This window comes from Bacteroides salyersiae WAL 10018 = DSM 18765 = JCM 12988 (genome assembly GCF_000381365.1).
Lineage (GTDB): Bacteria > Bacteroidota > Bacteroidia > Bacteroidales > Bacteroidaceae > Bacteroides > Bacteroides salyersiae.
Window position 1 is genome coordinate 1,115,278 of sequence record NZ_KB905467.1, and the last position, 57,671, is coordinate 1,172,948.

At 38.4% G+C, this 57,671-nt stretch carries 52 protein-coding genes and 4 tRNA genes (1 of these 56 running past the window's edge); 30 read left to right on the forward strand and 26 right to left on the reverse strand.

Annotated elements, in window-relative coordinates; all coding sequences use genetic code 11:
• Positions 1 to 79: 79 nt before the first annotated feature.
• Both HMPREF1532_RS15945 and HMPREF1532_RS15950 read right to left on the reverse strand, forming a co-directional pair.
• On the reverse strand, positions 80 to 910 hold the full coding sequence (locus HMPREF1532_RS15945) for an ABC transporter permease (protein ID WP_005931739.1): 831 nt from the start codon (positions 908 to 910) through the stop codon (positions 80 to 82).
• Between the two features lie 76 nt (positions 911 to 986).
• Positions 987 to 1,607 (reverse strand): ABC transporter ATP-binding protein, encoded by a 621-nt coding sequence (locus HMPREF1532_RS15950; protein ID WP_005931742.1) that lies wholly within the window; start codon positions 1,605 to 1,607, stop codon positions 987 to 989.
• A gap of 241 nt (positions 1,608 to 1,848) precedes the next feature.
• Here HMPREF1532_RS15950 and HMPREF1532_RS15955 point away from each other — a divergent pair, with 241 nt between their 5' ends.
• The 5 genes from HMPREF1532_RS15955 (at position 1,849) to HMPREF1532_RS15975 (ending at position 7,052) form a co-directional block, all read left to right on the forward strand.
• Entirely contained in the window at positions 1,849 to 2,319 is a 471-nt protein-coding gene (locus HMPREF1532_RS15955) for a T9SS type A sorting domain-containing protein (protein WP_005931745.1), read from the forward strand.
• Positions 2,316 to 4,091, forward strand: coding sequence for a CotH kinase family protein (locus HMPREF1532_RS15960; RefSeq protein ID WP_005931748.1), 1,776 nt, complete (start codon positions 2,316 to 2,318; stop codon positions 4,089 to 4,091). Before HMPREF1532_RS15955 ends, HMPREF1532_RS15960 begins: the two co-directional genes overlap by 4 nt.
• A gap of 322 nt (positions 4,092 to 4,413) precedes the next feature.
• Complete coding sequence (locus tag HMPREF1532_RS15965; RefSeq protein ID WP_005931750.1) at positions 4,414 to 4,944, forward strand: ferredoxin domain-containing protein; 531 nt, start codon at positions 4,414 to 4,416, stop codon at positions 4,942 to 4,944.
• Positions 4,945 to 4,976: 32 nt separating this feature from the next.
• Entirely contained in the window at positions 4,977 to 6,092 is a 1,116-nt protein-coding gene (locus HMPREF1532_RS15970) for an agmatine deiminase family protein (RefSeq protein WP_005931753.1), read from the forward strand.
• 75 nt (positions 6,093 to 6,167) lie between these two features.
• Positions 6,168 to 7,052: a carbon-nitrogen hydrolase gene (locus tag HMPREF1532_RS15975; protein ID WP_005931757.1), complete on the forward strand. Its 885-nt coding sequence runs from the start codon at positions 6,168 to 6,170 to the stop codon at positions 7,050 to 7,052.
• Positions 7,053 to 7,149: 97 nt separating this feature from the next.
• Here HMPREF1532_RS15975 and HMPREF1532_RS15980 read toward each other — a convergent pair whose 3' ends face one another.
• The 3 genes from HMPREF1532_RS15980 to HMPREF1532_RS15990 are packed head-to-tail and all read right to left on the reverse strand — an operon-like array spanning position 7,150 to position 10,380.
• The gene (locus tag HMPREF1532_RS15980; protein ID WP_025819058.1) at positions 7,150 to 7,533 is read right to left on the reverse strand and encodes a GtrA family protein; all 384 of its coding nucleotides are present in this window, start codon (positions 7,531 to 7,533) and stop codon (positions 7,150 to 7,152) included.
• Positions 7,534 to 9,291, reverse strand: a complete 1,758-nt coding sequence (gene aspS, locus HMPREF1532_RS15985) for an aspartate--tRNA ligase (RefSeq protein ID WP_005931759.1) — start codon at positions 9,289 to 9,291, stop codon at positions 7,534 to 7,536.
• 60 nt (positions 9,292 to 9,351) lie between these two features.
• Positions 9,352 to 10,380, reverse strand: coding sequence for a diacylglycerol/lipid kinase family protein (locus HMPREF1532_RS15990; protein ID WP_005931762.1), 1,029 nt, complete (start codon positions 10,378 to 10,380; stop codon positions 9,352 to 9,354).
• Between the two features lie 223 nt (positions 10,381 to 10,603).
• Here HMPREF1532_RS15990 and spt point away from each other — a divergent pair, with 223 nt between their 5' ends.
• Positions 10,604 to 11,788 carry a serine palmitoyltransferase gene (gene spt / locus HMPREF1532_RS15995; RefSeq protein ID WP_005931766.1) on the forward strand — a complete coding sequence of 395 codons (1,185 nt, stop codon included), beginning with the start codon at positions 10,604 to 10,606 and terminating at the stop codon, positions 11,786 to 11,788.
• 555 nt (positions 11,789 to 12,343) lie between these two features.
• Here spt and HMPREF1532_RS16000 read toward each other — a convergent pair.
• Both HMPREF1532_RS16000 and HMPREF1532_RS16005 read right to left on the reverse strand, forming a co-directional pair.
• Positions 12,344 to 12,526, reverse strand: coding sequence for a hypothetical protein (locus tag HMPREF1532_RS16000; protein ID WP_005931768.1), 183 nt, complete (start codon positions 12,524 to 12,526; stop codon positions 12,344 to 12,346).
• A 46-nt stretch (positions 12,527 to 12,572) separates the two neighbouring features.
• Entirely contained in the window at positions 12,573 to 12,929 is a 357-nt protein-coding gene (locus tag HMPREF1532_RS16005) for a DUF1622 domain-containing protein (RefSeq protein ID WP_005931772.1), read from the reverse strand.
• 226 nt (positions 12,930 to 13,155) lie between these two features.
• On the opposite strand from HMPREF1532_RS16005, the gene HMPREF1532_RS16010 reads away from it, so the two are divergent.
• Both HMPREF1532_RS16010 and HMPREF1532_RS16015 read left to right on the forward strand, forming a co-directional pair.
• Positions 13,156 to 13,230 (forward strand) — tRNA-Pro (locus HMPREF1532_RS16010).
• 32 nt (positions 13,231 to 13,262) lie between these two features.
• Positions 13,263 to 13,337, forward strand: a tRNA-Pro gene (locus HMPREF1532_RS16015).
• Positions 13,338 to 13,384: 47 nt separating this feature from the next.
• On the opposite strand, the gene HMPREF1532_RS16020 is transcribed toward HMPREF1532_RS16015, so the two are convergent.
• Entirely contained in the window at positions 13,385 to 14,089 is a 705-nt protein-coding gene (locus tag HMPREF1532_RS16020; protein WP_044097553.1) for a tRNA1(Val) (adenine(37)-N6)-methyltransferase, read from the reverse strand.
• A gap of 186 nt (positions 14,090 to 14,275) precedes the next feature.
• Here HMPREF1532_RS16020 and lon point away from each other — a divergent pair, with 186 nt between their 5' ends.
• The 3 genes from lon to HMPREF1532_RS16035 are packed head-to-tail and all read left to right on the forward strand — an operon-like array spanning position 14,276 to position 18,971.
• Entirely contained in the window at positions 14,276 to 16,741 is a 2,466-nt protein-coding gene (lon, locus tag HMPREF1532_RS16025; RefSeq protein WP_044097555.1) for an endopeptidase La, read from the forward strand.
• Positions 16,738 to 17,868, forward strand: a complete 1,131-nt coding sequence (gene tgt / locus HMPREF1532_RS16030; RefSeq protein ID WP_005931782.1) for a tRNA guanosine(34) transglycosylase Tgt — start codon at positions 16,738 to 16,740, stop codon at positions 17,866 to 17,868. The genes lon and tgt overlap by 4 nt, the downstream gene beginning before the upstream one ends.
• Positions 17,869 to 17,873: 5 nt before the next feature.
• Complete coding sequence (locus HMPREF1532_RS16035; protein ID WP_005931785.1) at positions 17,874 to 18,971, forward strand: LptF/LptG family permease; 1,098 nt, start codon at positions 17,874 to 17,876, stop codon at positions 18,969 to 18,971.
• 163 nt (positions 18,972 to 19,134) lie between these two features.
• Here the strand turns inward: HMPREF1532_RS16035 and HMPREF1532_RS16040 are convergent, their stop codons facing one another.
• Positions 19,135 to 19,641 carry a TlpA family protein disulfide reductase gene (locus HMPREF1532_RS16040; protein ID WP_005931788.1) on the reverse strand — a complete coding sequence of 169 codons (507 nt, stop codon included), beginning with the start codon at positions 19,639 to 19,641 and terminating at the stop codon, positions 19,135 to 19,137.
• Between the two features lie 266 nt (positions 19,642 to 19,907).
• Here HMPREF1532_RS16040 and serB point away from each other — a divergent pair, with 266 nt between their 5' ends.
• The gene (gene serB / locus HMPREF1532_RS16045) at positions 19,908 to 21,131 is read left to right on the forward strand and encodes a phosphoserine phosphatase SerB (protein ID WP_005931792.1); all 1,224 of its coding nucleotides are present in this window, start codon (positions 19,908 to 19,910) and stop codon (positions 21,129 to 21,131) included.
• Positions 21,132 to 21,177: 46 nt separating this feature from the next.
• The gene (locus HMPREF1532_RS16050) at positions 21,178 to 22,428 is read left to right on the forward strand and encodes a DEAD/DEAH box helicase (protein ID WP_005931795.1); all 1,251 of its coding nucleotides are present in this window, start codon (positions 21,178 to 21,180) and stop codon (positions 22,426 to 22,428) included.
• Positions 22,429 to 22,435: 7 nt separating this feature from the next.
• Here HMPREF1532_RS16050 and HMPREF1532_RS16055 read toward each other — a convergent pair whose 3' ends face one another.
• The 8 genes from HMPREF1532_RS16055 to HMPREF1532_RS16090 form a co-directional block, all read right to left on the reverse strand.
• Complete coding sequence (locus HMPREF1532_RS16055; protein WP_005931798.1) at positions 22,436 to 23,233, reverse strand: DUF4738 domain-containing protein; 798 nt, start codon at positions 23,231 to 23,233, stop codon at positions 22,436 to 22,438.
• A gap of 36 nt (positions 23,234 to 23,269) precedes the next feature.
• Positions 23,270 to 24,583, reverse strand: coding sequence for a UDP-glucose dehydrogenase family protein (locus tag HMPREF1532_RS16060; RefSeq protein ID WP_005931801.1), 1,314 nt, complete (start codon positions 24,581 to 24,583; stop codon positions 23,270 to 23,272).
• A 21-nt stretch (positions 24,584 to 24,604) separates the two neighbouring features.
• On the reverse strand, positions 24,605 to 25,153 hold the full coding sequence (gene rfbC / locus HMPREF1532_RS16065) for a dTDP-4-dehydrorhamnose 3,5-epimerase (RefSeq protein WP_005931802.1): 549 nt from the start codon (positions 25,151 to 25,153) through the stop codon (positions 24,605 to 24,607).
• A 2-nt stretch (positions 25,154 to 25,155) separates the two neighbouring features.
• Complete coding sequence (locus HMPREF1532_RS16070; protein WP_005931804.1) at positions 25,156 to 26,505, reverse strand: capsule assembly Wzi family protein; 1,350 nt, start codon at positions 26,503 to 26,505, stop codon at positions 25,156 to 25,158.
• 59 nt (positions 26,506 to 26,564) lie between these two features.
• The gene (locus HMPREF1532_RS16075) at positions 26,565 to 27,260 is read right to left on the reverse strand and encodes a sugar transferase (RefSeq protein ID WP_005931806.1); all 696 of its coding nucleotides are present in this window, start codon (positions 27,258 to 27,260) and stop codon (positions 26,565 to 26,567) included.
• Positions 27,221 to 28,300, reverse strand: a complete 1,080-nt coding sequence (locus HMPREF1532_RS16080; protein ID WP_005931808.1) for a glycosyltransferase family 4 protein — start codon at positions 28,298 to 28,300, stop codon at positions 27,221 to 27,223. The genes HMPREF1532_RS16075 and HMPREF1532_RS16080 overlap by 40 nt, the downstream gene beginning before the upstream one ends.
• Positions 28,297 to 29,304 carry a radical SAM protein gene (locus HMPREF1532_RS16085; protein ID WP_005931810.1) on the reverse strand — a complete coding sequence of 336 codons (1,008 nt, stop codon included), beginning with the start codon at positions 29,302 to 29,304 and terminating at the stop codon, positions 28,297 to 28,299. The genes HMPREF1532_RS16080 and HMPREF1532_RS16085 overlap by 4 nt, the downstream gene beginning before the upstream one ends.
• A 422-nt stretch (positions 29,305 to 29,726) precedes the next feature.
• Positions 29,727 to 30,929 carry a glycosyltransferase gene (locus tag HMPREF1532_RS16090; RefSeq protein WP_005931812.1) on the reverse strand — a complete coding sequence of 401 codons (1,203 nt, stop codon included), beginning with the start codon at positions 30,927 to 30,929 and terminating at the stop codon, positions 29,727 to 29,729.
• A 196-nt stretch (positions 30,930 to 31,125) separates the two neighbouring features.
• On the opposite strand from HMPREF1532_RS16090, the gene HMPREF1532_RS16095 reads away from it, so the two are divergent.
• Complete coding sequence (locus HMPREF1532_RS16095) at positions 31,126 to 32,277, forward strand: glycosyltransferase family 4 protein (protein ID WP_005931814.1); 1,152 nt, start codon at positions 31,126 to 31,128, stop codon at positions 32,275 to 32,277.
• Between the two features lie 7 nt (positions 32,278 to 32,284).
• A complete protein-coding gene (locus tag HMPREF1532_RS16100) occupies positions 32,285 to 33,664 on the forward strand; it encodes a lipid II flippase MurJ (protein WP_005931816.1) in 1,380 nt (459 codons plus the stop codon).
• On the opposite strand, the gene HMPREF1532_RS16105 is transcribed toward HMPREF1532_RS16100, so the two are convergent.
• The 3 genes from HMPREF1532_RS16105 to HMPREF1532_RS16115 are packed head-to-tail and all read right to left on the reverse strand — an operon-like array spanning position 33,643 to position 37,219.
• Positions 33,643 to 34,845 (reverse strand): hypothetical protein, encoded by a 1,203-nt coding sequence (locus HMPREF1532_RS16105; RefSeq protein ID WP_044097523.1) that lies wholly within the window; start codon positions 34,843 to 34,845, stop codon positions 33,643 to 33,645. The two genes, HMPREF1532_RS16100 and HMPREF1532_RS16105, sit on opposite strands and share 22 nt — an antisense overlap.
• 5 nt (positions 34,846 to 34,850) lie before the next feature.
• Complete coding sequence (locus tag HMPREF1532_RS16110) at positions 34,851 to 36,401, reverse strand: GumC family protein (RefSeq protein WP_005931820.1); 1,551 nt, start codon at positions 36,399 to 36,401, stop codon at positions 34,851 to 34,853.
• 14 nt (positions 36,402 to 36,415) lie between these two features.
• A complete protein-coding gene (locus tag HMPREF1532_RS16115; protein WP_005931822.1) occupies positions 36,416 to 37,219 on the reverse strand; it encodes a polysaccharide biosynthesis/export family protein in 804 nt (267 codons plus the stop codon).
• A gap of 161 nt (positions 37,220 to 37,380) precedes the next feature.
• Here HMPREF1532_RS16115 and HMPREF1532_RS16120 point away from each other — a divergent pair, with 161 nt between their 5' ends.
• The 3 genes from HMPREF1532_RS16120 to HMPREF1532_RS21565 all read left to right on the forward strand — a co-directional run bounded on the left by HMPREF1532_RS16120 (position 37,381) and on the right by HMPREF1532_RS21565 (position 39,559).
• Entirely contained in the window at positions 37,381 to 38,424 is a 1,044-nt protein-coding gene (locus tag HMPREF1532_RS16120; protein ID WP_005931825.1) for an HU domain-containing protein, read from the forward strand.
• 31 nt (positions 38,425 to 38,455) lie between these two features.
• Positions 38,456 to 38,983 carry an FHA domain-containing protein gene (locus tag HMPREF1532_RS16125; protein ID WP_005931828.1) on the forward strand — a complete coding sequence of 176 codons (528 nt, stop codon included), beginning with the start codon at positions 38,456 to 38,458 and terminating at the stop codon, positions 38,981 to 38,983.
• A 429-nt stretch (positions 38,984 to 39,412) separates the two neighbouring features.
• The gene (locus HMPREF1532_RS21565; protein WP_005931831.1) at positions 39,413 to 39,559 is read left to right on the forward strand and encodes a hypothetical protein; all 147 of its coding nucleotides are present in this window, start codon (positions 39,413 to 39,415) and stop codon (positions 39,557 to 39,559) included.
• Positions 39,560 to 39,863: 304 nt separating this feature from the next.
• Here the strand turns inward: HMPREF1532_RS21565 and HMPREF1532_RS16130 are convergent, their stop codons facing one another.
• Together HMPREF1532_RS16130 and HMPREF1532_RS16135 are read right to left on the reverse strand one after the other, a co-directional pair.
• A complete protein-coding gene (locus HMPREF1532_RS16130; protein ID WP_005931835.1) occupies positions 39,864 to 41,303 on the reverse strand; it encodes a tagaturonate reductase in 1,440 nt (479 codons plus the stop codon).
• Positions 41,304 to 41,335: 32 nt separating this feature from the next.
• Complete coding sequence (locus tag HMPREF1532_RS16135; protein ID WP_005931837.1) at positions 41,336 to 42,397, reverse strand: LacI family DNA-binding transcriptional regulator; 1,062 nt, start codon at positions 42,395 to 42,397, stop codon at positions 41,336 to 41,338.
• A gap of 197 nt (positions 42,398 to 42,594) precedes the next feature.
• Between HMPREF1532_RS16135 and uxaC the strand changes: the two genes are divergently transcribed.
• Positions 42,595 to 44,001 (forward strand): glucuronate isomerase, encoded by a 1,407-nt coding sequence (gene uxaC / locus HMPREF1532_RS16140; RefSeq protein WP_005931840.1) that lies wholly within the window; start codon positions 42,595 to 42,597, stop codon positions 43,999 to 44,001.
• 92 nt (positions 44,002 to 44,093) lie between these two features.
• On the opposite strand, the gene HMPREF1532_RS16145 is transcribed toward uxaC, so the two are convergent.
• Positions 44,094 to 44,492: a BT0820 family HAD-type phosphatase gene (locus HMPREF1532_RS16145; RefSeq protein ID WP_005931844.1), complete on the reverse strand. Its 399-nt coding sequence runs from the start codon at positions 44,490 to 44,492 to the stop codon at positions 44,094 to 44,096.
• A 101-nt stretch (positions 44,493 to 44,593) separates the two neighbouring features.
• Here HMPREF1532_RS16145 and HMPREF1532_RS16150 point away from each other — a divergent pair, with 101 nt between their 5' ends.
• The 3 genes from HMPREF1532_RS16150 to HMPREF1532_RS16160 all read left to right on the forward strand — a co-directional run bounded on the left by HMPREF1532_RS16150 (position 44,594) and on the right by HMPREF1532_RS16160 (position 47,029).
• The gene (locus HMPREF1532_RS16150; protein WP_005931848.1) at positions 44,594 to 45,976 is read left to right on the forward strand and encodes an MFS transporter; all 1,383 of its coding nucleotides are present in this window, start codon (positions 44,594 to 44,596) and stop codon (positions 45,974 to 45,976) included.
• An 88-nt stretch (positions 45,977 to 46,064) separates the two neighbouring features.
• Positions 46,065 to 46,868: an MBL fold metallo-hydrolase gene (locus tag HMPREF1532_RS16155; RefSeq protein WP_005931850.1), complete on the forward strand. Its 804-nt coding sequence runs from the start codon at positions 46,065 to 46,067 to the stop codon at positions 46,866 to 46,868.
• An 88-nt stretch (positions 46,869 to 46,956) separates the two neighbouring features.
• A tRNA-Lys gene (locus HMPREF1532_RS16160) sits at positions 46,957 to 47,029 on the forward strand.
• A gap of 187 nt (positions 47,030 to 47,216) precedes the next feature.
• Here the strand turns inward: HMPREF1532_RS16160 and HMPREF1532_RS16165 are convergent.
• A complete protein-coding gene (locus HMPREF1532_RS16165; protein WP_005931853.1) occupies positions 47,217 to 47,537 on the reverse strand; it encodes a DMT family transporter in 321 nt (106 codons plus the stop codon).
• 124 nt (positions 47,538 to 47,661) lie between these two features.
• Here HMPREF1532_RS16165 and HMPREF1532_RS16170 point away from each other — a divergent pair, with 124 nt between their 5' ends.
• Entirely contained in the window at positions 47,662 to 48,240 is a 579-nt protein-coding gene (locus HMPREF1532_RS16170; RefSeq protein ID WP_025819055.1) for a Crp/Fnr family transcriptional regulator, read from the forward strand.
• 173 nt (positions 48,241 to 48,413) lie between these two features.
• A complete protein-coding gene (locus HMPREF1532_RS16175; protein WP_005931858.1) occupies positions 48,414 to 49,907 on the forward strand; it encodes a glycoside hydrolase family 88 protein in 1,494 nt (497 codons plus the stop codon).
• A 148-nt stretch (positions 49,908 to 50,055) separates the two neighbouring features.
• Here the strand turns inward: HMPREF1532_RS16175 and HMPREF1532_RS16180 are convergent, their stop codons facing one another.
• Both HMPREF1532_RS16180 and HMPREF1532_RS16185 read right to left on the reverse strand, forming a co-directional pair.
• Positions 50,056 to 50,643, reverse strand: coding sequence for a lipocalin-like domain-containing protein (locus HMPREF1532_RS16180; RefSeq protein ID WP_005931861.1), 588 nt, complete (start codon positions 50,641 to 50,643; stop codon positions 50,056 to 50,058).
• A gap of 230 nt (positions 50,644 to 50,873) precedes the next feature.
• A tRNA-Lys gene (locus HMPREF1532_RS16185) sits at positions 50,874 to 50,946 on the reverse strand.
• A gap of 488 nt (positions 50,947 to 51,434) precedes the next feature.
• On the opposite strand from HMPREF1532_RS16185, the gene HMPREF1532_RS16190 reads away from it, so the two are divergent.
• The 6 genes from HMPREF1532_RS16190 to HMPREF1532_RS16215 form a co-directional block, all read left to right on the forward strand.
• Positions 51,435 to 52,832: an RtcB family protein gene (locus HMPREF1532_RS16190; RefSeq protein ID WP_005931867.1), complete on the forward strand. Its 1,398-nt coding sequence runs from the start codon at positions 51,435 to 51,437 to the stop codon at positions 52,830 to 52,832.
• 70 nt (positions 52,833 to 52,902) lie between these two features.
• Positions 52,903 to 53,607, forward strand: coding sequence for an RNA ligase family protein (locus HMPREF1532_RS16195; protein WP_005931870.1), 705 nt, complete (start codon positions 52,903 to 52,905; stop codon positions 53,605 to 53,607).
• Positions 53,608 to 53,612: 5 nt separating this feature from the next.
• Positions 53,613 to 54,737 (forward strand): AAA family ATPase, encoded by a 1,125-nt coding sequence (locus HMPREF1532_RS16200; RefSeq protein ID WP_005931872.1) that lies wholly within the window; start codon positions 53,613 to 53,615, stop codon positions 54,735 to 54,737.
• Positions 54,738 to 55,170: 433 nt separating this feature from the next.
• Entirely contained in the window at positions 55,171 to 56,475 is a 1,305-nt protein-coding gene (locus HMPREF1532_RS16205; RefSeq protein WP_005931874.1) for an NAD(P)/FAD-dependent oxidoreductase, read from the forward strand.
• 108 nt (positions 56,476 to 56,583) lie between these two features.
• Positions 56,584 to 57,021, forward strand: a complete 438-nt coding sequence (locus tag HMPREF1532_RS16210) for a DoxX family protein (protein WP_005931876.1) — start codon at positions 56,584 to 56,586, stop codon at positions 57,019 to 57,021.
• Positions 57,022 to 57,215: 194 nt separating this feature from the next.
• Positions 57,216 to 57,671 carry the 5' portion of a DUF3332 domain-containing protein gene (locus HMPREF1532_RS16215; protein ID WP_005931878.1) on the forward strand. 99 nt of this gene lie beyond the right edge of the window, so 456 of the gene's 555 nt are visible here — the first part of the coding sequence; the start codon lies at positions 57,216 to 57,218; its stop codon lies beyond the right edge, outside the window.

Genomic DNA, 57,671 nt, shown 5'->3' on the forward strand with positions numbered 1-57,671 from the left:
TACAAAGCTAACTTAGCTCCCTCTCCCACGGAGAGGGTTGGGGAGAGGCTTTTGTTTATTGATTAGTTACAAAGCTAACTTAGCTCCCTCTCCTACGGAGAGGGTTGGGGAGAGGCTTCTCCTTTTTTTCTACCATAACCTGTAACAGCCTGCCATATGCATCGAATGATTTACGCGATGCAAGTGAGATGGTGATCATCAGTGATAGCATGGAAGCGGTGAATGTAATCACCATAATCATCATTTGATATTTGATGGCCACATTCGGGCTACTGCCTCCCAATATCTGTCCGATCATTGTGCCCGGTAATGCCACCAATCCCATTACGGCGATATTGGCTATCAGAGGGCTGAAAGCTTTTATGATCGCCTGCCGGATGAAAGGAGCTTGTGCTTCCTGACGTGTCGCTCCGTTGCCGAGCAGATAGCAATAGAGTTGCTCTTCCCGTTTCAGACCGCTGTAATAGGTGTTCAAGGCGATGACATTGCTCGAAAGCATGTTTCCCATCAGAATGCCGAAAATAGGAATGAAGTATTGGGCGCTGAATACATTGTCCAGTTGAAGTACTATACCGATAAAGTACATTCCTACCAGAACCACACTACATAGAAAGCCCACACTGATGGGAATCAACAGTATTTTCCGTTTTAATCCGGTACGCGAAAGGGCCGTTTGTCCGGCTACGAATATCATAATGATTACCCACAGAAAGTTTATCCACGGGTTATTCCACAGGAATAAGTATTTCAGATACATCCCGATCAGGAAAAGCTGTACGATCATGCGTGCCGTGCCGATAAGGGTGGCTTTTAACAGACCGGTTTTGAATTTCCACAAATAAAACACCGGTATGATCAGCAGAAGCAAGCCGGTAAGCAGGCTAAGGTAAGATATATCTATTGTTCCCATGAAAATATTTACGATTGAACGGTTGACGGTTAGACGATTGAGATTACATCCCTTTAATAATTGTGATTATCTGATTTTATAATGTGATTATCTGATTACAGCCGTGGGCGAAGGCTTTGCTATGGGATACGGCTAAAACAGCAGCTCCTTGTTCGGCTTGTCTGCATAAAAAAGCCAATACTTTATCTGCAGATTCGGAATCGAGCGCCGAGGTGGGTTCGTCTACTATAATCAGCGGCTTTTTTAATAGGGCGGCCACGGCTATCATAATGCGTTGCCGTTGCCCGCCGGATACTTCCCCTACCCGCTTGTTATACAGTTCTTCATCCAATCCCAATTCTGCAAAGCAGTCGAACAGCATTTTCTTCGAGAAAGGATTGTTTTTGTTAGCTTTCAGTTCAAACGGAAGCCGCACCATCTCCTTTACCCATTCAACGGGCAGTGCCAGTTCTTGGGGAATCCAGGCTGTCTGGCGGCGAATGATGTCAATGGTACTCTTATTTAATTCCAAATCGCCTACGGTGATTGTTCCTTCACGTAACGGTACAAATCCCATAATGGCGTTAAGAAGCGATGTTTTTCCCTTACCCGACTCTCCCGCAATGCAAGCCGTCTCGCCTCTGCGTACTTGCATGCAAAAGCCGGAAAAAAGCACGTCTTCTCCGAAAGCAATACATGCGTTATTTATTTGTAGCATTTATGTCTTAATAATCAGTCTTTTCGGCAAAGGTAGGAAAAATATGGCGCTTCTTTATACTTTATTTGTGAATCTTCACGAAGAATTTATCAGAAAGACGGAGAAAAAATGTTAGCCATACGGGGCACATTTGTGCAAATACGGTAAGTAATTATCGATAAACAGTTAAATAAGATTAATCGGTATGGGGTGTTTCTACTATTCATATGTATTACTACCATAACAATTAAATCTTTTTATTATGAAACACATTTGCATACCTCTATTAGGTATTTTAGGTTGCCTGTATGCTTCTTCGGTCTATGCACAACAGCTTGTTGCACCTGCCGGGAGGGAGTCTCCTGCGGCGTCTTGGGTTATAGGGGAAGTTGTCGGAGGTTATTATCAAACAGATGACTGTATGATCGTTCAGGGAATCTTGTCTTATATCGATCTAAGCTCGTCTGTGGGGTTGGAGACTGATGAGTGGCAGGAGAAAACCGTGATATGGCCTTCTCCGGTCGGCGATTATTTGAATATCTCCATCCCTCCGTCTGCTTCTATGGCTTCTATCAGTATCTATTCACTCAATGGAGTATTGGCAAGACAGTTCAATATACTGAAGTCTCCTTCTACGTATAATGTATCTTCTTTAACTTCCGGTATTTACAGTGTAAAATTAACCGATATCAACGGTAAAACAGTAGTAATAAAAAAAATCATAAAACTATGAAACACATTTTCTTATTGATCAGCTTTTTCATCAGCCTGAATATGTTTGCAATCGATCCTCAGAAAGGATTTAATTATCAAGCCGTTTTGCGGGACGCTTCAGGGATGGTTATAAAAGAACAGAGCGTGACGTTACAGGTTACAATTATGTCGGACAATCAGGTGGCATATAAGGAAACCCACCAGCTCACTACATCGGCCACGGGATATATAAATATGGTTATTGGTAACGGAAGCCGTGTTTTCGGTACATTTGAAAAGATCGACTGGAGCGCTCAAAACCAATCGATTAAGATCAAACTCGATAGAGGGAACGGCTACGAAGAGGTCAGTGCCACGGAATTGGGCAGCGTGCCTTATGCAAAATATGCGGAATATGCTTTGAACAGCAATTCCGAGGATTTTCAGAAGTCGATCGGTGCGTTGAAAAAGACGAATGACAGTCTGGTAAACTGCATCATCGATCTTAAGAAACAATTAGAAGCAAACGAAACGTCTCTAAGTGATTTGCAGGATGCTACTGCCTCATTTTCGGAGTATCAGGAACTGAAAGATAAAAAATACACTTCTATTCTTCCTCCGGAAGGTTTGGGACAGGTTAATATCGACGTGAATCTGAATAACGTGACAAAAGATTATCCCGTTACTGCCAAGCTGACTTATAATGGTGGCAACGGTTACGGTTTTAAGTCGGAAATAGAGATAACCTATCAGGGTTCTTCTTCGATGTCATATCCTAAAAAGAATTTCTCTATCGATCTCGACCGAAAAATAAAATTTGGAGACTGGATACCGATGGATTCTTATCATTTAAAGGCCAATTATATAGATGCTACGCAGGCAAGAAACGTTTGTATGGGGCGTGTTGTAGACGATGTTGCCTATACACTGCCGTTTGAGAAGCAACGTCCGTGGCGTTCGGGTTGGGGAGATAATGTAAAAGGTAATATACTGGATAACGGAGCTAAAGGACATATTGACGGGTTTCCCATAGAGCTGTATATTAACGATGAGTATTATGGTCTTTATACCTGGAATTTGAAGGTACATCGTGATAATTACTGTATGACAAAGTCGAATTACAATCATATTTTGCTGAAAGCGGAAGAGCATAACAATTTCTATGCATTTGTATCAAGTAACTGGGAGATGAAGAATCCTAAAATCGACGGAGTCAGTGGAGCCGGTGATATTCCGGCAGATATCGTAAAAAAGATTTCCCGCCCGTTGGATTGGTTCAATTCAGTGAAAAATAATGCGAGTGCTTTCAAAAGCGGATTCAACAATTATTTCAATAAAGATGCAATGATGGATTATTATATTATTCTGGAGGCATTTTATGCCGACGATGATGTCGATAAAAATCTATCGATGTGCACGTGGGATGGAAGTATCTGGTATTTCCAGTGGTATGATATGGATACGATATTGGGATTGTATTGGAACGGGAGTAAGCTGTTGTCCAGTTCGGGAAGCGTACTGAACTCTCCCGAGCCCGGCGAGAGCGGCAAACGCTTTTGGAATATGTTTTATGCGGCTTTCCAACCGGAAATTGTTGCACGTTGGAATTATCTTAAGACGAATGCGTTGAGCTACAATAATGTAATCGGACGTTTCTCGGATTTTATGTCGCAAATATCACAGGAAGCCTACGAGAAAGACTTTAAGAGATGGCCGGCAATACCGTCTAACAGCAGTTGCTACACCTCTTTGGCACAAATCAGTAAATGGTATCAGGAGCGTTTGGTGTGGATGGATAGTTATTTTAAATAACCCCTACCGTCTGCGTATATACTGATAAAAAGCGTAGATTTACACAAATGATCGCAAATGTGATTTTGCTCTTTGTGTAAATCTGCGTTTTTTTATGTTTTCATTTAATTCTGATTCGTCATAAGAATTATGCTGTATAGCTTCTTCTTAATCACACGAGACAAAAGTTATGTCGAACTCAGGTTAATTTATCTTGGATTGGCTATACTCTTTGCATTATAAGCAAACAGTAAAGGGGATTCTCTGTTAGATAAAGAATTAATTCTTTTTTCCGTTACATTTTTATCTTTATCTTTGCTTAGTGAATTTTAAAAAAGAGATTATGATACAGAACGAACGAGATATTCGTCATGAACATGTGCTTGATGTGGCACGTCAGATGATGACAGCAGCCCGTACGGCTCCGAAAGGAAAGGGAGTGGATATAATAGAAGTTGCTTTGGTTACAGGGGATGATGTAAAAGTACTTTCCGATAAGATGGTTGCAATGGTAGAAGAACATGGTATGAAATTTTTTCTTCGGGATGCCGATAACATATTGAGTGCAGAGGGCATTGTGCTGATAGGTACGCATGAACAGGCTCAGGGTTTGAACTGCGGACATTGCGGATATGCCACTTGTGCCGGTCGTGCAGAAGGAGTGCCTTGTGCTATCAACAGTGTCGATGTCGGCATTGCTATCGGTTCTGCCTGTGCCACAGCAGCCGATATGCGTGTAGATACACGTGTGATGTTCTCTGCGGGATTGGCGGCACAACGGCTTGACTGGTTGAAAGGCTGTAAACAGGTGTATGCCATACCTGTCAGTGCTTCTTCCAAGAATCCGTTCTTTGACCGTAAGCCCAAACAATAGATTTCATAAATTAAAAAAAATAAATCAGGCAGATGGGAATTTTAGTAGGACTTCCCCGTACAGGAGGTTCGGAGAAAGATTTACAATTGAATTTTGGCAAGGTAGCTGATCAGCAGATGGAGGTGCGGAAGCCTTTTCTTCCTGCTGAGTGGTATCCTCAAAGCGGAGTACAATTAACTTGGCCTCATGCAGAGACGGATTGGGCATATATGTTGGAGGAAGTGCAGAAGTGTTTTATCGATATAGCCCGGGAGATAGCGGAAAGAGAGTTGTTATTGATTGTCACCCCTGAACCGGAAGAGGTGAAAAAGCAGATTGCCGCTATTGTGAATATGGAGAATGTCCGTTTTCTGGAATGCGGAACGAATGATACATGGGCGCGTGATCACGGAGCCATTACCATGATGGATGCAGACGGGCCTTCCCTACTCGATTTCACTTTTAACGGATGGGGATTGAAGTTTGCTTCCCATCTTGATAATCAGATTACTCGTCATGCTGTTGAAAATGGAATTCTGAAAGGGCGTTATGTCAATCGTCTCGGTTTTGTGCTCGAAGGGGGATCTATCGAGAGTGACGGTATGGGAACTTTGCTTACTACCTCCGAATGCCTGTTGTCTCCCAACCGTAACGGACAAAAAAATAAAGTGGAAATTGAAGAGTATCTGAAAAGTGTTTTTCAAGTTCGGCAAATATTATGGTTGGATGACGGATATCTGGCCGGTGACGATACGGATAGCCATATCGATACATTGGCACGGTTTTGCCCCGCCGATACCATTGTCTATGTGCAATGTGAAGATGAAACGGATGAGCATTATGAAGCTTTGCAGGCTATGGAAGAGCAGCTTCATTCATTTCGTACATTGAACGGTGAACCTTATCGTCTGTTAGCTTTGCCAATGGCCGATAAAATAGTGGAAGAGGGAGAACGGTTACCTGCCACATATGCTAATTTCTTGATACTGAATGGGACTATCCTCTATCCTACTTATAATCAACCGGAGAATGACAGGCGTGCTTGTGAGGTTTTGCAGGAGGTTTTTCCCGGATATCAGATGGTAGGCATCGACTGTCGCCCTTTGATTAAGCAACACGGTTCCTTGCATTGCGTCACCATGCAATACCCCCTCGGCGTCCTAAAATAGTAACTTCAATCGTAAATCGTAAATTGTCCAATCGTAAATAGCTTTGATTGTTCAATCGTAAATATATTGATATAGATGAGAAAGATACAAGTCGGTTTGATTCAGCAAGCCAATACTTCGGACATCAGAACGAATCTGATGAATTTAGCTAAGAGCATAGAAGCGTGTGCTGCACGTGGTGCACAGCTGATTGTGTTGCAAGAGTTGCACAACTCCCTTTATTTTTGCCAAACGGAAAATACCCTTGTTTTTGATTTAGCGGAATCTATTCCCGGCCCTTCTACCGGATTTTATTCGGAGTTGGCTGCCGCTAACGGGGTCGTTTTGGTAACTTCTTTATTTGAAAAACGTGCTCCGGGATTGTATCATAATACGGCGGTCGTTTTCGACAGTGATGGCAGTATAGCCGGAAAATACCGGAAGATGCATATCCCCGATGATCCGGCCTATTATGAGAAGTTTTATTTTACTCCCGGAGATATCGGCTTCGAACCTGTCCAAACCTCTTTGGGTAAACTTGGCGTGCTTGTATGCTGGGACCAGTGGTATCCGGAAGCAGCCCGACTCATGGCCTTGAAAGGAGCGGAATTGCTGATTTATCCTACCGCCATCGGTTGGGAAAGTTCGGACGCCGATGATGAGAAGATCCGCCAGCTCAATGCATGGATTATCTCTCAACGTGCTCATGCCGTAGCAAACGGCATTCCGGTTATTTCTGTTAACCGTGTGGGGCATGAACCTGATCCTTCGATGCGTACGGATGGAATCCTTTTTTGGGGAAACAGCTTTGTTGCCGGTCCTCAAGGAGAATTGCTGGCGCAAGCTTCCAATGACCGTACAGAGAATATAGTTGTAGAAGTTGATATGGAGCGTTCGGAAAATGTGCGCCGTTGGTGGCCGTTCTTGCGCGACAGAAGAATAGACGAATATGGCGGACTGACAAAACGGTTCCTGGACTGATCTTTCGTTTCACAGTATATATACACAGAGGGCACAGATTTTTGGTTGCTGTACAACTAAAATTCTGTGCCCTCTGTATATTCTCTGTAGTGAATGACTATCGAAAAGTAATTTTTTTGTTTGTTATAAAATTGACTGTTCCATAGATAAATAAACCTAAGAATTGGGCTAAGTACTCATTTACATCCCCTGCTTCTACCAATGAAATAAGAAATAGGAACTGCGCACTATATGCTATACCGAAAGCCATACCAAAGAACAGCATCTGTTTCCAAAGGCTGTTCTTTCTGCTTTCGGTAGGAAATATCCAATATTTGCACCAAATAAAATTGTGTATTTGGGCTATAATATACGCAGTGATATTGGCAGGAATGTAATCGTACGACAACTTCTTCATCATCAGCCAAATGATGAATGCTGTAATCAAAGCATTGAGCGTACCTATTACGGCAAAACGAAAGATGCGTACAGACTCTTTCACTTATTCCTTGATATCTACGATCAGATTCAGTTCATCAAGTTGTGACGGATCGAGTGCTGCCGGAGCATCCAACATCACATCACGACCGGAATTGTTTTTCGGGAATGCAATACAATCGCGGATTGAATCCAGACCTGCAAAGAGCGATACCCAACGGTCGAGACCGTAAGCCAAACCGCCGTGAGGAGGAGCGCCGAATTTGAATGCATTCATCAGGAAGCCAAACTGTTCTTGTGCCTTTTCGGGGGTAAAGCCCAAGATTTCGAACATCTTTGCCTGTAGTTGTGCGTCGTGGATACGGATTGACCCGCCTCCTACTTCCACACCATTGACAACCATATCATAAGCATCTGCGCGAACAGCAGCCGGATCGGTATCCAACAGATGGATATCTTCGTCTTTCGGATGCGTAAACGGATGGTGCATCGCCATCAGACGGCCTTCTTCTTCACTCCATTCAAACATCGGGAAATCTATTACCCAAAGACAAGCAAACTTGTTCTTATCACGCAATCCCAACTGCTTACCCATTTCAAGACGCAGTTCACAAAGTTGTTTCCGGGTCTTCATGGTATCATCGCCGGACAGTATCAAAATCAAATCGCCCGGTTTAGCTCCAAAAGCTTCTTTCATCTGCTGAAGCACCTCTTGTGTATAGAATTTGTCAACACTCGATTTTACCGTACCATCGGCTTCTACACGTGCATATACCATTCCTTTGGCACCGATTTGCGGTCTTTTTACGAATTCCGTCAATGCATCCAATTGCTTACGGGTATAACTTGCAGCACCTTCGGCACAAATACCGCCGATATAGGTCGCATTGTCGAATACGGAAAAGCCGTGACCTTTCATGATATCCATCAATTCTACGAATTTCATTCCGAAACGCAGGTCCGGTTTGTCACTGCCGTAATATTTCATGGCATCGCTCCAAGGCATGCGTATAAACGGCTCTGTCAGTTCCACTCCACGAAGTGTTTTGAACAGATGTTTTGCCATGCCTTCGAATGTAGCGATAATGTCTTCTTGTTCAACGAAGCTCATCTCGCAGTCTATTTGGGTAAATTCCGGTTGACGGTCGGCGCGAAGGTCTTCGTCACGGAAACATTTTGCAATCTGGAAATAACGGTCGAAGCCGGCCACCATTAACAGTTGCTTTAAAGTCTGCGGAGATTGGGGCAAAGCATAAAACTGTCCCGGATTCATACGTGAGGGAACTACAAAATCGCGGGCGCCTTCGGGAGTAGAACCTACCAATACCGGAGTTTCTACTTCGATAAATCCTTGTTCATCCAGATATTTACGTACCTCTATCGTCATTTTATGGCGCAATTCCAAATTGGAACGAACGGCATTACGACGCAGATCGAGATAACGGTATTTCATACGGATGTCATCTCCCCCGTCCGTATTATCTTCAATCGTAAAAGGAGGAGTTACGGCTGCATTTAGAATATTCAGTTCCGATACGATGATTTCGATATCTCCCGTAGGAATATTTGAGTTTTTGCTGAAACGTTCGTTTACAACTCCGGTTATCTGGATAACGAATTCGCGTCCCAGTTTGTTAGCTTGTTCACATAGTTCGGCGTTTACTTCTTCGTTGAAAACCAATTGAGTGATGCCGTAGCGATCGCGGAGATCAATAAAAGTCATACCTCCCATTTTACGGCTGCGCTGTACCCATCCGGACAGCGTTACTTGCTTGTTTACATCAGAGATTCTAAGTTCTCCACACGTGTGTGTTCTAAACATATCCTTAATTTACAATTAGACGATTTACTATTTTACAATTTTGCAAAAGTACACAAATTCTTAATCCTTTCGGGTTAATTTCTTAATAATTTTCTGATTTTTGTGGGTAATGTTGTCTACAATAGCTTCGTTGATCATTCTAATGCCGTTTACGTATTCCTGTGCCCTCTGCAATACATTTGCATTGTCTTTTTCCACGGTTGTTTTGGGCACGATAACCCGTAACCCTTTTTGTATAATTTTGATGTTTACATTCTCATCAGCCTGCATCGGATCACCGTCAAAATGAATGACTCCCGGTTTGGAACGATGAATGCGCAAGTTTTTACAACGGAAAGTTTTGATACGGCTATTTTGATCGATGGTTTTATTGAACAGTTGGAAGGCGAGCGACGGTACGTCCAGAACGGTGAACGGTTCAAGAATGGTAACATCCAGAAGACCGTCTGTCAGGGTGGCTTGTGGTGCTATATAGGCGTTGTTGCCATATTGTGACGCATTCCCGCATGCAATGAGAAATGCCTTATATTTATAGGTACCGTCTTCGGTTTCCAGTTCGTAAGTTTCGGGTTGATAAGTCAGACTCTCCTGCAATGTTTTTTCCAGATAGGTCAATAATCCGCGTTTTCCGGCATTGGCAAATTTCAGACTGACGAAAGCGTCGAATCCTACTCCGCAAGTACAAAAAAAATCTGTACCGTTGATCTTACCATAATCTATAATGTCGCATATCCCGTCGTTGATTATCTCCAATGCCTTTTTAGGCTCCATCGGGATATGCAGATGTCTTGCAAGTCCGTTGCCCGATCCGCATGGGATGATGCCGAGTGCTGTTTCCGTATGTACCAGCGAGCGTCCTATCTCGTTGATCGTTCCGTCACCACCGATAGCTACCACTACATCGGTTTTCATTTCCGCAGCTTGGGCAGCAATCTCTATGGCATGACCGGCTCTTTTTGTATACACCACATCCCAAGTATACTTCTCCTTATCTATTTTTTCGTCTAATAGATTAAGAATAAGCTCCTTACTCTGTGTGCCTGAAATCGGATTGACGATGAATATTAATTTCTTCATGTTTTCGTTCATGCTATATTTTTATCGATTGTGATCGACAAAAGTAATATAAATTTCTAAATTTTAAGTCTCCTCATCTCTCCAAAAGCATAAAGAGCATATTTTTTCTACTAAAAAGAACAGCTGAAAACAAATTTTGTTATCTTTGCCCCCTGTTTTAAACAGTTATTAAGGATAAAAAGGATTTGGACTGTTGTCTATCAGTAACCAATAAGCGAATAATAAATAACAATTCATGGGATTATTACAAGAGAAGTTAGCTAAATACGACTTGCCACAACAGTATATGGCAATGGGCGTATACCCCTATTTTCGTGAGATAGAAGGGAAACAAGGTACAGAGGTGAATATGGGCGGACACAAAGTTCTGATGTTCGGCTCAAACGCATATACCGGCCTTACCGGAGACGAAAGAGTTATTGAAGCTGGTATTAAAGCTATGAAAAAATACGGTTCCGGTTGTGCCGGTTCACGCTTCCTGAATGGTACGCTCGACTTGCATGTGAAGTTGGAGAAGGAATTGGCTGCTTTTGTCGGTAAAGAAGATGCCCTTTGTTTTTCTACCGGATTCACAGTGAATTCTGGTGTAATAGCTTGTTTGACTGATCGTAATGATTATATTATTTGTGATGACCGCGACCACGCTTCTATCGTAGACGGACGTCGTTTATCATTCTCTCAGAATTTGAAGTACAAACACAATGATATGGCCGATCTGGAGAAACAGCTTCAAAAGTGTAATCCGGATTCTGTAAAGCTGATTATCGTGGATGGTGTATTCTCTATGGAAGGTGATTTAGCTAATTTGCCCGAAATAGTGCGTTTGAAACATAAATATAATGCTACTATCATGGTGGACGAAGCTCATGGATTGGGTGTATTCGGAAAACAGGGACGCGGCGTTTGCGACCATTTCGGTCTGACAGACGAAATCGACCTGATTATGGGTACTTTCAGTAAATCGTTGGCTTCTATCGGCGGTTTTATTGCGGCTGACGAGTCGATCATTAACTGGTTGCGCCATACTGCACGTACTTATATTTTCAGTGCTTCCAATACTCCGGCTGCTACGGCTTCTGCTTTAGAAGCTCTTCATATTATCCAGAATGAACCGGAAAGACTTGAAGCGTTGTGGGAAGCTACGAATTATGCATTGAAACGTTTCCGTGAAGCCGGTTTTGAGATTGGTGCTACGGAATCTCCTATCATACCGCTTTATGTACGCGATACAGACAAGACTTTCATGGTTACCAAGTTGGCATTTGATGAAGGGGTGTTTATTAATCCGGTTATTCCGCCGGCATGTGCACCTCAAGATACATTGGTGCGTGTTGCGTTGATGGCTACGCATACGAAAGAACAGATAGATTCTGCGGTAGATAAGTTGGTGAAATGCTTCAAGCAACTGGAAATTCTCTAAAAATCCTATCATTTAAGAAATATGAAGAAGAGAGGTGTTCAATATCAGAATGCCTCTCTTTTTTTTAACATTGTTAATTGTCTTTTTCAAGTATTGCTTTCTGTCCGGACAAACTATTAATTTCTTAAGTGTAAGAATACGTATTCTTGCATGTAAAGAATGCATTTTAACACAGTCTTAATATTAATGTTTTCCCGCGAGGAATAGTTATTCGTTTTCTTAGAAAAATATTCATTTATGCATTTGATATATAATGCTTTATCTAATAGGGGTTACCTTCTGTAAAATTATCCTGGTCGGTCGGATTTCAAAAGACACTTTTCTTGTACTTGTCAATATGACAATTAACTTCAATTATATATTTTAAATATACGTACCATATTTTTTGATTTTTTTTATTGGGTACTTTGCTTTCGGATTATCGTATGAACTTTATATTATTGATGTTTTTAGTTTTTTATTATGATGGAGTAATAGTGAATTATGTTAATCCCAATCAAGAAATGTGTTTGTTTTTTTCTTGGTTGGGATCATTTTGTTTTACTTTTCCTGTAATTATCCTCTGCTTCCGAGGCTGTTTAGATCGGGATTTAGTTCCTTAACTACTTCCTGAACCTCTTTTTTGGTGACTTTACTGTATACTGCTATTTGTTGTCCAGGCAATACCTCTTGTTTCTTACTTTCAATCTTCAATTGCACTTTTCCTTTTTTAGAGGAAACTTTTTTCTTTGTATCCATATCTTTTGGGTTTAAGTTAATGCTTCTGTAAACAGAACGAGTTCTTTTATGGTTCACCGGATTCTTCGTTTTCTGCTTCTAATTCTTTAATTTCTTTATTTAGGAATACAGATAATACTGTGCGTAGTACAACGATTCCTCCTAAAATGGCAAGTTCGTTGAGAGTCGGTTCCAATACGGTTTTCAAAATATCCGAAGCGATGAGAAATTCAAGACCTAAGAGTAGGTAAGTCCCGAAAGTAGCCCGTAGTCTCCGGATATTGATTGAGGTGTATTTTCCGGTGAATCTTTTCAATTCATTAATTATAAATGCAATAAATGCGATTAAGGCCCCGTAGGTTACGATGAGCAGACTTATCACACTAATGATAGTAGCGAGAAGATTTAGAAATTGTATAAACATAGTCTTGTTTTATATTTATTATATTAATAATACATTTGGTAGGGTGGTTTGGTTCATTCTCATTGTTAATAATATTTTTTTCTTTGAATAAAAAATGATTAGATAAGTAGATGAAGACCAATATGTTGAAAAATAAATGGTAAAAATATTAAGTTTGAGTATTGTTAATTTAAAAATACTCTCTATCTTTGCACCGCTTTTCGATAGAACACCACGTTATTTTATTCGGGGTGTAGCGCAGTCCGGTTAGCGCACCTGCTTTGGGAGCAGGGGGTCGTGGGTTCGAATCCCGCTACCCCGACAGTAAAAAAGAAGTTCGATCTGAAAAGTTTTCGGGGTGTAGCGCAGTCCGGTTAGCGCACCTGCTTTGGGAGCAGGGGGTCGTGGGTTCGAATCCCGCTACCCCGACAATATAAAAAACAGTTACATGAATTCATGTAGCTGTTTTTTTGTTATTACATTTTCAGATAGTATTCTTTTGTCAGGTCAATATATTCCCGGCTATATTCGTGTCGGGTCAGTTCAATTATCATGTTTTCTATTTGACACTTTTGGTCTTGAAAATTAAAGGTTATCAGACTACGTTTGGGGGAAAGTCCTGGTTTTGTTATTATATTCAGTTGTTTATAGGGATATAAGGAATAATTGAGGGCTATTTCTTTAACTCTATCTGAAACATCGGCAGGAACAATGACGGTGAATGCACCATCTGCTGAAAGAAGTTGCGATACTCCTTCTAATAATTCTTTGTAAGTAAGCTCATTGTCATGCCGTGCAGTATTTCGTTGTTGGTTAGGGCATTTTAGAGAGTCTGTAAAATAGGGAGGGTTGGAAACAATGACATCAAACTGTGCGGTAGAAGTATAATGTTTGAAATCGGCTTCTACTACTTCTATCCTATCCTGCCATGGAGAATGTGACACATTTTCTATGGCCTGTCTGACGGCGGAGCAATCTATTTCCAATGCAACGATAAAAGCTTTGCTGCGTTGGGCAAGCATTAAGGCAACTAAACCGGTGCCGGTTCCGATATCAAGTATTCTTTGTGCGCCATCAACATGAGGCCACGCTCCTAAAAGTACCCCATCTGTTCCTACTTTCATAGCACATTTGTCATGCCATACGGTAAATTGTTTGAATTGAAAATATGAATTCGCCATTTTAGTATGTATTGTGAGATTTGCCAAAAATAAATAATTTTTATGAGACAACGTTGGATAACTGTTATTATTTGGCATTGTTTTTGTGTTTTTATCGTACATGGGCTTTATTATTAATGAATAATCGTTTACCTTTGCAAACAATTTATGCCCATATAAATGACATAAACTAATTTAAAAGAAATGATGAAAGAAAAATATTTTATGGAAGATTCAGATGATAATGCCTTTTCACTGATTGCCGATTTTGAAGGGAATGAAGAACAGATGTTCGATGTGAAAACTAAATCAGGTGATACTCTTCCGGTCCTCCCCCTTCGTAATATGGTGCTGTTTCCCGGAGTATTTATGCCTGTTTCTGTAGGTAGAAAATCCTCGTTGAGATTGATACGTGAGGCTGAAAAGAAAGGTATGAATATAGCAGTAATCTGTCAGAAAGCTGCCCAAATAGACGAACCGCAATTTGAAGATTTACATACCATTGGTACCATTGGTAAAATTGTACGTATTCTGGAAATGCCGGATCAGACTACCACTGTGATTTTGCAGGGACTGAAACGGTTGGAATTGAAGAATATTACAGAAGTTTATCCGTATTTGAAAGGGCAGGTCGAAATTAAAGACGAAGAAATCCCGGATAAAACAGATAAGGAATTTCAAGCTTTGGTAGAAACTTGCAAAGATCTGACTATAAGATATATAAAGTCTTCGGATTCCTTACATCAAGATTCTGCATTTGCTATTAAGAATATTAATAATCATATGTTCTTGGTAGATTTTATTTGTACGAACCTACCTTTGAAGAAGGATGAAAAAATAGAGTTGTTACGTTACGATTCTCTAAGAGAACGTACATACCGTTTGCTGGAAATATTGAATAGGGAGGTACAGTTGGCTGAAATTAAAGCATCTATTCAGATGCGTGCCCGTGAAGATATTGATCAACAGCAGCGTGAATATTTCTTGCAACAACAGATCAAGACCATTCAAGACGAATTGGGTGGCAGTGGTCAGGAACAGGAAATAGAAGAAATGCGAAATAAGTCGTATAGGATGAAATGGGGTGAGGAAATACAGGCGATTTTCTTGAAAGAACTGGCTAAACTGGAACGTTCTCATCCGCAATCTCCTGATTATAGTGTGCAGTTGAATTATTTGCAGACAATGCTTAGTTTGCCTTGGGGGATTTATACGACAGATAATTTGAATCTGAAGAATGCCGAGAAGACCTTGAATAAAGATCATTATGGTTTGGAAAAAGTAAAAGAACGTATTCTTGAGCATTTGGCTGTCCTTAAGTTGAAGGGCGATATGAAGTCACCTATTATCTGTTTATATGGCCCTCCGGGAGTCGGCAAAACTTCTTTGGGAAAATCGATTGCTGCTGCTTTGAAGCGGAAATATATTCGTATGTCTTTGGGTGGAGTGCACGATGAAGCCGAAATTCGTGGACATCGTAAAACCTACATCGGTGCTATGCCGGGACGAATCATCAAAAGCCTGGTAAAAGCCGGTTCTTCGAATCCTGTGTTTATCTTGGATGAGATTGATAAAGTCAGTGCAGACCGCCAGGGGGATCCGTCATCTGCTTTATTGGAAGTGCTTGATCCGGAACAAAATACTGCATTTCATGATAATTTTTTGGATGTGGATTATGATTTGTCAAGAGTGATGTTTATTGCTACGGCTAATAATCTGAATACAATTCCCGGGCCGTTGTTGGATCGTATGGAGTTGATTGAAGTTAGCGGCTATATCACGGAGGAGAAAGTTGAGATTGCCCGTAAGCATTTGGTTCCAAAAGAATTGGAAGCAAATGGAATGAAGAAGACGGATATTAAGATTCCGAAGGATACTTTGGAAGCCATTATTGAATCATATACTCGCGAAAGCGGTGTGCGTGAGCTGGAGAAGAAGATAGGTAAGATCTTGCGTAAATCAGCACGCCAGTATGCTACTGATGGTTATTTTGCAAAAACGGAAATTAAACCGGCCGATTTATATGATTTTCTTGGAGCGCCTGAATATACACGTGATAAATACCAGGGAAATGATTATGCAGGTGTTGTGACAGGTTTGGCATGGACTGCTGTTGGGGGCGAAATTCTGTTTGTCGAGACCAGTTTAAGCCGTGGTAAAGGTGGTCGTTTGACGTTGACGGGTAATCTGGGTGATGTGATGAAAGAATCTGCAATGTTGGCACTGGAGTATATTAAAGCGCATGCTTCATTGTTGAACTTGGATGAAGAAATATTCGACAATTGGAACATACATATTCATGTTCCGGAAGGTGCTATTCCGAAAGATGGCCCTTCGGCGGGTATAACAATGGCTACCTCGTTGGCTTCGGCTTTGACGCAACGTAAGGTGAAGGCTAATCTGGCAATGACCGGAGAGATAACTCTTCGTGGGAAAGTGCTTCCTGTAGGTGGAATTAAAGAAAAAATCCTTGCTGCCAAGCGTGCAGGAATTAAGGAGATTATTATGAGTGCTGAAAATAAGAAAAACATAGATGAAATTCAGGATATTTATTTGAAAGGCTTGACTTTCCACTATGTTACTGATGTGAAAGAAGTATTTACTATCGCATTGACTGATGAGAAAGTAACTGATGCTATTGATTTATCTGTAAAGAAAGCCAGCCAGGAATGACATTTGAATTACAATATACAGACGCAAAAAGTAATGCCCGTGCAGGTTTGATTACAACGGACCACGGGCAGATACAAACTCCTATATTTATGCCTGTGGGTACTCTTGGTACAGTGAAAGGAGTACATTTGACGGAGTTGAAAGAGGATATTCAGGCACAGATCATATTAGGTAATACTTATCATCTCTATTTGCGCCCGGGATTGGATGTCATTGAAAGAGCCGGCGGATTGCATAAATTCAATGGGTTTGATCGTCCGATGCTGACCGATAGCGGTGGATTTCAGGTTTTCTCATTAGCCGGTATTCGCAAATTGCGTGAAGAAGGTGCCGAATTCCGTTCGCACATCGATGGTAGTAAACATATTTTCACTCCTGAAAAGGTGATGGATATTGAGCGTACGATTGGTGCGGATATTATGATGGCATTTGATGAATGTCCTCCGGGAGACTCTGATTATGCATATGCCAAAAAGTCATTAGGACTGACACATCGCTGGCTTGATAGATGCATTCAGCGATTCAATGAAACAGAGCCCAAATATGGTTATAACCAATCTCTTTTTCCAATTGTGCAGGGATGTGTATATACTGATCTGAGAAAACAATCAGCGGAGTTTGTTGCTTCCAAGAATGCAGACGGAAATGCAATTGGTGGTTTGGCTGTGGGTGAACCGGTAGATAAGATGTATGAAATGATCGAGGTAGTGAATGATATTCTGCCGAAAGACAAGCCACGTTATTTAATGGGAGTCGGTACACCGGTTAATATTCTCGAAGGTATTGAGCGAGGAGTCGATATGTTTGATTGTGTGATGCCTACACGTAACGGGCGTAACGGAATGTTGTTCACGAAAGACGGCATTATGAATATGCGTAATAAAAAATGGGAGACGGACTTCTCCCCTATTGAAGCCGATGGTGCTTCTTGTGTAGATACCTTGTATAGTAAAGCGTATTTACGCCATCTGTTTCATGCACAGGAGTTGCTGGCTATGCAGATTGCTTCTATTCATAATCTGGCTTTTTATCTTTGGCTGGTAGGTGAAGCGCGCAAACACATTATTGCAGGAGATTTTTCTACTTGGAAGCCAATGATGGTAAAAAGAGTGTCAACAAGATTATAAATTAAATGAAAAGCAATCGATTTATCAAACTGCTGGACTGGTATATCATCAAGAAATTCTTGGGGACGTACGTGTTTGCCATTGCATTGATCATCTCCATCGCTGTGGTGTTCGATTTCAATGAGAAGATGGATAAGTTTATGGAACGTGAAGCTCCGTGGTCAGCGATCGTTTTTGATTATTACATGAACTTTATTCCCTATTTTGCGAATTTGTTCAGTCCGTTGTTTGTGTTTATTGCTGTCATTTTCTTTACATCAAAATTAGCGGAGAACTCGGAAATTATTGCTATGTTCTCTACGGGAATGAGCTTTAAACGTTTGATGCGCCCTTATATGATTTCTGCAGCGGTTATTGCTGTTGCCACTTTTATGTTAGGGTCCTACGTTATTCCGAAAGGTAGTGTGACTCGTTTGAATTTTGAGGATAGATATGTTAAATCTAAGAAGAAAGGGAGCGCAACGAATGTACAACTTGAAGTGGATAGTGGTGTAATTGCTTATATCGATCGGTATCAAGATTATAATAAAACCGGTAATCGATTCTCTCTTGACAAGTTTGTTGATAAAAAGTTGGTATCTCACCTAACGGCTCGTCGGATTGTTTATGATACGACTACTGTGAATAAATGGACGATTCATGACTACATGATACGTGAGTTGGATGGATTAAAGGAGAATATTATCAAGGGAGACAGGCTCGATACTATCATCAATATGGATCCGACGGACTTTCTTATTATGAAGAATCAGCAGGAAATGCTTACCAGCCCTCAATTGAGCGAATATATTGATAAGCAGCGTCGGCGTGGGTTTGCTAATATCAAAGAGTTTGAGATTGAATATCATAAACGCATTGCGATGTCTTTCGCTTCATTTATTCTTACCGTGATTGGACTATCGCTTTCGTCAAAGAAAACGAAAGGAGGAATGGGACTTCATCTGGGAATTGGATTGGCATTGAGTTTTTCATATATTCTTTTCCAGACTATTACTTCTACATTTGCGGTGAATGGCAATGTGCCTCCTGTCGTTGCTGTCTGGATACCCAATATACTATATGCGTTTATCGCATTCTATTTATATAAGAAAGCACCCAAATAGAATCAGAAAACTCTTACCGGGTGAGGTAAAGAAAAAGTCCCGCTTACTATTAAAAGTTAGCGGGACTCTTTTTGTTGTATTCATTTCCTCTTTTGTCTGTTTCCGGCCCTTTTGATATATCCGGAAAATTCCCCTTCCTCCCTGCGTTTTAATAATGTAGATTTTATCCTAATTCTTTTACGCGGGCAGAAAGTTCTGCAGCAGAGATGTTTTTGGCTATGATAACACCATTTCCATCCAATAAATAGTTAGTGAAACCCCGGTTCAAACGGTATTTTTTAAATAAGCCGGAATCTTCGCCTTTAGTTTCCACGAAACAGGTGGGCGTAACTATTTGGTCCTTACGAATAGTTTCCTCGAATACCGATCGGTATTCATCAAATGATATAGAAACCATTTTCACATTTGGGGCATCAGACCGGAGTGCGTTATTTAAACTAACGTTTTGCATCCGTGACTGTGCATCGTAACTTGCCCAAAAACTAAGCAATACATAACGGCCTTTGAAATCGGCCAGTTTAAGAGGGTATTGCTCCCCTGATGTAGATTCGATTCGAAAATCCGGGGCTACATCTCCCACGCTTAAGCCTCCTGTTGGTTTATCTTTTTCAACGAAAGCGGTCAAGGAACAAATTAGTAATACAACAAAAATCCATTTTACATGTCTCATGTAATTCGGTTTTGGTTAATACTATTCGGGACTGTCCTTAAACAGTGGTTTCTTCCCGAAACATTATCTTTATCCAGGCTTCAATGGAGAGGAATCCGTTGATTGTCAATGCCTTTGATTTAGAAACCGGGCGCAAAGGTAGGTATTTATTAAATTAACTTCCAAATAAACAAGCAGATTTCTTACTTTTCAGGTGTATTTTTTTATGTTCTTTAGCATAGAAACCGGCTTTTTTCCCTATTTTTGCAGGATTAAATGAACTTTTTATGCAACTGTCAAATACTGAACTCATTCTTATCCGTATTACCGGTGAAGATCGTCCTGGGCTGACGGCTTCTGTGACGGAAATATTGGCAAAATATGATGCTACAATTTTGGACATCGGGCAAGCGGATATTCATAATACTCTTTCGTTAGGCATACTTTGTATGACTGAAGAACAAAATTCCGGATTCATTATGAAAGAGTTACTTTTCAAAGCTTCGTCTTTAGGAGTAACTATTCGTTTTTATCCTATTTCAACAGAGGAATATGAAAGTTGGGTGAAAATGCAAGGAAAGAATCGTTATATTCTTACCTTATTAGGCCGTAAGCTTTCTGCTCGACAGATTGCTGCAACTACCCGTATTCTTGCAGAACAGGGAATGAATATTGATGCGATTAAGCGTTTGACAGGTCGTATTCCTTTAAACGAATGTGAGTCGCGTACACGTGCTTGTATCGAGTTTTCTGTTCGTGGTACGCCTAAAGACCGTATTGTGATGCAGGAACAACTGATGAAACTGGCCAGCGAACTCGAGATGGATTTTTCTTTTCAACTTGACAATATGTATCGACGGATGCGTAGGTTGATCTGTTTTGATATGGATTCTACGCTGATTGAAACCGAGGTTATTGATGAATTGGCAATACGTGCCGGAGTGGGTGATCAAGTGAAGAAGATAACAGAACGGGCTATGCGTGGTGAAATTGATTTTATCGAGAGTTTTCGTGAGCGTGTTGCTTTGCTCAAAGGCTTGGATGAATCGGTGATGCAGGAAATTGCGGAGAATCTGCCTATAACGGAAGGCGTAGACCGGCTGATGTATGTTTTGAAAAAATATGGTTATAAAATTGCTATTCTTAGTGGTGGCTTTACTTATTTTGGAAAATATTTGCAGCAGAAATATGGTATAGACTATGTATATGCCAATGAATTGGAAATCATAGACGGTAAACTGACCGGTCGTTATTTAGGTGATGTAGTGGATGGAAAACGGAAAGCTGAGCTTCTTCGTTTAATAGCACAGGTTGAAAAAGTAGATATAGCACAGACTATTGCCGTTGGTGATGGAGCTAATGATTTGCCGATGTTAGGTATCGCCGGGTTGGGTATTGCATTTCATGCAAAGCCTAAAGTAGTGGCCAATGCCGAGCAGTCTATTAATACGATCGGATTGGATGGGGTGCTTTATTTCCTTGGTTTTAAAGATTCGTATTTGAATATGTAGAATCTCTCAATAATTTGATATTAGTAATTTGTATAATTAGCATAAAATGAAGTTTTCCGAATTAAAACTAAATGACCGCGTACTTGAAGCACTTGATGCAATGAGATTTGATGAGTGTACACCAGTGCAAGAGCAAACGATACCTGTTATCCTTGATGGTAAGGACTTGATTGCAGTTGCTCAAACAGGTACCGGTAAGACGGCTGCTTTTTTACTCCCGGTATTGAACAAACTTTCTGAGGGTGGACATCCGGAAGATGCCATCAATTGTATTGTTATGTCCCCTACCCGGGAATTAGCGCAGCAGATTGATCAGCAGATGGAAGGTTTTTCTTATTTTATGCCGGTATCCAGTGTGGCTGTGTATGGAGGAAATGATGGAGTGCTATTTGAACAGCAGAAAAAAGGACTTAGCCTTGGAGCTGATGTTGTGATTGCAACTCCGGGACGATTGATAGCTCATCTCAGTTTGGGATATGTGGATTTGTCTAAAGTATCTTATTTTATTTTGGATGAAGCTGATCGCATGCTTGACATGGGATTCTATGAAGATATTATGCAAATTGTGAAGTATCTGCCTAAAGAGCGACAGACTATTATGTTTTCGGCGACTATGCCTGCCAAAATCCAACAGCTTGCGAAAACGATTTTGAATAATCCGGTAGAAGTGAAGTTAGCTGTATCCAAGCCGGCAGAAAAGATTGTTCAGGCAGCATATGTATGTTATGAAAATCAGAAATTGGGTATTGTTCGTAGCCTTTTTGCGGAGGAAGTTCCAGAACGTGTAATCATTTTCGCATCTTCTAAAATCAAAGTGAAAGAGGTTGCAAAAGCTCTTAAAATGATGAAGTTAAATGTTGGGGAGATGCACTCGGACCTTGAACAGGCCCAAAGAGAGTTTATCATGCATGAATTTAAGTCGGGTAGAATCAATATTTTGGTAGCAACTGATATTGTGTCCAGGGGGATTGATATTGATGATATTCGTCTGGTGATAAACTTTGATGTTCCTCATGATAGTGAAGACTATGTGCATCGTATCGGACGTACCGCCCGTGCCAATAATGACGGTGTAGCAATTACATTTGTAAACGAAAAGGAGCAGACTAATTTTAAGCATATTGAAAATTTCCTGGAAAAAGATATATATAAGATCCCAGTACCATCGGAATTGGGCGAAGCACCGGCGTATAAGCCGCGTAATACTGGGACAGGGAATGGCAATCGGTCACGAAATTTTCGTAAAGGAGGAGGAAAGAGATCAGGTGGAGATCATCGATCAAAAAGTAGAAAATAACCCTTTTTTATTTAGCTGTATAAATTGTTAATTTTCCGTCAAAAGAAACCGATAGGTCTGCAATGTTGCATACGGAACTTTCCGGTATACAAACTGTAGCTTGATAATGAAAACCTTTACGATCGACATTTTTGAAATTCATCTCGGATAAGATGGATTGTTGTAGGAAGTCGGTGGAAATTACATTTTCAAGCATTTGTTTGGTTATATCACTTGAGAATAAACATTTTCTACCTTCATATATGCATATGTGCATGATGTTGTCATAATAGATATTATCCATACTGATGCCCTCTTCAGAGTAGGTTGTTTTTATTACCTTTATTTTAGAAGGGTTGATGTATACATATGCTCTATAACGGATTCCGTTATAAAAAACTACGCTATCTTTTTGGGTGACTTCTGTATAAATCGGAATGATCTCCACTGGCTTTCCAGAAAATGCCAATGAATCGTTCGGATCTTCCGATTTATGAAGTTTTACGATGTTATCTGCCAGAGAATGAAATGAAAAACTGTATTCCGTTTGTTTATCAATTTGATAACGTGCCAATTCATTGCCAAAAGTATATAGGGTATCTTTTATTATTTTGAAGTATACAGGAGTACTTTGCGAATTTGCATAATAAATTGTATCACCTTTGATAAACAGTAAAGGAATGTCACTCTCATCATCGATCCAGATTCCCTGCATCAATTCTTTGGCTTTGACATTTTCTGATTGCTCTAAAGAGTTTTGCTTTTTAGTATTATTGCACGCTATCAACAAAATCGTCAATAACGATGTCGTTATAAACTTAATCATCTATTTAATTTTGTGCAAAATTAAGCAATTATCTTTTCATTTCCCAATACAACGGTATATGAATCCTTGCTCTTCCATTTCTTTTTTATCATAAATGTTACGACCATCCAAAACAATAGGTTGCGTCATTGTTTTTTTAATAACTGGCCATGATGGTAAACGAAATTCTTTCCATTCGGTGACTAACATCAAAACATCGGTATCAAGTACGGCATCATACATGTCGTGTGCATAATATACACTGTCTCCGATTCTTCTTTTACATTCTTCCATAGCTGCCGGATCATATACCCGAATTTTACAACCGGCCTGTCTTAACTTGTCTATGAGGACCAATGCGGGTGCTTCACGCATATCATCAGTTTCGGGTTTGAAAGCGAGTCCCCAAATTGCTATCGTTTTATCCTTTAACTTATTATTGAATAATTTCAAAAGCTTTTCAAATAAAGCACTTTTTTGTATTTCATTGACCTCTTCTACAGCACGTAATACGCGCATGTCATATCCGTTTTGTTCTGCTGTCTTTATCAAAGCCTTGACATCTTTTGGAAAACAAGAGCCTCCATATCCTATTCCCGGATAAAGGAACTTACGTCCGATTCGAGTATCTGAACCAATACCACTGCGTACCATATTTACATCTGCCCCGACAAGTTCACATAGATTGGCTATGTCATTCATAAAGCTGATACGGGTAGCTAACATTGAATTAGCTGCATATTTAGTCATTTCTGCCGAAGGGATATCCATAAAAATGACACGGAAATTATTTAGCAAGAATGGTTTGTATAGTTTAGACATAATTTTTTTAGCACGTTCAGACTCCACTCCTACTACTACACGATCCGGACTCATAAAATCACTAATGGCATTTCCCTCTTTTAAGAATTCCGGATTGGAAGCAACATCAAATTCTATTGTTACTCCTCTTTGGTCTAATTCTTTCTGGATAACATTACGTACTTTTTGTGCTGTTCCAACGGGTACGGTACTTTTGGTGACCACTAATTTGTATTTGTTCATGTTTTGTCCGATAGTACGTGCTACGGCAAGTACATAACTAAGATCGGCACTTCCATCTTCATCAGGAGGAGTACCAACTGCGCTAAAGATAACTTCCACATCATTAAGACAACTTTCTAAAGAAGTTGTAAATTTCAGGCGTCCTGATTTTGTATTGCGGAGTACCATCTCTTCCAATCCAGGCTCATAAATAGGAATCACTCCCTCTTCAAGAGCTTTTATTTTTTTTATATTGGTATCAACACATGTTACATCCACACCTATTTCTGCAAAACAAGTCCCTGTAACTAGTCCGACATATCCAGTTCCTACAATTGCTATTTTCATTTTTTTATGTTTTTGGAGGAGTTATACAAAATATTCAGCTTCTTGAAAAATCTTAGCCTGCCTGTCTTTTTCAGACATAATAATTTGAAAATCGGCTATTGGCCAATCAATGCCTAATGCATTATCGCAATATAAAATGGATCTTTCTGCTTGTGGGTTATATATATTATCAACTTTATATGTGAAGATTACTTCTTCGCTTAATACCAAAAATCCATGGGCAAAACCACGTGGAATGAAAAATTGGCGTTTGTTGTCTTCAGTTAACAATACGCTTACGTATTTTCCAAATGTAGATGATGATTGACGTAAATCTACTGCAACATCTAATACTTCACCTTTAATGACGCGTACCAATTTTGCTTGGCTATATTCACCTGTCTGATAATGTAATCCTCGTAATACACCGAATGACGATTTGGATTCATTATCTTGTATAAAGTCTACTTTTCCGATATGTTTTTCGAATTCTTCTTTTTTAAAAGACTCCATAAAGTATCCTCTACTATCAGAAAATACTTTCGGCTCTATCAGCCATACACCATCAATTTCTGTTTGTATATAATTCATTTTCAGAATTTTTTATGAACTTTGACTTGCAAGCCTAAATTATCGCCATAAATGTCTCCAATATCAAATGCTGCTGAAGCGGTAAAGCTCCAACCTTTCCATTTATTTGGGATATATTTAAACTCTGCAAAAGTAGAAAAATTTTCTAAGATTTCAGGGATTGGCTTAAAGGGAGTTCCCCATGTACGATTAAATGATAGTTTAGCACGATAAGTCCATTCATTACTAATGTCGCCACTCCAACCTAAATGGATAGCTTTAACACGGTTATATTGAAAAGCAAGGTTTCCATTGTTATTATAAATAGGTGAAGCAACTAATGGATTACCCATGCTCATACCCCAATGTGACCATCCGGGATAGATAACGTGGTTATAATAATTATCTGCACCTCCGGTTTTTTTTGCTGCTGAGAAATCTTTTCCATGTAATGGTCCACTTTGGTTGGTAGATTGGTAATATTCTAGAATAATATTATTAATAATTTGTTTTTTATCAATTTTATATTCAATCCCCCAAAGTCCATCCATACCATTTAATTTTCCCATACCTGATAAGTCGTCATAATAGTTTTCCAAATAAATGGAACATAAAATATTTTTATTCTGATATGTCAGCTTTAGATGTTCACTACCTAAATAATTTCCATCAAAATATTCTCCTTCTCCACTATTTCTAGGAATAAAAGCGTTTAAATAATCCTTCCAACTATTTCCTAAATTACCACTCCGTGGTCCTCTAGTTGCGTATCCACCGAACTGATCGTCCATACGTATCCCCGCGTCAAATAACCAATGTCTCTCGGGATTTCCAAAACGAAAATAAATACTTTTATGGTGAAATTTTGTTTTTTTTACATATGAATATACTTCTCCAACATTTCTTTCTTGATATTTACCATCAGTAAACCAACCATATGAGACTTTTACTTTAAGTTGAATGCCTGGAGTTAAATGGATATAATCTAAAATACCTACACAAATTTGCGGTATAGGGCGCGCATTACTCGACCAAACAAGTCCACCACTACTCAATAATGGATTCAAATACTCCGTAATTAGTTCTCGATTCCCTCCCCATATTCCTATCCATTTATAACGGATATCAGCATATGCTTGTTGTATAATAAAAGTGGAACTTCCTCCTGTTGCTATGGCTAAATTTAGTTCGCTTTCAATTTTCCATGAATGAACCTTTTTTTTATAAGATATTCCTCCTTTAATGTATGTGTTGTTATTAAGGGAAGATAATCCATGTTGATTACTTACTTGCCATAATGGAGTATTCTCTCCTACATGTACAGTGGTACCGTATTCAATAAATGTATTAGGTTTCTGGGTATTACCAATCATTGGTATTAATAATAGTAGGAATAGTGATATGATTTTACTTATTTTCAATGTGTTGAATATTATTGTTTTTTTATCATAACTCCTATAGTGCGAAGCATAATTTTTATATCTAATGCTATAGACCAATGCTGAATATACCATAAATCATAGCTTACGCGCATTTTTACTCTCTCTATGTTTCGTTCGCCACGTAATCCGTTGACTTGTGCCCAGCCTGTAATACCTGGTTTTATAGCATATCTTAAAGAATATTCTTTGATTTTATTCATATATTCTTCATCGTGTATTAGCATGTGCGGCCTTGGCCCTATAATTGACATATCTCCTTTTAATACATTCCAAAATTGAGGAAGTTCATCTAAACTAGTTGCACGCAAAAAATTACCTAATGAATATTTATTCAATTGCGGATCAACAAATTTGTCAGAACAATTTTTTGCATCCATTGTTCTAAATTTGTAACATATAAAAACATTTCCACCCTTTCCTGTTCTTTTTTGTTTGAAAAATATCGGACCAGGCATAATTATTTTTATGGCACAGGCAATTATTAAATAAATCCATGGAAAAATTAATACCAGGACTATCAAAGCAGTTGTAATATCAAATGTACGTTTTATCATTCTACAACTATTCCGTGTAAGCGGAGCATTATCTAATAAGGTCTTTGTATTCATTTGTAGATATAACGTATTCATTTTCGTTATATTGTTTTCTACATTAAAGATTTGTAAATTTGAGCTGTTTGTTGGCATATTTTTTCCCAATTATATTTTGAAAGATCGTATTGCACAAGATTGGAATTTTGTGATTTCAGTTTCTCCTTTAAAGATAGGTATAATTTGTTTATATCTCCCATTGGATAATAATAGTTTTCTGGTAAGTTTAGTAATTGAGTTGCGGGTATATTACTTAATAAAATGTTACACCCTAATTGCATCGCTTCTAATACTACTAAAGGAAAACCTTCATTGTGAGAAGATAAAACAAATAATGCAGTATGAGTATACAATTCTTGGAGATATTCTTCAGTCAAAAAACCTGTATATATAATTTGATTAGCATGATTTTTATTTTTTAGCGAATTAAAATAATTAATTTCATGTTCTACACCTCCTGCGATGACCAATTTGTAGTTAGGATCGTTCAGTAATATAAATGCTTCTATCAAATCGTCAAATCCTTTTTCTGGGGTAATTCGCCCTACAGCTAATATATACTTTTTAGGGGTAATTCCTAATGATTTTATATAATTTATGCTATCTGTTTTTTTTAGATTATTACTAATCCCATTAGGAATGTATGTAGATTTCTTTTTTACTTCTACAGAGACTTTTTCCATCTGAAAACGATTAACAAAAATAATTCGATTTGAATACTTTAAAGCAAAAAATTCTGAAAGTTCAAGTATCTTTTTTGATAGATATCCCCATTTCTTATGTTCATAATTTGCACTATGATATGTTAGTACAATTTTTAGACCGAATAATCGTAATAATGGAATAAAAAAGCCAGGTCCTATATTGTGGATATGAACAATGTTAGGTCTTTTCCATATACATATAAGTGCACATACCAATGAATGAAATATAGCTTCAAATCCTTTGATTCTGGTTGAGGGCAAATCTATGAATTGTATTTGATTATAATAAGGTGTACGTATTATATATGGTTTTCTTCTGAATACAGTTATTGAAAAATCAGAAGAAAAACCACTATATAGAGCTTCACAATGTTTTTCTACTCCACCTTGAATATCAGGGAATCCTCTTGTCCCAAAAACAAAAATTTTCATTCGAAGTTGATTGCTTTTCCCATTTTAATACGTATTTTATTTTTTATTATCCACCAAATGGGCTTCCAAGGTTTACGCAACATGTCATGTCGTTCAGTAACTATAAAAGCACAATTACGTTGGCAGTTTGCTACCATTTTTTCTGCTTCTTTAGCTTTTTCTGATTGAAGTATATTTTCTATTGAGTCTGTTTTTATATTACCAATTATCCATTCTTCTCCAGAACCATTACATGGAGAGACATTACCAAAAGGATCTATAAAATAAAAATCCTTTAATGCACCACATTGTGGACGATATCCAGGTGCATCTCCTCTTAAACGTTGGTGGATACTTTTATTGAAATAAGCTCGGCCGTAATCTTTTAGTTTCTTTTTGATTCCACGCCTTTTGGATTGCAACAAGGCCTGCACAAACAGTTCATGTTGATGCAAAGCTTCTTTACTAGCTATTAAATTGTCTTCTTTATGAAAATACCAAGAATTATGTACAACTGAATTACCTAATTCTACATCTAATGCAACACAGAGTTCATATAAATAGAGTAAATCCTGATAATTATCAGGAGAAATAACAACTGAAAAACCTATATTTTTACATTTTGTTTTTTTAAGTTCAAGCATGGTTCTTAAAGCATGATCAAAACCATTTCGTGTACCGCGCTTTTGATCGTTCAATGCAGGTAAACCTTCTAAACTAACTCGTATGAGAATATTGGGATATTTTCGGGCTATGGAAACAATTCTCTCAGTATTAAAACCATTAGTACTCAATTCCAATAGAGAAGCTTTAGGATACAATATTTCAAAAATGCGGTCAATGTCTTTTCGTATTGTTGCTTCTCCTCCTGTTATATTAATCCGTAATCCTTTGGGAAGTTTGCTATAATAGTGAGCATCTATTTCTTCTTCGGCTTTTGTTTGATGTTGCCATATGTTACACATGTTGCATTTGGCATTACATCGATATGTTGTGATTAAGCTTGCTTGGACTTTTGTTTTCATTAATTTTTTATTTGTAACGTTGCTATATCTAAGTTTTGGTATATATTTAATTGCAAAAATAGCTTTATTTTTGTAATCCTTATTTTTTAAACGTGGAAAACCTGAAAAAATTATTTCTATGCCTAAAAAAATATTTTTGATTTTTAGAATTCTATGAGACTTTTCTGAATATCCTTGGTAAGTGGATATAGCTCACTGAATGCTTATCTTCATAAGAAACCTTTATCGATTATCAATGAGAAGACAGGGAAAGACGGAATTTACTGAATGTTTGCAAATAAATGGACTTTAAATAAATAGTTTAATATATCCTTATCGGGTTTTGATTAGGATGGAGAATGTTCTCTTTAAGGATGATTATAATATCTCAACGTATTTTCGATAATTTACAAATTGTATAAATAATTTATTATGGAATAGAATCACTCTAAATCTTTTGAAATAAGAGCTTGCTTGTATATATTTATTATTTTATTGTAATAATTTTCCATTGAAAAGTTAGATTTAACATTGTTGGAGATTGCAGTATAGTCAAATTGAATTGTGAACATTTTATGTATTTGATCTCGCATTTCCTTTATATTTCCTGATTCAAATAGCTCTCCACTATACCCTGGGTAAATGGTTTCCGGAAGCCCTCCGATATTAGCTGCTAATACAGGAGTACCTAATGCTTGTGCTTCTAAACTAACAAGACCGAATACTTCATACCATGTTGATGGTACGATAAGAAATCTGGCTTTTCCAATAATATTCTTTAGTACTTCCCATTGCTTGAAACCAGTAAATGATATATTGTTACATCCGTCTGCTTTTTGTAAAAGTTCTTGTTTTAGTGGCCCATCACCTACTACTATTAATTGATATGGTAAGGTTTTGGCTACTTCTAATAATTCCATTATACCTTTTTCCTCAGATAAGCGCCCAACAAAGCAATAGTAATTTTCTTTTTTTAATAGACTATCATTTATATTTCTAGGAATACAATTGGGTACCATTTTAATCTTTCGTTTATCAAATCCTCCTTCTATCATTTTTCTTTTCATAAAATCAGAAGGTGCAATAAAGGTAGTGGTATATTTTTGTAATTTACTTCTATTCCAACATAGAGATTCTAAATATGCGCAACCACTTTGTAACAAACTATTCTTCATACATCTTTTGGTTAGAACATGAATTGTGTTTTTTATACATAATTCACATATCCCTTCACGCTTCATACTATAAGTGGGACAAATTAATTTATAGTCATGTTGAGTCCAAATAACTTTAATACCTCGTTTGTATGCTATCTCTGCTATATAAGGAGAGAGATAAGAATGAATATTGTTAAGATGTATTATATCTGGTTGAAAGTCATCTATTAGTCGTGTAAATTGTACTTTTACATCAGATGAATAAAATATACGTTTTACGCTCTTTAATTTGTTTATAATATTAGGAGTAGAAAAATTAACCTCTGAAGCAAAATAATCAACCCACTCTGATGGAAAATTATCTGCATAATTCATTGCGAAAAAAGCTACTGCATGTCCATGGCTTTTCAATAATTGTTCTAATGCTAGTGTGGCGATACAATCTCCACCTCGGTTATAATAAAATTTATTTGCTAATAAAATTTTCATTTTAACTAATAATATTGGGTCTTTTGTATTAATAAACGTAGAATGAGTGAGGATATTACTAAACTTGTGACATTTTTTTCTTCTACCGTAACATGAGTAAACTATAGTCTCAGATAATTATTCGATTTTTATAGTATATTTGTTATCTAAGTAATTACGATTTTTATACCTTTGTGCTGACTTTAATTAATATAATATGCATTTAGTTATTATTAGAACATCACTATCATATGTAGATAGTCAAACATATAACATACAAGAAATAGGCTTAGCTAAGGAATTAATCAAGCAAGGAGTAGCAGTAAGCCTTATTTTGCCAGGAGAAACGGAGTTGGAAAATCATGATAATGATTACTCTATATATTATCTTACTTGTAAAATGTTGCAACAGAGTATAGGGTTTTACGAAAAATTGTGGAAAACACTGGATCGTATTCAACCTGATATTATCCAAATTCATGAAATAGGTATGTTTATGTCTTTATATACGTTAATGTGGAGTCGGAAAAATTCTATTCCGTGTGTGTTGATTCAAGGAACGTATGAACCTACTAGAAAACCGTTGCAACGTATATTAGAATGTTTGTTTAATATGACATTTGGAAAGTATATTCTTACGCATGTTAATGCTATAGGATGTAAGACACCTAGAGCAATGGAATATCTTCGTAAGTATAGCCGGTTTCAGAAAATGGAAGTTACGGCTATTGGGCTTGATATGTCTAATTTTGATCAATGTTATACAGTGACTGTAGATTGGAGAGAAGAATTACAAATATCTTCTTCTACAAAGATCTTACTGTATATTGGGGTTGTAGAAAATAGACGGCATGTAGAATTATTATTAGAAATTATAGAGAATCTGCCAGACATATATACATTGATTATTGTGGGTGAAGGAAGTCAGAAAGAAGTTTTAAAAAAGAGGACAGAACAGAGTGTGTATAAGTCAAGAGTAAAGTGGTTAAGTCGAATGACGCAAAAAGAGTTGGTCGGTATATATAAAATAGCAGATTTATTCCTATTGGCCTCTGATTACGAGATTTACGGTATGGTGATACTTGAGTCTATGTATTGGAAAGTGCCAGTATTGTCCACGGCTACTGGAGGAGGAGTGGCAATTATCCGGAATAATGAAAACGGGTGGATTATAGATTCTTTTTCTCTGCAAGATTGGGTAAATAAAATAGAGAAGATTTTTAGTGATTCTTTTAGTTATAATTCAATTGTAGAAACAGCCTACAGAGATGTTGTTGAAAAATATACTTGGGAACGCATATCGTCTAATTTTATGAGATTATATAATACTGCTATTCAGAATCAGAACCATGCTGGAAAAATGAAATAGTATTAAGATGGATATTTTAAAAACTGAATCTTATAGAAAGGGGATATTGCTTTCTTCTGTATTTAATATAGGAGGGAAAAGTATTGCGTTTATTCAACAATGGTTGATTGGATATTTTTTTGGAACACATTCTAGTACGGATATCTTTTTTTTTACTTACAATATTATATTATTTATTTCTTATTTTTTTTTGAATTTGTCGACTTCTGTATTAATTCCTGAGAGTATTAATATTCGGAATCAAGAAAATGAGGAGAAATCCATGGCTTTTTTAAATTCCTTCATTTTATTATATGGAGTAATAGGGCTTCTCTTATTTGTCATAGCCAATATACGTACTGAGAATCTTTTTTGTTTCATTTCTTCATTTCCAATAGATGTGGTATATGAGAATGTGAGTATTATTCGTTGGTGTCTTCCTCTTATTTTTCTTAACATTTTAGTTAGTTTGATTACGGAACTTCTTGCATCCTATAAGTATTTCACTATTCCTAATCTGATAAATGCTATTAATTATTTATTAGGAGTAACTTTTATCATTTTGTTTCATGAGGAATTAGGGGTTTCGTCTATTATCTTGGGGTTGATATTAGGGTATTTGATAAATATTATAATTATTGTGTGGATAATGAAACATTCTCTTAAATGGTCTTTTACTGTTTTTTCTTTTAAAAAAATAGCTTCTGTATGTTCTAATGGGGTGTATGCGCAATTAGGTTTTATTATGTACCTTTTAGTTTTATATGTTCCGCAATATTATTTTACAATGTTTCCAGAAGGGAGTCTTACTGCTGTTAATTATGCAGATAAGATTACGAATATTCCAAGTATTTTTTTAGTAGCTCAAATAACCAATATAATGGCTATTAAGTTTAACAATCTAGTGAGTCAGTGTAAATATAAGGAGGTAACATTGCTTACGGAACGTTTGATTTTTTTTGTTACGACAGGGCTCTTTTTAACAGCTCTTTTTATTTCAGTGTGTAGTAGTTGGATTGTAGAATTAATGTTTTCACAGGGGAAATTTAGTGTAGAGGCGTTAGCGTTAACCTCCCAAATGTTATCATTGATGATATTGTATCTACCATTTGGATTCATATATAATATGTATATGAGAATTTTTAATTCATTTGGACAACAAAAGAAATTTCTATGGATACAAATAGGAGCTCAAGGAGGTACATTGTTGTTGTATTATTTTCTTATTCCAAGCTATGGGTTAGTGGGATATCCTATTTCTCGCATTATTTCTTATATGTTTGCAATCTTCTTTATACTACCTTTGTTTAAAAATATTTGTTCGCAAATGTGTATAACACGAATTTTTATATATCAAATGGCATTATCAATTCTTTTTTGTTTGTATTATTTTTCTTGTGGAGTTTGAGATTGGGAAGATTTATGGGGAATGATTAATCCTAATAGCATTAAAATAAATAGTCCACGATTGTGGACAAAGGTGGCATCAGCAATTCCCTCTATAGCAAAGAAAATACAAATGAGAACAGCAATGATAAATTCTTTATAATAACCTTTTTGAAGTAATGGGCGAGATTGGTGCATTATTGTTATCCAAAATGAAATATATAAGGAAACACCAACAATTCCAAATTGTGCAAGTTCTGGATAATAAGCATCTGTGATAAAAGAAGGCCATTCTTTTGAAATACCATATAAATGATCAATACCGTATTCCGCATATGTTTTAGAGTAATATGTACCAGAGGCAAAAGTAGCGAAGCTTGCAAAGCCCGAACCAAAAGGAAAATAATCAAATAAGATCTGAAAGGCGGTTATCATCATGGCTGGACGGCTCCACATCTGTTCTGAATTCATCATTCCATCTATATAATATAATACAATTTTTTCCCATGATAAGGCTACGCTTAGAAATATTACTACTAATAAAGCCAAAACTGCTTTTATATTTAGTTTTAGTGAACCACCAGTTTTACAGTATATTAATATAAATACTGCTACTCCCCAAAATCCGTATGCTTTGGAACGAGTGGAAAGAAGTCCAATACTTATAAGAGCAATGAAAGCTATGATATCACTCCACGAGTATGAGCTACAATAGAAGAAAAGCAAGGCAGTAATAGTAGCTGATGTAGCTAAACGAGATGGGTGTCCAAAAAAAGTCCACATATTTCCAGTTAATACGGCAATTAATATAACTCCTCCCATTATTAAACATACCACGGTAGTAATTTTTTTTTGCACATTTGTAAATGTTGGAGCTATTAACCATGCACAATAAAAAGCTAAAAAAGGCTTAATTTGTATTACAAAGTCCATGAATATGGCTTGAGGAACATTGGAGCCTATCCAAAATGAGTATACAGCATAAAATGAAAATATACTCACAATCCATATTAAAATATGCAATTCTTTTATGCTTTTTCGTTCCCATATTGTTATACCAGCAAATAATACTAAGAATAGTGCCAAAATTTCATCAGTATAATCAAATTTTAAGAAATCATATAATATGACTCCAAAAATGTAACCAAAAAGTAACAAATAGAAGAACAAGTTATTTTTAGATAATACAATTTGTCGCATCATACCTGCTATTTTTTGTCTTTCTCGAAAGTGAATACTTTAATGCTAATTACCGTCAGTGATATAATACAGGCTAAGATAAATGCTACGATTAATACAATTGAACTTTTGGGATATGTATGTTTGTAAGAAGCATATGCTTTATCGATGATACGTCCGGCAAATTCATCAGGAGAATTTACTAACTCTTTTTCTTGTAATTTTTGCATTAAAAAAAGATACATAGTCTCTTTGATTCTTTGTTGCCGTTTCATTTCAATGTACTCCCGTTCTTGGGTAGGCAATTTATCTATTAATTTTGTTAACGAACTATTCTTCTGTTTAAGTGCATTTAAATTTATCTGAATATTTTCACGAATGCTTTGAATAGATTCAAATAGCATTTTGCGTTGCTCTTTTAGCTGATTTTCTGCTAATATTAGTGCAGGATTATTACGTTCAGATGATTGAAGTAAGCGTTGTCTGTTTAATATTAACTCATTATATATGGCTATTGCTTTTTCACCGGTCTCACTTATAATAGGAACGGCTGAATATGAGTTAGCTGGATCTTTCATATATGAAATAACGTAATCAAGCATTCGCAAACGTGTTTCTGTTTCCAAAATCATTTTTTCAATTTCTTGATTTCCCATATATGTAGCTTCTCCATAAAGAATTGGATTGGGAATATTGTTTGATTGTTTATATTTTTCTATTTGATGCTCTAATAAAGCTAATTCCATAGTAATAGTATCCAAGCGTTCCCGAACAAAATAAGAATTTAAGTCTGCGTCTTGCATCTTTACTTTTTTTGAATAGTCATTATAACTGTCCATTACTGTATTGAGTAATTCGCAACCTATCTTTTGGTTTGATGTTCTGTAAGAAAGAGTTAAAATATCTGTCATTTTCTCGGATGGATATATATATATATCTTCTGATAATGTCTCAAAAGCTTTCTGAAGAGGAGTTATTTTTGTTGTATAATTTCCATTCGCCTTGCCATCAGAAACAATAGTAATTGTACCTATAGGCAATACCAGATCATAGGGAAAAGATTGTGATTTTATAATTATGTCATCAAAAAGATATGATTCTACTTTAATTTTTTGAATATTATTATTGAGTATATTCAATTTGATGGTGATTGGTTTACTTAATGTATCAAGAAATGCAATAGGGAAAGTGTATGTTACAGGAGATTCTTTTTTGCTTAATATTACTTTTTTTAATCTATTGCGGGTAGTTGTTTCTATTTGATATTGTGTTTTGCGAATGACATTAATAAGGTTATTACGAGAAGTCATAAGTACTATCTCATTTTCAGTATTTGCACTATTACCACCACCTCCTAGAAGTCCTCCAATGGCAGAACTTTTCAACATCTTCAGTTCGGACATCATACCATTTTTCTCTCCCATTAATTGTATTTTCGCTACAATATCATATTCTTTTGGAATAACTAATATAAAAATAATAGCACCTATTAGACAAATAATCCCAATGGGAATATAAATTTTCCAATAGTGAATGTATTGCTTTAACAGTTCTCCGATGTGTATGTTTTCGTCTTTCATATATTTTATGGAAATTATTTAACTAATAATGCTATTGTTAATGATGCTATTACAGATATAGCACTAACAATGGTAGATGCTACAGATATATTGAATTGTGCACTTTGACTATATGAAGAATTATTTCTGCGTGCTTTATTGGGCTCGACATATACAATATCATTTTGTTTTAGATAATAATATGGAGAAGAAAATGCTTCTGAAGATGTTAAATCTAAACGGTGATATTCTTTTTTCCCATTATTATCTCGAATGATTAATACATTTGTACGTTCTCCATAAATCGTTAAATCACCAGCCAAACCAATTGCGTCAAGGATTGAAATTCGTTCATTTGTAATCGTTTGGGTTCCAGGAGTATTTACTTCACCTAATATCGAAACTTTAAAATTCTGTATTTTAATAGTGACTAAAGGATCTTTTGCATATGCTGAAATTTTCTCCTTTAAAGTTGCGGCCAATTCACTTCGGGTTTGTCCTATAACTTTTATTTTACCTAATACAGGAAATTCTATATAACCATCGGTATCAACCAAATAAGTTTGCATTACTGGTGTAGTAGTTACATCAGTTTCACCTGGAGTTAGATAACTGGTCAGAGGAAGATTGAAAACAGCTACGGCATTTGGGTCGATACTAGATACAAAGATAGATAATTGATCATCTGGACATATTCTAGCTTCATAGTTGATAGCTTGTTCCGTTATTTTACCTGATTTGTTTTGTTCAATATCTTGAAAATAAGTTATTTGATTACTCGTTCTACATGAAGTCAATATAGCTATTAAAATAGCAGTGGTGACTATTTTTATCTTCATTTTATTTTTTATTATAGATTTAGTAAGTATTAAAATAATTCATTTGTCTGCATCAATAACGGTAAGCATAGTGGTTTTATTATATTTTGCTTTATAAATTGTTAATAATAAAATATGCAGAATTTTAGCATATCTCCAATAAAACACCTAATTTTGTACTCATGATTGAATTAGCACAGCACATAGAAATCTTGTTATTAGAGAATGATTGCGTAATCGTTCCCGGATTTGGAGGTTTTGTAGCATACTATACCCCTGCAATGCGGGTTGAAGGAAACACTTTCCTCTCTCCTACTCGCACCATCGGTTTTAATCCGCAGTTAAAGTTGAATGACGGATTGTTGGTACAATCATATATGGCTGTGTATGACACGAACTTTTCGGATGCTACTAAGATAGTAGAAGAAGAAGTGGCGGAGTTGATTGCGGTGCTTCATAAAGAGGGAAAGGTAGACTTGGCAAATGTAGGAGAATTGAGGTATACGATTCATGGTGCCTATGAATTTATTCCTTATGAGAACAGAATTACTACACCTTATTTATATGGACTTGATTCTTTTGAGATGAAAGAGTTGGCAGTTTTGCATAAGCCGGAAGAGAAAGTGTTGATTCCTGTGGCAGCTCAGGAGAGAACAAAGCCATATGAAATTAGGATAAATCGCGCTGTTTTGCGTAATGCCGTCGCTATGATAGCTGCAATTGCGTTATTTTTTGCGTTTTCTACTCCAATAGAGAATACGGCTGTTGAAAAAGATAATTATGCCCGGTTACTTCCGATAGATTTATTTGAAAAAATCGAGAACCGATCTGTAGTGATGACTCCTGTTGAGGTGAAACAAGAGACGAAAAAAAGTGTGACAACGGCGAAGATATCGTATGGGACTACCTCTTCTGAAAAAGAAACAGGAAAAAGGGCAACGAAACCTCTGGTGGTGAAAGAAGTAAAGGTTGTTAAACCTGTAGCAGAGAAGCAGATGGAAGATAATTATCACATAATCGTAGCCGGAGGTATTACTTTAAAGGATGCGGAGATAATGGCTGAGCAGCTTAAGGCGAAAGGATTTCATAGAGCTAAGGTTTTGAATAGTGATGGTAAAGTTCGTGTAAGTATCATGTCGTATGCTACTCGTGAGGAAGCTATGAAGCAACTTCTGAAAATAAGAGAGAATGAAGCTTATAAAACGGCATGGATGTTGGCTAAATAAATATGATTCACCTATTTCCCTATTATAAAATATGAAACGAGTTCGTTGTCCTAAATGTGAGAATTATCTGTCTTTTGATGAAACGAAATATACCGAAGGTCAATCTTTGGTTTTTGTTTGTGAGCATTGTGGTAAGCAGTTTAGTATCCGTTTAGGGAAAAGTAAGGTGAAAGCCTCCCAGAAAGAAGAAGTATTGAACGAGGATGCTTGTAAGGGTGAGTTTGGATGTATTGTTGTTATTGAAAATGTATTTGGATTCAAGCAGATATTGCCTTTGCAAGAAGGAGATAATGTAATTGGACGCCGCTGTGTCGGTACAGTTATAAATATGCCGATTGAAACCGGTGATATGAGCATGGATCGTCGTCATTGCGTTATTAATGTGAAGCGGGATAAATTAGGAAAGTTGGTCTATACTCTTCGGGACGCTCTCAGTCTTACAGGTACTTTCCTGATGAATGAGGTTTTGGGTGATAAAGATCGTATCCGTATAGAAGATGGGGCTATTGTGACTATCGGCGCTACTACTTTTATACTTAGAGCGGCAGAATCAGAATGAACATCGTTCTGATTTTAACATTGTTAATCCCGTTTCTTGCATATTATTTCTTTTCTTGCAAAACATTTATTCTTTGTCTGTAAAGAAGCGTATTCTTGCCGGCAAAAGATTGTATTTAACATGGTGTTAATATTAATTTCTTGTACAAAGGAAATACGGCTCTTTTTATCTTTGATATTGATGATGTATATGGTTGATATATATATGATTATCTCGTATATGATTAACCTTTCTTTTTTTCTCCGAAGTTTAAAGAAGCGTTTGGAAAAAGAAGCGTTTGGTTTATACTTATCGATTTAGCAATTTAATTTTTTACCTATTGACATCGATAAAATTATCTGGTATGTGATGATGGCTGATGTATTGTGTTTGAACAAACTTGGTTCCTGTTTGTTCTTTGGCATATAAAATCACTAAACCCTAACGAAAATGAAAGAGAAAAACAGAACATGGATTATTATTGCCATTATCATAGCAGTGTTGTTGTTAGGCTATTGGGTATTGTCTTCTCCGAGAGTTGAAAAAGATGTGAACCAACAGTCGAAAGAAGTTATTGAAGACCTTACAATCGATTGATTTTTTAGAATTTGTTTAAATTACGCTCTGCATTGTTTTGAAGGCTATTTTTGAGGATGTTTTTTTGTTTTTAGGAGGATAGCAGGTTATTCTGACGGTGAAAACAGAAAAGCAGATTGAGAATAAATTTAAAATAAACTGATAAAACTTTTTAAAGGAAAATTTAAACAGTCTCTATGATTAAGTGAGAAAGAGCAGCTTCCCATAGTGAAAAGACTGCTCTTTTTTTTGTTTAATTGAGACCGGTTTCTTTTTATAGACAATACTTAAAAGATAAGGCGGACTTTTATGCATTCTCGGTTGTTTAGAGAATGCTTTTTACTGTTTCCAACATACCTTTTTCTTGAATAGAATCAAGATCGGTTTTCACTGCATCAGTCAATCCCGGTATATTGTTCAAGTTTTCACCCCAGATGAATTCTGCGCCCAGTACACCTTCTGCAACTTTTCGGGTACAACCTGTTGCCCATAAGTCTTTCAATAGATTCATTATTTCCGGAGCATCGTTTGGTACGATTTCAGCACCATCGGCACGAACACCGCCTTTGTAATAAGTAATGATAGCTGCCAGTCCAAGTACCAATCCTTTGGGAAGTTCACCCTTACGTTCCAGGTAAGTTTTCAATCCCGGAAGGTCACGAGTTTGATACTTGGGGAATGAGTTCAGCATAATGCTTGTTACGGCGTGATCTACAAACGGATTATTGAAGCGTTCCAATACGTCATGGGCGAATTTGTCCAGTTCATCTTTCGGCAGATTGAGGGTTTCCATCAACTCGTCGAACATCACTTTGTGGATGTATTGGCCTACCACTTCGTGTTGGCAGGCATCTCGTACGATATTGATTCCCGACAAGTAAGCTACGGGAGACAACACCGTGTGCGGACCGTTCAACAATGTCACTTTGCGTTCGTGGTAAGGTGCTTCGGACGGAACGAACAGTACGTTTAATCCCGCTTTGTCAGCAGGGAATTCTTTCGCAATTTCTTGCGGTGCTTCAATTACCCACAAATGGAATATTTCAGCCTGAACAACCAGGTTGTCGTCGTATTGCAGTTTTTCTTTGATTGCATCGATGTCTTTACGGGGGAATCCCGGAACAATACGGTCTACCAATGTTGCATATACGCCGCAAGCTTCTTCAAACCATGTTTTAAATTCCTCTCCGAGGTTCCATAACTCGATATACTGATAGATTGTCTCTTTTAATTTATGGCCGTTAAGGAAAATAAGTTCGCATGGAAAAATGATCAGACCTTTGCTCTTGTCTCCGTTGAATGTTTTAAAACGATGATATAGCAGTTGGGTCAATTTGCCCGGATAAGAAGAGGCGGGTGCATCGTCCAATTTGCAAGATGGATCGAAAGCGATACCGGCTTCGGTGGTATTAGAAATAACAAAGCGCATTTCCGGTTGTTCTGCCAACTTCATAAATTCGGCATTTTGCGTATAAGGATTTAAAGCACGGCTGATGACATCGATCATTGTCAGGCTGTTTACGACTTCACCTTTATCCAAGCCTTGCAGGTTTACATGATAAAGATCGTCCTGTGCGTTTAGCATGTCTACCATACCTTTATCGATAGGTTGAACTACTACTACGCTACTATTGAAATCGGTTTTTTCATTCATGTTGTAGATAATCCAGTCTACGAATGCACGTAAAAAATTGCCTTCACCAAATTGGATAATACGTTCCGGGCGTTGGGCCTTAGGAGCTGTTTCTTTGTTTAATGCTTTCATGTTAATTGAAATTATAAAATTAATATGTTATGTTATTCAAACTCAAAATAGAAATCAATGTTTTCTTTTAAGAGAATATCGATCGGCATATATTTTAGTGGTTCGACCGGTCTTTTAAATACGATATCGTCACATAGTGTTTTTACGCCGCAATAGCCTTGTAAACCAGGACGTTGTCCGAGCAGATAAGTGACTTCTCCCGACTTTAGCAGTTCCACATTGTCCTTCAAAAGGTCGTATCCTATCAAACCTTTCATTCTTTTGCCTTTTTTGTGCAGATAATTTCCTACCTGATAAACCCGGGAATTGAAGGCTCCTCCCAATGTTGCTTTGGGATGTTCCGAAAAAAAGACATCCAGTATTTCGTCATTCTGCTCCGGATTCTCTTTATTGAGTATCACATCGTAGGTTATCGTATCTCTATGTTCTTCGGCCAAATAACTCATGAAACCTTCCAGGCGGCGTTGCATCTGTATTTCTGCCGGATTTTCTTTATTGTTGTTTAAGAATAAGGCTATCTCCTGCCCTTCCGAATAGTTTCGCATTAATATTTTGGCAGCGATATATCCGCTTTTATAGGAATCTTGTCCGATATATATCAGTGGTTTGGCTTCTTGTATGTCAAAGTCGATAAATGCAAAAGGTATTTTCTTCTTTTTTAAATACTCAAGCATGGGGAGGGTGTCTTCTCTGAAGTTAGGGGCAAGCAGCAGTGCATCTGTATCACTGTTCTCTATTGTTTTGCATGCTTCCTGATAAGAACTGCGATCTCCATGTGTGTAATACAGGTAGTCGACGCTCACATTGAAAGGGCGTAGCTCCTGTCGGGCGCGTTCGATACCAGTTGCTACGGAATGCCAATAATCATGTTCGTTATAATGAGGTATCATGCAGGTAATTACATACTTCTTTTTGGCGGCCAGTCCGATGGCAAATACGTTGGGCTGATAATTGATTTCATCAAGCACCTTTTGTACCTTCTCTTTGCTTTTCTCGGAAACATCCCCGCGATTATGCAATACTCTGTCTACTGTACCGGCAGAAACTCCTGCCATACGGGCTATATCTTTAATGGTGTAGTTCTGGTCTTCCATAGCTCTAAAACTTAAATATTATAAATATTCGCTGCAAATATACGAATTATTTTGTTTCTACAAGTAATTTTTCTACTTTTGTGTTCGATAACGGTTAATAAAACTAAAACAAAAATCAAGCCTATTAGCTTTACAATCAATACTATATAGGTTACGATATAGGAAGTAATTATTTTTTATATTTAAAACACAGTAGAATGAAAAACTTTATGGATGAGAACTTCTTGTTGCAAACAGAAACTGCACAGAAGTTGTATCACGAACATGCGGCTAAGATGCCAATTATTGATTACCATTGCCACTTAATTCCTCAAATGGTTGCTGATGATTATCAGTTTAAATCACTGACTGAAATCTGGTTGGGCGGCGACCATTATAAATGGCGTGCAATGCGTACCAATGGTGTAGACGAACGTTATTGTACAGGTAAGGATACTACTGATTGGGAGAAATTTGAAAAATGGGCAGAGACTGTTCCTTACACATTCCGTAATCCGTTGTATCACTGGACTCATCTTGAACTTAAAACAGCGTTTGGCATTGATAAGATTCTGAATCCGAAGACAGCCCGTGAAATTTATGATGAGTGTAACGAGAAGTTGGCTTTACCGGAGTATTCCGCTCGTGGCATGATGCGTCGTTATCATGTAGAAGTGGTTTGTACTACTGATGATCCTGTTGATTCATTGGAATACCATATAAAGACTCGTGAAAGCGGATTCGAGATAAAGATGCTTCCCACATGGCGTCCGGATAAGGCAATGGCAGTAGAGGTTCCTGCTGATTTCCGTGCCTATATGGAAAAACTATCGGAAGTTAGCGGCGTCACCATTTCCGGATTTGATGATATGGTGGCTGCTTTGCGCAAACGCCACGACTTCTTTGCCGAACAAGGATGTAAATTATCCGATCATGGTATTGAAGAGTTTTATGCAGAAGATTATACAGATGCAGAAATCAAAGCTATATTTAATAAGGTGTATGGCGGTGCCGAATTGACCAAAGAAGAAATTCTGAAATTCAAATCGGCTATGCTTGTCGTATTCGGTGAGATGGATTGGGAAAAAGGTTGGACTCAGCAGTTCCATTATGGTGCTATCCGTAATAATAACAGCAAGATGTTTAAGCTTCTTGGTCCGGATACGGGCTTCGACTCAATCGGTGAATTTACTACGGCAAAAGCAATGTCTAAGTTCCTCGACCGATTGAATTCGAATGGAAAATTGACAAAGACTATCCTTTATAATTTGAATCCATGTGCAAATGAGGTCATTGCAACGATGTTAGGTAACTTCCAGGATGGTACGGTAGCCGGAAAAATCCAGTTCGGTTCGGGCTGGTGGTTCCTCGATCAGAAAGACGGTATGGAGAAACAGATGAATGCTCTTTCTGTATTGGGTTTGCTGAGCCGTTTTGTAGGTATGTTGACAGACTCGCGTTCTTTCCTCTCCTATCCGCGTCATGAGTATTTCCGTCGTACGTTGTGTAATCTGGTAGGCCGTGATGTAGAAAATGGTGAAATTCCGGTTTCCGAAATGGAACGTGTTAATCAGATGATTGAAGATATCAGCTATAATAATGCGAAAAACTTCTTTCAGTTCTAAAAATAATACAGGCAAGACGAACATGCCCGTATAGATAATAAAAAAATACCGCAAGTAGGATTAGAAGTCTCTTGCGGTATTTCTTTTTTATGTTAAAACCATTTTCTTTTCTTCTTGGCCGGTTCTTGTTTGTGTATTTCGGCAAAGGTCTTATTTCCCTTTATCATTTGATAAATTACTCCCCAATCGGGAAGACCTCCCAAGTTGCGGTCATCTATAAACATTTCCGCATTCAACTTACGGGAGCGGTCACCTTTGGGAGCGTCGTCTTCCGGATAATCGCTATTGACTGCATAAAACTCGAGTCCCCGTGCTTTGCACCATTCTACGGCTTCTTCTAACAGTTTTCCTTCGCGTACGCTCCACAATATCAGCCAATGTCCCTCTTGTTGCAGCATTTTTAAAGTATCGATGGCAAAAGGAATTTCTTTACCGATTTGTGGATAACGATGTTCTACAATTGTTCCGTCAAAGTCTACAGCTATTTTCATTTTATCATTTCTTTGGTGTTATAGCGGACAAATATACAGACAAATAGCTGAAAAAAATATATCTTTGCACTGAATTAACACATTAAATATAAAAAATCTACATGAACAATTCCCCTAAAAGTGCTGCCAAAGGGTTCACAAGAGCTTTCTGGGTCAGCAACACAGTCGAACTGTTTGAACGCATGGCTTACTATGCCGTGTTTATCGTTCTCACGATCTATTTATCCAGTATTTTAGGATTCAATGATTTAGAAGCAAGTATGATATCCGGTCTTTTTTCCGGTGGGTTGTATTTGCTTCCTATTTTTTCGGGAGCTTATGCCGATAAGATAGGTTTCCGCCAGTCGATGATCATTGCCTTTTCGCTTCTTTCCATCGGATATTTAGGGTTAGGTACATTGCCTACTCTTCTTGAATCGGCCGGGCTGGTGACTTATGGCGAGGTGACACGTTTTTCCGGTTTGCCGGATAGTAATGCGCGATGGATGATTGTGCCTATTCTGACGATATTAATGATCGGTGGTTCTTTTATTAAATCCATCATATCGGCTTCTGTTGCCAAAGAGACAACCGAAACTACACGTGCACGCGGATATTCCATTTTCTATATGATGGTAAATATCGGCGCTTTCACCGGTAAGACTATTATCGACCCGCTAAGGAATCTGATTGGAGAGCAAGCATATATCTATATTAATTATTTTTCGGGTGCAATGACCATTTTGGCTCTTCTGGCGGTAATCCTTTTTTATAAATCGACACATACGGCGGGAGAAGGAAAAAGCATGCGTGAGATCGGGCAAGGTTTTTTGCGGATTATCACTAACTGGCGCCTGCTTATCTTGATCCTTATTATAACCGGATTCTGGATGGTGCAGCAGCAATTGTATGCTACAATGCCGAAGTATGTTATCCGTATGGCCGGTGAAACGGCAAAACCGGGTTGGATTGCCAATGTGAACCCTTTTGTCGTAGTCTGTTGTGTTGGATTTATCACCCGTTGGATGGCTAAACGTACGGCTATCACTTCTATGAATATCGGTATGTTCCTCATTCCGATTTCGGCATTATTGATGGCATTGGGCAATCTGCTTGGCAATGATGTCATTTCCGGTATGAGCAATATTACCTTGATGATGATAGCCGGTATTGTGATACAGGCATTGGCAGAGTGTTTTATCTCTCCGAGATACCTTGAGTATTTTTCGTTGCAGGCGCCTAAGGGGGAAGAGGGTATGTACTTGGGATTTAGTCATCTGCACTCTTTTCTCTCCTCTATTTTCGGTTTTGGGCTGGCAGGTGTGCTGTTGACTAAATATTGTCCGGATCCTGTTTTGTTTGAGTCTCGTGAAGCATGGGAGGCTGCCAGTGTGAATGCTCATTATATCTGGTATTATTTTGCAGGTATCGGATTGGTAGCTGCTATTGCACTTCTTATTTTCGCTAAAATCACCCAATCCATCGACAAAAAGAAGAAAGCATAAAGCTAATTATCTTCTTTTTTATGTATATTTGCCGTCACTTTGCCACAAAAGTTGACGGCAATTTGCATTTTAAAGAAGAGGATAAAACATGAAAGTAAGATTTATAAGCCTGGCAAGTGGCAGTAGCGGAAACTGTTACTATCTGGGTACTGATACATATGGAATATTAATTGATGCCGGTATTGGAATACGAACGATAAAGAAAACACTAAGGGATATCAATGTAGCGATGGAGTCGATACGTGCCGTATTTGTGACTCATGACCATGCCGATCATATCAAAGCCGTGGGGCATTTGGGTGAAAAGATGAATATTCCGGTTTATACAACGGCCCGTATTCATACCGGAATCAACAGGAGTTATTGTATGACTGAGAAGCTGCACTCTTCCGTGCGCTATCTGGAAAAGGAACAACCGATGGAACTGGAAGATTTTCACATAGAGTCTTTTGAGGTTCCGCATGACGGGACGGACAATGTGGGCTATTGCATTGAAATAGACGGGAAGGTGTTCTCTTTTTTGACTGACCTTGGAGAGATAACCCCTACTGCCGCCAAATACATCCGGAAAGCTAACTATCTGATTCTTGAAGCCAACTATGATGACGAGATGCTGAAAATGGGATCTTATCCCCAATATCTGAAAGAACGCATATCAAGTAATACGGGGCATATGAGCAATCTGGCAACAGCCGAGTTTCTTGCTGAGAATTTCACTGAACATTTACATTATATATGGCTTTGCCATCTCAGCAAAGACAATAACCATCCGGAATTGGCATATAAAACAGTGGAATGGAAATTAAAGAATAAAGGTATCATTGTAGGGAAGGATGTGCAACTGCTTGCGTTAAAGCGGAGTACGCCGTCCGAACTATATGAGTTCGAATAAAGCCTGCAAAAAGTGACTAAAAAGTTTCTCTTTTGTTTGGCTAAATAAAATAAAAAATCTACCTTTGCAACCGCAAAAGAAAAGATAAGCACTCTTAGCTCAGTTGGTAGAGCAACTGACTCTTAATCAGTGGGTCCAGGGTTCGAATCCCTGAGGGTGTACAGGTAATTTGATAAGTTTAAAGAATCCGTTGTATTTCAAATAAATACAACGGTTTTTTTGTATCCCCCCCCTTGTACTTCTTGTGCCGGACAGAAGAACATAAGGGACAAAATGGGGGCTCTTGAAATTTGGTAAAAGGCAATTCCAATCGTAAATTGTAAATCGTCTAATCGTAAATAGATTCGTTTAGTGTACCACTTTCAAGCCTACCACTCCTATCAGAATCAACAGAACGAACAGCAATCTGAATATATTAGCCGAATCATGAAAGAAAAAGATACCGATAAGAACGGTTCCTACTGCTCCAATACCCGTCCAGATGACGTATGCCGTACCGATTGGAATTGTTTTTTGTGCGAGGTAGAGAAGAAATCCGCTTGTTCCCATAGAAATGATGGAAACAGTGATGAACAGATAGAAATATTTCTCATAAATACTTGCCAGTTTAAATCCCAGAGGCCATCCTATCTCCAATATTCCAGCCCCAATTAATAACAACCATGCCATAATCCGTTTATTTAAAATTTTCGGTAAAGGTAGATGCTTCGTCAGAAAAAGCAGTTGATAATTATCAATTAAGTGTTTTAGTGAATAAAATCGGTTATATTTGTCGAAGAAACAAAGTCAAGTTATGGGCACTACACCGCTTTTTCGTTCTTTAGAACATGTTCCCTTGCAGGGTGTCATGGCTAAGTTGAAGTTGATCTGGAATGAGATTTCTTATCCCAAGGGATATGTTCTGATCAATAGGGATAAAATAGAGCGCGATGTATATCTGATAAAGCAAGGAATTGCCAGGGCTTATATTGAAGTGGACGGTAAAGATGTCAGCATTTGGTTTGGGATGGAAAATGACATTATAATTTCTGCGCAAGGATATGTGAATGGAGAGAAAGGCTATGAGACGATAGAACTTTTAGAGGATGCCGTTTTGTATAAAATGGATCTTGGGCAATTACAGCAATTGTACCGGCAGGATATCGAAGTATGTAATTGGGCGCGACAGTTGATTGAAAAAGAATTTGTAGAAACCGAACATCGCCTGATTTCTAACCTTTCTATGTCTGCAACCGAACGCTATTTGCAACTTCTGAAAGAAAAACCGGAGATTTTACAGCGTGTGCAGTTGCGTTATATCGCATCTTATCTTGGTATTTCATCGGAGCACTTGAGCAGGATACGTGCCAATACGAAAAACAGAATGGTATAAAAAGAGGCTTATCAACTGTAAGGATTATCGAGGAAGTAGGAAATGTATTCGGTATTATATCAGTTTTTATCAATAATAGGAGTACTTCCGCCAAAAGTAATAGGAACGCAGGGCGGCCAAGAGCTTATTTTTGCATCGTTCCAGACAAATAGAAAACGGAATCTGATACGAATATGAAAACCTTGCATCTGTTATTTTCATCTCTGTTGTTTATTTTCAGCCCTTGTGTGATCTGTGCATGGCAAACAAGGGATTCTCTTGTTCTTACGCAATCCGAAACTTTACGTTATGCGACGTTGGTGAATGATTACTTTATGCGTACATATCCCGATGTAGGTGCCAAATCCTATGTGGGCAACAAAGAACGTACCAGTAAGATATGGACTCGTAGTGTCTATTATGAGGGGTTGATGTCTCTCTATCGCCAACATCAGGATGAGCGTTGGCTCAAATATACTGAAGATTGGGGGAACCATCACGGATGGAAAGCATCGGAAAAGAAGCAAGAACGACATGCTGATTTCCAATGTTGCGGACAGGCGTATCTGGATATGTATATGCTCAATCCGGCGCAGACTGTGAGGAAAACCCATATCAAAAAACTTATCGATGATATGCTTGCCACGAATGTGGTTGATGACTGGTATTGGGTGGATGCCGTACAGATGGCTATGCCTATTTTTGCCCAACTGGGGACAATTGAAAAAGATGAACGGTATTTCCGGCGCATGTACGAAATATATATGTTTACCCGTAACCAGCATGGCGGCAGTAAAAAGAGTGGCGGACTTCCGCTTTTTAATACTGAAGACGGGCTTTGGTATCGCGATTATAACTATGACCCTCCGTACATGGATTTAAAAGAGGCAGATAAGCCGTGCTATTGGTCGCGAGGAAATGGTTGGGTATATATGGCTCTTGCGCGTGTGCTGTATTATTCTCCCGATACGGTAGTACACCGTCAGCAATATATGGATGATTTTGTTCTGATGTCCGATGCTCTGCTGGCTTGTCAGCGTGAGGATGGTTTTTGGGGAGTTAGTCTGGTTGCTCCCTTGAATACGGGCGATACGCGGTCCCCCGGACCGGAAACTTCGGGTACTGCCTTGTTTGTGGCGGGCATGGCTTATGGTATCCATGCCGGAATATTGGACCGGGAGAGATATCTGCCGTGTGTGATTCGTGGTTGGAATGCGATGTGTAAAGTAGCCGTTCATGCCGATGGCTTTTTAGGTTATGTGCAGGGTGCGGGAGCGAAACCGGAAGACGGGCAACCGGTGTTGTTTGACCGTGCGGCCGATTTTGAGGATTTTGGCATCGGTTGTTATCTGCTGGCTGCCGCAGAGGTTTATCAATTGGGAGATGTGGACTTAAGGGAGCCAATAACGGGGATGGATATATTGCCTGAGAAATCTGATAATCTGGACTTTTCCTGGACTCTTTCGGGAGATAAACTCAAGATTGGGGTCTTATTGGATACTCCGGTCCCGGTAACAGTACGGCTGTATGATATAAGTGGTAATTTGGTGAAGGCTCTATCGGTACAAAAGACAAAGACGGGAAAGAATGAATTTATTATCTCTCTTTTTAAAGAATCAATTTGCTATATCTGTACGGTTGAAACGGCTTTTGCAATCAAGAGTAAGAAAATTGTGATTGTCAGGTAAAAAATCAGGGGGGGATTATTGCATATTGCCTCCGGCTTCTCTCTTGGAAGCCGGAGAGTTTGTAACATATTGCGGAATGTAGGATACTGTATCGTATCTTAATCTGTTTTTTATCAGATCGTTTAAGGAAGATATATACTAATGAGAATTACTTTTTCCTTGCCAATCGCCATATTACATTTGTATTCTTGGATAAAATGAGTGAATCAGCATCGATCTTAGTGATGCTCAGAGTATCTGTTCCCATTATTGTTTGTTTGTTACCGATACTTTCGTATTGTAAAGTCAACGTTTTATTATCCAAGTTCCAATTTTTTATAAGTAAGGTTGCCATATTTACCGATTGGGCTGTCCCGTTTGGATTAAGAGTGAATCCTTGCATCTCTTGGGCATTTATCGGATTGGGTTCGAGCCAGGTTCCCTGAATATAATAATAAGGCGAATGGGCAGTAACTGTCAGTTCCGCAGCCTTCAAAACCTGAACCCCGTCTATGTTTTCAGTACTGCAAGTTACTTTTACTGAATCATTTAGCAGAACTCCGGGAACTTTTTGGGGATTGGTGTCCATTGTGCTGATATTTATCGTATCTCCTTGATTGGAAATGACTGTTATATTATTCATACTTGCATCATATACGATTCCGTTGATGGTTTGAGTGGTTGGAACTTGCTTGCACGAAGTGATAATTGATAGTAAAAGTGCTGCGGAAGCAGACAGGTAAATTAATTTTTTCATGTTTAGTTGGTTTTAAAGATTTATTGAATGAACGAAAGTAATATTTATATTTTTAATTTTACTTCTTAAAACTATTTTTCTTATACGGATCGGTTAATTTATACTTAAAACGGTAATTTCTTTGCATTTCGGTATACTTCTTAATTTACATATTGGATAGGGAAGTTTTGATTCAAATCGATGATGGTTTTAAAGCATAAAAAAAGGAATAACCGAAGTCATTCCTTTTGTACACCCTCAGGGATTCGAACCCTGGACCCACTGATTAAGAGTCAGTTGCTCTACCAACTGAGCTAAGAGTGCCTGCTTTTTATTTCGGGTGCAAAGGTAAGGTTTTATTTTAAAATAGCAAATACTGTAGACGTAATTTTTAAAATAATGTTCTTTATGCTTTGTCGGAACTAAAAAAGGAATTACATTTGCAGCGATAAATTTAGTATTCACCCTTTAAAAACAATTGGAAAGGGTATTCATTATGTTGGAGAAATAACACATCAAAATCGGGACTAAGATGGCTCATCGGGAGGAAGAGCCTTAGCAATTTTATTATCTTGAATGATCCTATCCCCTCTCGTGATACTGCTGTCGGGGGTAAGATTGATTAGTCCTATCATCATTAATTATTTTATTTTAATCACTTCAGTGCAGTGAAAGAGGATTGTCGTATCTGACAAGAAGGTTGATTACTTCTGCTCTTTTATGCATTGACAACGAGTATGTAGCCGCCTGTTTATTGCGGGAGATTGAATTTGGTCTCTTGTACAGGTCGGGTGTACTATGGAAAAAAGAACATGGGAATACGTTTAAAAGATTTGAGTAAATTAGGATATACCGATAATGTGGCGCGTAGTTTGGCTGTTACTGTTGTAAGCAAATATTGCAAGCACGAAAGTAAAGAAGAGATTCTGGCGCAGTTGGCGGATGTACTTGATAATCCTGAGAACTATAAGAATAGTGATGTGTGGGGAAAATTGGCAGAACGCCTCTCTCCTACCATTACAGAAAGAAATTTTCAAGTTTATGAATTGAAAGAGCTGCCGTTGGGCTATAAGATTTACGGCAATAAATTTATAGAAACCACTGCCAAGCAACAGATGGAATTGGCAATGCGTTTGCCGGTAACATTGACGGGTGCGTTGATGCCCGATGCACATGCCGGTTATGGATTGCCTATCGGCGGTGTGTTGGCTGTGGATAATGCAGTTATACCTTATGCTGTCGGAATGGATATTGGCTGCCGGATGAGTCTGACGGTTTTCGATGCGAAACCGGATTTTCTCAGGCGGTATGCACATCAGGCTAAGATAGCGTTGAAAGAATACACACATTTCGGTATGGATGGAGGGTTGGAATTCATACAGGAACACGAAGTATTGGATCGGGAAGAGTTTCGTCTGACCCCTCTACTGCAAAAGTTGCATGGTAAAGCTGTGCGCCAACTGGGAACATCGGGGCAGGGAAATCATTTTGTTAACTTCGGTGAACTGGAGTTGCAGGAAAAGAACGCATTGCAGTTGCCTGCCGGAAATTATGTCGCTTTATTATCTCATTCCGGTTCACGTGGTTTGGGAGCCGCGATTGCACAGCATTATAGTTTTCTGGCCCGCGAATCCTGTAAACTTCCTCGCGAAGCACAGCATTTTGCTTGGCTTGATCTCCGTTCGGAAGAGGGACAAGCGTATTGGATGAGTATGAACCTTGCAGGAGATTATGCACAGGCTTGCCATGAAAGGATTCACATCAATCTTGCAAAGGCATTGGGGTTGACTCCGCTTTCGAATGTGAGTAACCATCATAATTTTGCTTGGAGAGAAGAAATTACTCCCGGACAATTTGCAATTGTTCACCGAAAGGGGGCAACACCTGCAGGTAAAGGCCAACCGGGACTGATTCCCGGTAGTATGGCTACGCCCGGCTATCTGGTTTGTGGCAAAGGAGTCTCCGAATCTCTTTGTTCCGCTTCGCATGGTGCAGGGCGGGCCATGTCCCGGCAGCAGGCTCAAAACACTTTCACGCAATCTGCTTTAAAAAAATACCTGACACAAGCAGGTGTCACTCTTATCGGTGGCAGCGTGGAAGAGATGCCTTTAGCGTATAAAGATATCGAGAGGGTAATGCGGGCTCAAAGTGATCTGGTAGAGATACAAGGGCGCTTCCTTCCTCGTATCGTAAGGATGAATAAGGAATAAGTTTATTTTGAATTCAGCCCGATTGGCTTTTGAAGGATCAAAAAGAATGTTTAATTAATTGAAAAGTATAATGTTATCAGAAAAATATGGCCGCACTTATCATTTCCCATTTTCACCGGGAACTACCAGTGACGACCGCATCAACTCTAATTATTGGGAAGATATCCGGAAGATTGGAACCCTGGTACACACCGAAAAGCTCGATGGTGAGAATAATTGTCTGAACAGTGCCGGGGTATTTGCCCGTTCACATGCCGCTCCTACCACTTCACCGTGGACACGGCAGCTTCGTGAACGTTGGGAACTGATGAAATATGATCTGGGAAATCTGGAACTGTTCGGTGAGAACCTTTATGCCGTGCATTCCATCGAATATAAGCGGTTGGAATCTTATTTCTATGTTTTTGCCGTGCGTTGTCTTGACAAATGGCTGTCGTGGGAAGAGGTGAAATTCTATGCAGCGGCATTCGATCTTCCGACTGTACCCGAATTGCAGTTTCAGACAGTCGAAGAACTTTCTCAAGAGCAGCTCCGGCAACAGGTGCTTGCACTTGCCCGGCAACCGGGAGTCTTTGGAACAAAAGATCCTCTTACGGGGGAAGATTGCACCCGCGAAGGGATAGTCACCCGAAATATAGGTGAATATCCGGTGGGTGAATTTGCCCATAATGTATTTAAGTATGTCCGTAAGGGACATGTGAAGACAGATGAGCATTGGACACGCCACTGGAAGCGTGCCCGGCTTTTCTGGGAATTTAATGATAATAAAGAATAAGGAAAATGATCTGGAAATTTACAGATAATAAAAGCCGTGATTCGATCGAACAGCAATTTGATTGGGCACGGAATATGAATGAGGTGCCGCAGGATAAGTTATATCACGCCGAAGGAAACGTGGCCGTTCATACTTGGAAAGTGATAGAAGAATTACAGCAGTTGCCGGCCTATTCCGACCTTGGTGGGCAGGACAAAGAGATATTGTGGACGGCTGCTTTGTTGCATGATGTGGAAAAGCGGTCGGCCACAGTGGTCGAAAGCGATGGCCGTATTATTGCAAGAGGACATGCACGTAAGGGGGAATATACGGTCCGTACTTTGTTGTATAGGGATCTCCCGACACCTTTTGCGATTCGTGAAAAAATAGCTTCGCTTGTCAGGTTTCACGGGCTTCCTCTTTGGTTGATGGAAAAGACCGATCCTGTGCGCAAGATTGCCGAAGTTGCTTTCAGGCTGGATACTTCGCAGCTCCGGATGCTTGCCGAAGCGGATATAAGAGGACGTATCTGTCAAGATAGGGAGGAATTGTTGGAGTCATTGGATCTTTTTGAACTCTTTTGCCGTGAGCAGGGATGTTGGAAGAAAAGCAGGGAGTTTACTACCGACCATGCCCGTTTCCGTTATTTCCATACGGCAGAAAGCTATATCGACTACATCCCATATGAGAAGTTTAAATGCGACGTTATCCTGTTGTCCGGCCTGCCCGGAATGGGAAAAGACCATTATATCGAAACGTCTGGAACGAATTTACCTGTTATCAGTCTGGATGACATCCGACGGAAGAATAAGCTGAGTCCTACGGATAAATCGGCCAACGGATGGGTGGTGCAGGAAGCGAAGAAACAGGCTCGCGCCTATCTGCGAAAAGGTCAGGGATTTATTTGGAATGCAACGAATATCACCGTCATGATGCGTTTCCAGCTCATTAATCTCTTTGCAGAATATGGTGCCCGGATTAAGGTGGTATATATCGAGAAGCCTTATTCGGTCTGGAGAAAACAGAACCGGGAGAGAGAATATCCGTTACCGGAAGCTGCCTTGGATATGATGCTTGGCAAACTTGAAATTCCCTTACTGACAGAGGCACACGAGATAGAATATGTGGTAGAGGACGAACAGACGGAATAAAGGATAAAATAATCATGCCCGTCTGTTTGGATATCAAGTGGAAAAAACGTACTTTTGCCACTGTAATCATAAAGTAGATTCAGATTAAATTGCACTAAAAGGAGGAAGCGGACAACTTTCTCCTTTTCTTATTTAGGAGCATTCATAAGGCCTTCTGAGCACGGTGCTTATGTCGCTTAACAACGGTTCATAGCGAACTTTCCCCCGCTATATAATGTATTTACCCCGGTATCTTATGTTCCGTTTCATTATTTGATATTTCCGTTTACATACTTTGTTGTCTTGCTGCCGAAGAAATCTGCCGAAACAGCTTCTTTACGGTTAATAATGCATAAAACTGCTCTTGACAAAAATATGCTCCGAAAATGTTACTTATAAAAACATTTCTTTTCATTCTGATGTTAATATACTATCAGATTAATATAATAATGTCATGATGAATAAAATAGATATTCCCGACAGAGGGAAAAAGAAGAGAGTAGTCATTGTAGGCGGTGGTTTTGGAGGTTTGAAGCTGGCACGTAAGTTGAAGAATGACCAATTCCAAGTTGTATTGCTGGACAAAAACAATTATCATCTCTTTCAGCCTCTTCTTTATCAGGTTGCCACAGCCGGTATTGAGCCGAGTGCCATTTCTTTTCCATTTCGCAAAATCTTTAAAAAGCGTAAATATTTTCACATCCGTATTTGTGAAGCCCATCGGGTTATTCCGGAACAGAAGTTCTTGGAGACTTCCATCGGTGCAATCGATTATGATTATCTGGTGATTGCTACCGGGTGTTATACAAATTATTTCGGTAACAACAAGATGGCTGAGAAAACTATGTCGCTTAAAACAACGGCCGAAGCGTTGTACAATCGTAATCAAGTGTTGGAGAGTTTTGAAAAAGCACAGAATACCACCGACCCGAAAGAACGGGAGAAGCTGATGACATTCATTATCGTGGGTGGTGGTGCTACCGGTATCGAACTTTCGGGGGCATTGGCGGAAATGAGAAAATTCATTCTTCCGCAGGATTATCCCGACTTGGATATGAAGAAGATGCGGATTGTGCTTATCGATGCCGGCTCTCGCCTGCTTTCTGCCTTTTCGGAGAAATCTTCCGAAGAGGTACGGGATTATTTACAAAAGAAAGGTGTCGAGGTAAAAGTCAATTCCAAAGTAGTGGATTACGAAAATGATTTGCTGACATTGGGAGACGGTACGGTATTGCCTTCGGCAAATATCTACTGGGTGGCAGGTGTAAAAGCCAATAGTCTGGAAGGACTGCCCGCAGATGCTTACGGGCCGGGAAATCGTTTGAAGGTAGATGCTTTCAACAAGGTATCCGGAAGCGATCATATATTTGCTATTGGCGATACGGCCTTGATGATTTCCGAGGATTATCCGCGTGGGCATCCTCAAGTGGTACAACCGGCCATTCAGCAGGCAAGGTTGTTAGTCCATAATCTGAATAATATAGAAAAAGGGCTTCCTCTAAAGCCGTTTGTCTATCATAATAAAGGATCGATGGCTACCGTAGGCCGCAACAATGCTATTGTCGAGTTAAAGAATATCCGTTTCGGAGGATTCCTTGCTTGGGCGGTCTGGCTTTTTATCCATCTGATGAGTATTGTCGGGGTTAAGAATAAACTTTTCATCTTTACCGATTGGATGTGGAGCTATTTCACTTACGATCCGTCTTTAAGACTGATAATAAAGCCGGTAAAGAAAGAAAAAGAGGATGAAAACGAATAAAATGCTTTGTATCTTTATTTTTGTGTCATATTATTCCACTGAATTTGAAACAATGTGAGACCGGCCGTTGTTTATATATATAAATTACAAACTAATAAATGAAACTTTATGATTTATAAATTCTTATTTCCTTCCAATCCCAATAGTACGGGAGCTTCCCTGTTTTTATTGATATTACGTGTCTTTTTCGGTCTGCTTTTAATGAATCATGGTATACAGAAATGGAGTAATTTTCAGGAATTATCCGCTGCTTTTCCCGATCCGTTGGGAGTAGGAAGTCCTTTGTCTCTGGGGCTGGCCATTTTTGGAGAACTGGTATGTTCTATGGCCTTTATCGTGGGGTTGCTCTATCGTTTGGCGATGCTGCCGATGATTTTTACAATGGGGATGGCTTTCTTTGTTATTCACGGTAACGATGCTTTTGCCACAAAAGAGTTGGCACTTATCTATCTGGTGGTATTTATACTGATGTATATTTCCGGTCCCGGTAAGTTCTCCGTTGATTATTTATTAGGAAAAGAACTGGGCAAACGAAGGAAAGGCTAAGCCTGCTTTAATTTTGCTCCAAATAAACTCATAAATACTTTCAAGAGGAAAATTTAAATAGTCTCTAAAATAGAAAAACAACAGTCTTTTGCTTCTATTAATTAAAAAGTATATATTTGCATTCTATTAAGGGAGGTTTATGGCTTACATAAATCTTACACGTTTTACAAAATACCAACTAAAAAAACAAAATTATGAAGAAAAACAGATTTACACTGGTTGCTGCTTTTGCTCTTAGCGGTACCATTTTGTTTAGTTCATGTGTAGGTTCATTTGGTTTGTTCAACCGCGTTTCTTCTTGGAACCAGTCAGTTGGAAATAAGTTCGTTAATGAACTTGTATTCCTGGCAATGAATATCATACCGGTGTATGGTGTCGCTTATCTGGCAGATGCGTTAGTGATTAACTCTATTGAATTCTGGAGCGGTTCTAATCCGATGGCCAATGTGGGAGATGTTAAGAAAGTAAAAGGAGAAAACGGTAATTATCTGGTAGAAACTCTTGAGAACGGTTATTCAATCACAAAAGAAGGTGAAAAGGCTACTATGGACTTGATCTACAACAAGGAAGCGAATACTTGGAATGTAGTGGCTGACGGTGAAAGTACTGAAATCCTGAAGATGAACAACGATGGTACGGCTCAGATGTAT

Coding starts and splice junctions, on each gene's coding strand:
- HMPREF1532_RS15945 (WP_005931739.1), bottom strand. CDS start 910: ATGGGAACAATAGATATATCTTACCTTAGCCTGCTTACCGGCTTGCTT.
- HMPREF1532_RS15950 (WP_005931742.1), bottom strand. CDS start 1,607: ATGCTACAAATAAATAACGCATGTATTGCTTTCGGAGAAGACGTGCTT.
- HMPREF1532_RS15955 (WP_005931745.1), top strand. CDS start 1,849: ATGAAACACATTTGCATACCTCTATTAGGTATTTTAGGTTGCCTGTAT.
- HMPREF1532_RS15960 (WP_005931748.1), top strand. CDS start 2,316: ATGAAACACATTTTCTTATTGATCAGCTTTTTCATCAGCCTGAATATG.
- HMPREF1532_RS15965 (WP_005931750.1), top strand. CDS start 4,414: ATGATACAGAACGAACGAGATATTCGTCATGAACATGTGCTTGATGTG.
- HMPREF1532_RS15970 (WP_005931753.1), top strand. CDS start 4,977: ATGGGAATTTTAGTAGGACTTCCCCGTACAGGAGGTTCGGAGAAAGAT.
- HMPREF1532_RS15975 (WP_005931757.1), top strand. CDS start 6,168: ATGAGAAAGATACAAGTCGGTTTGATTCAGCAAGCCAATACTTCGGAC.
- aspS (WP_005931759.1), bottom strand. CDS start 9,291: ATGTTTAGAACACACACGTGTGGAGAACTTAGAATCTCTGATGTAAAC.
- HMPREF1532_RS15990 (WP_005931762.1), bottom strand. CDS start 10,380: ATGAACGAAAACATGAAGAAATTAATATTCATCGTCAATCCGATTTCA.
- spt (WP_005931766.1), top strand. CDS start 10,604: ATGGGATTATTACAAGAGAAGTTAGCTAAATACGACTTGCCACAACAG.
- HMPREF1532_RS16000 (WP_005931768.1), bottom strand. CDS start 12,526: ATGGATACAAAGAAAAAAGTTTCCTCTAAAAAAGGAAAAGTGCAATTG.
- HMPREF1532_RS16005 (WP_005931772.1), bottom strand. CDS start 12,929: ATGTTTATACAATTTCTAAATCTTCTCGCTACTATCATTAGTGTGATA.
- HMPREF1532_RS16020 (WP_044097553.1), bottom strand. CDS start 14,089: ATGGCGAATTCATATTTTCAATTCAAACAATTTACCGTATGGCATGAC.
- lon (WP_044097555.1), top strand. CDS start 14,276: ATGAAAGAAAAATATTTTATGGAAGATTCAGATGATAATGCCTTTTCA.
- tgt (WP_005931782.1), top strand. CDS start 16,738: ATGACATTTGAATTACAATATACAGACGCAAAAAGTAATGCCCGTGCA.
- HMPREF1532_RS16035 (WP_005931785.1), top strand. CDS start 17,874: ATGAAAAGCAATCGATTTATCAAACTGCTGGACTGGTATATCATCAAG.
- HMPREF1532_RS16040 (WP_005931788.1), bottom strand. CDS start 19,641: ATGAGACATGTAAAATGGATTTTTGTTGTATTACTAATTTGTTCCTTG.
- serB (WP_005931792.1), top strand. CDS start 19,908: ATGCAACTGTCAAATACTGAACTCATTCTTATCCGTATTACCGGTGAA.
- HMPREF1532_RS16050 (WP_005931795.1), top strand. CDS start 21,178: ATGAAGTTTTCCGAATTAAAACTAAATGACCGCGTACTTGAAGCACTT.
- HMPREF1532_RS16055 (WP_005931798.1), bottom strand. CDS start 23,233: ATGATTAAGTTTATAACGACATCGTTATTGACGATTTTGTTGATAGCG.
- HMPREF1532_RS16060 (WP_005931801.1), bottom strand. CDS start 24,583: ATGAAAATAGCAATTGTAGGAACTGGATATGTCGGACTAGTTACAGGG.
- rfbC (WP_005931802.1), bottom strand. CDS start 25,153: ATGAATTATATACAAACAGAAATTGATGGTGTATGGCTGATAGAGCCG.
- HMPREF1532_RS16070 (WP_005931804.1), bottom strand. CDS start 26,505: ATGATTGGTAATACCCAGAAACCTAATACATTTATTGAATACGGTACC.
- HMPREF1532_RS16075 (WP_005931806.1), bottom strand. CDS start 27,260: ATGCCAACAAACAGCTCAAATTTACAAATCTTTAATGTAGAAAACAAT.
- HMPREF1532_RS16080 (WP_005931808.1), bottom strand. CDS start 28,300: ATGAAAATTTTTGTTTTTGGGACAAGAGGATTCCCTGATATTCAAGGT.
- HMPREF1532_RS16085 (WP_005931810.1), bottom strand. CDS start 29,304: ATGAAAACAAAAGTCCAAGCAAGCTTAATCACAACATATCGATGTAAT.
- HMPREF1532_RS16090 (WP_005931812.1), bottom strand. CDS start 30,929: ATGAAAATTTTATTAGCAAATAAATTTTATTATAACCGAGGTGGAGAT.
- HMPREF1532_RS16095 (WP_005931814.1), top strand. CDS start 31,126: ATGCATTTAGTTATTATTAGAACATCACTATCATATGTAGATAGTCAA.
- HMPREF1532_RS16100 (WP_005931816.1), top strand. CDS start 32,285: ATGGATATTTTAAAAACTGAATCTTATAGAAAGGGGATATTGCTTTCT.
- HMPREF1532_RS16105 (WP_044097523.1), bottom strand. CDS start 34,845: ATGATGCGACAAATTGTATTATCTAAAAATAACTTGTTCTTCTATTTG.
- HMPREF1532_RS16110 (WP_005931820.1), bottom strand. CDS start 36,401: ATGAAAGACGAAAACATACACATCGGAGAACTGTTAAAGCAATACATT.
- HMPREF1532_RS16115 (WP_005931822.1), bottom strand. CDS start 37,219: ATGAAGATAAAAATAGTCACCACTGCTATTTTAATAGCTATATTGACT.
- HMPREF1532_RS16120 (WP_005931825.1), top strand. CDS start 37,381: ATGATTGAATTAGCACAGCACATAGAAATCTTGTTATTAGAGAATGAT.
- HMPREF1532_RS16125 (WP_005931828.1), top strand. CDS start 38,456: ATGAAACGAGTTCGTTGTCCTAAATGTGAGAATTATCTGTCTTTTGAT.
- HMPREF1532_RS21565 (WP_005931831.1), top strand. CDS start 39,413: ATGAAAGAGAAAAACAGAACATGGATTATTATTGCCATTATCATAGCA.
- HMPREF1532_RS16130 (WP_005931835.1), bottom strand. CDS start 41,303: ATGAAAGCATTAAACAAAGAAACAGCTCCTAAGGCCCAACGCCCGGAA.
- HMPREF1532_RS16135 (WP_005931837.1), bottom strand. CDS start 42,397: ATGGAAGACCAGAACTACACCATTAAAGATATAGCCCGTATGGCAGGA.
- uxaC (WP_005931840.1), top strand. CDS start 42,595: ATGAAAAACTTTATGGATGAGAACTTCTTGTTGCAAACAGAAACTGCA.
- HMPREF1532_RS16145 (WP_005931844.1), bottom strand. CDS start 44,492: ATGAAAATAGCTGTAGACTTTGACGGAACAATTGTAGAACATCGTTAT.
- HMPREF1532_RS16150 (WP_005931848.1), top strand. CDS start 44,594: ATGAACAATTCCCCTAAAAGTGCTGCCAAAGGGTTCACAAGAGCTTTC.
- HMPREF1532_RS16155 (WP_005931850.1), top strand. CDS start 46,065: ATGAAAGTAAGATTTATAAGCCTGGCAAGTGGCAGTAGCGGAAACTGT.
- HMPREF1532_RS16165 (WP_005931853.1), bottom strand. CDS start 47,537: ATGGCATGGTTGTTATTAATTGGGGCTGGAATATTGGAGATAGGATGG.
- HMPREF1532_RS16170 (WP_025819055.1), top strand. CDS start 47,662: ATGGGCACTACACCGCTTTTTCGTTCTTTAGAACATGTTCCCTTGCAG.
- HMPREF1532_RS16175 (WP_005931858.1), top strand. CDS start 48,414: ATGAAAACCTTGCATCTGTTATTTTCATCTCTGTTGTTTATTTTCAGC.
- HMPREF1532_RS16180 (WP_005931861.1), bottom strand. CDS start 50,643: ATGAAAAAATTAATTTACCTGTCTGCTTCCGCAGCACTTTTACTATCA.
- HMPREF1532_RS16190 (WP_005931867.1), top strand. CDS start 51,435: ATGGGAATACGTTTAAAAGATTTGAGTAAATTAGGATATACCGATAAT.
- HMPREF1532_RS16195 (WP_005931870.1), top strand. CDS start 52,903: ATGTTATCAGAAAAATATGGCCGCACTTATCATTTCCCATTTTCACCG.
- HMPREF1532_RS16200 (WP_005931872.1), top strand. CDS start 53,613: ATGATCTGGAAATTTACAGATAATAAAAGCCGTGATTCGATCGAACAG.
- HMPREF1532_RS16205 (WP_005931874.1), top strand. CDS start 55,171: ATGATGAATAAAATAGATATTCCCGACAGAGGGAAAAAGAAGAGAGTA.
- HMPREF1532_RS16210 (WP_005931876.1), top strand. CDS start 56,584: ATGATTTATAAATTCTTATTTCCTTCCAATCCCAATAGTACGGGAGCT.